The sequence below is a fragment of the Rhizobium sp. BR 317 genome (assembly GCF_047445835.1).
Classification (GTDB): domain Bacteria; phylum Pseudomonadota; class Alphaproteobacteria; order Rhizobiales; family Rhizobiaceae; genus Rhizobium; species Rhizobium paranaense.
Window position 1 is genome coordinate 1 of record NZ_JARWLB010000007.1, and the last position, 57104, is coordinate 57104.

Consider the following 57104-nt stretch of genomic DNA (forward strand, 5'->3'; position numbering starts at 1 on the left):
GCAAAGGCGACATGGCGACATCGCCGACCAGACGGCTCTTGCCCTCGCCTCTTTCCGGTGCTGCGATGCGGTTGATGCCGACATCGATGACCGTCGCACCCGGCTTCACCCAATCCGCCTTCACCATTTCCGGCCGGCCGACCGCCGCCACCAGGATATCGGCGTTGCGGGCCACCGTGGCCAAGTCCTTCGTCCGCGAATGCGCCGTCGTTACCGTCGCATTGGCATGAAGCAGCARTTGCGCCATCGGCTTGCCGAACAGGTTGGAACGGCCGATGACGACGGCATTCAGTCCCGACAGRTCYTCGCCATGCACRCGGCGCACCASCAGCATGGCGCCRGCCGGCGTGCAGGAGATGAGGCCGGTCGCCAGATCACCGGTTGCCAGCTTGCCGGCATTGACGACATGCAGGCCATCGACATCCTTGTCCGGCCGGATCGACTGGATGATCGCTTCGGCATTCAAATGCTTCGGCAGCGGCAATTGCACCAGGATGCCGTGGATGGACGCATCCTCGTTCAGCGTCGCCACCAGCTTTGCCAGCTCAGCTTGCGTCGTCTCGGCCGGCAGCGTGTGCTGGATGGAGTTGAAGCCGCATTCCTTGGCCATGCGGCCCTTGGCGCCGACATAGGTGTGGCTCGCCGGATCATCACCGACGATGACGACCGCAAGGCCGGTCTTCACACCCGTGTTCTTTTCCAGTGCTGCGGTTGCCGTCTTCACCGCATCAATTACCGAAGCAGCCACCTGCTTGCCATCGATCACAGTCGTCACGAATATCTCCCGACATTGTTTCGGCGGCAATCTACAAGCCATCGGCCCAGTGGATTTGCCTGCCAACGCCCTATGGTGTCTGAAAGCGGTAATTGCAAGGAAAAAGCAGTGACGGGGTCAGCCCCGCATCGTCTGCCGGCGCGACGCATAGGTCTGGACTTTCGTGCGCAACAACGCCAATTCGCGCTGGATCTGCGTCAGCTCCTCCGAGACCATGGGACGATCATTGGCAACCGGAATAGTGGCATCGAAGTGCGGTCGCGGCAGATCGAGCATTGGTCGCGGCGGCAGTGGGGCCGGCTCGACGACCGCACTGAAAACCGGCTCGGGCGTCATGATGTGCGGGGCTGCCTGATCCTCCGCAAACACCCCGCCGCCCATCCATTTCCGCAGGAAGACCAGGCAAAGTGCTGCGCCAAGGCCCATGATGAAGCCCGCTGCTTGACGACCCGCGAGATTGTCGTCGAGCGGCGTCTTGGCGGCGATGGCAGGGGTGATGACGGCGATCGGAATCTCGGCCTGGGGCGGAGCCGTATCAGCGTTTTGCAGATCGGCGTCATAGTGGCTCTGCGCCGCCGCAACATCGCTCTGAAGCTGACTCAAGCGGGCTATATCGACATCGATGCTTTTCTGGCTGAGAGCGGTCATCCGCGCGGAAAGCGCCGTCCGGTTCTCAAGGGCTGCCTGCAACGCTGCATCGCTGCTGGCGATGAGACGCTGCAGTTGATTGCGGATGTCGGCGACCAGACCATCGATCGTCGCCTGCTGCGCCAACAGACGGGGATGGCGCGGACCAAGCTGCGTGGAAAGCTGGGATAGGACGACCTTGGCGGCGCTATAGCGGCTGCGCAGATCATCGAGAGCGGCCGATGACAGACCGCCCGGCAACGCGCCACTCATGACGCTGGCAGGCGTCGCGGATTTGGCGGCCGAGACGCGCGCCCTTGCGCCCTGCACGGCAGCCTCGGCGGCCTTGATTTCGCCATCCAACTGCTGGCGCTGCTGCTGAAGATCGAGCGCGGCAACGATCCTATCGTCACCATACTGCGCCTTGAAATCGGCCAGCGCTCCCTTCGCTTGATCAAGATTCTTGAGGCTCTTGTCGGCAGGCGAGCTGCCGTTGCCAACAAGCCCTGCCCCTTGCGCAACGGTGGCGTCGTAGATGGTCGCATCGGCCAGACGATTGGCGATCTCTGCCGATCTTGCCGGATCGCTTGTGGTCACGGCGAGATGCAAGGTGCCACTCGACGCATCGATGGTAACGGCGATATCTTTGCGGAAGGCAGCCTGCGCACGCGAGGGCGCGTCGGAAGCGTTCCCATTGCCTGACAGCAATTCCACGGCAACACCGAAAGCGCCGGCCCGATCGCCGGTGAATTCCGGATCGCGGTCGAGCTTCAGCCTGGCGACAACATCGGAAAGCAGGGAGGGCGCCGTGGCGCGTTTGGCGGTGACATCCAGAAGCGCCTGTCGCGCCGCCCCCTGCCCTTTCATTTGCAACACGGTGTGAGAGACATAGCGCGGCGGCGCTGCCACCACCGTCGGGAGAAAAGCGCCCGCCAGCGCTGCGATAGTGACGAAGGCAATGGAGCCGAACCCGAACACCCAGCGACGATGCGGCGGAGGCGCGGTCGCCTGGACGGCAGGCGGTGCGACCAAGGGCAAAAGATCGATTTCAATCTCTTCGGCGCGGGACGAAGGCAATGATTGCTCTGCGATCAGCTCCGGTTGGCGATCCATGATGGTTTCGCGCGCGACAGAATGATCTCGCAGGATGCCGCGGATACGATCGGGGAGCGGCGGAGCCTCTGCGACCTCAGTCACCGCGGGCCTTTTCCGCCCAGAGACCGGATAGGGATCACCATCCAGCATCTTTTGAATGAGGGCCAGCAATTCCGCATCGCTCGCAGCCTGGCGGTCGGCGGGCTGGACATTCGCTGCTACGAGATAGCCGTCCACACCGCGATCGAAATAGGCATGACGTTCGGCGCCGCGGGAAGCCTCGAAGGCATCTGCGTCATTGGAAAGGAATCTGATCCTGGCCTTGCTTTCGAACATCGCGGGTTTTCTCGCGCGCATGGTCAATGACCGATGCCGATGGTTAACCCACTCTAAATTTTCAAGGCAAAGAAAAGGTTAACAACCGCAGCGATCGAGGGCGCGATCAGGATCAACTGGCGAGTTTGTCGGGCGAAGGAAGCCGCAGCAGCGGCGCGGCCTGTGGCTCCGCGGCACGCAGGATACGTTCCTTGCGGCCGAACTGGTGCCGAACGACCTGATAGAGGAAGTGCGGCACGCCGAGAATATAGCGCCGCCATAGCCTGCCCGGCTCCTGAAGCAGGCGATAGATCCATTCGGAGCGCATGGTGCGCATCAGCGCCGGCGCGCGCGGCACCGTGCCGGACACGAAATCGAACAGTGCGCCGACCGTCAGCACCAGCCTCGCATGCTGCGGCTCGATATGGTCGGCGACCCATTTTTCCTGGAGCGGCGTCCCCATGCCGACAATCAGCACGTCGATCTTCTGGCGGCCGACCTCCGCAGCGATCAGATCGCTTTCCGCCTTATCGAAATAGCCGTCTGCAATAACGATGAAGTCATGCCACGGTGCATGCTTGCGGAAATTTTCCGCGGCCTTTTCAACGACATCGCGGCGGCCACCGATCAGGCCGACACGCTTCCGCCGATCCATGAAAGTCAGCAGAGCCGGCACGAAATCGGTGCCGTTCAGATTGGCCGGAAAGGAAACACCATGGGCAACCCGCGAGGCGATATCCAGGCCGACGCCGTCGGGCAGGACAAGATTTTTCGCCAGCACATCGCGATATTTGGCGTCGCGCAGCATCATCAGCATGTTGTGGGCATTGACGAAGGAGATGACGGTCTGGCCGACCGGAAGCGACGCCAGCTCATTGATGAAGTTCAGCGCATCTTCCCAATCGAGGTCGCAGACCGGCAAGTAGAAAATCATTCGACGCGACGTCAGCACGGCAAAATTTGCGACCAGATTCACCCAAAACCTCCTGCCGCGAACGTTCCTACGCTCGACGCCGGCAAATTTCTCGACGCAAATCCTCCACCGCCTGTCCGTTCGGTGACATCGGACGCATCGCTAAGCATGCTTATAGCAAGGCGATCCCAAGCTTCCGTTAGGAAAATCGATCGGAATTGCGGGAGGAAAACAGGGATTTGTTAACGCTGTTTCGGGCGATAGACGCAGCAGGCCGCTCCATGAGGGGAGCGGCCATCACTGTGGTCAATAGGTTTAATGCGCCTGTTTGGGCTCTGCGTCGGGCGCCGCATCGCCCTGGACGATCTTTACGGGCTTAACGGTTCTCTTGCCGGAGCCGTCGCCGCCGCTATTGATCTCGTCCTTGGAGAGGTAGTCGAGCTGTTCGACCAGAACGTCGGCAACATAATCGCCGCCGAGACGTTCGTTCATGTTCTTCTTGATATCGTTGCGGAAACTGACGACATCGAAGCTGGCGGTATGGCCAATGTCGATCGCCTTATTGCCCACCAGCAGGGAATAGAGCTGGTCCGTCGTCAATTCCGTCAACGGCGTTTGTATTTGAGCCACCTTGCCCTTCTCCATCATGAAGGAGATGCGCGTGATGAAATAGCCGCTCACCTGACCGTTGGCGATGACGGGCACGTTGATCGATTCGCCCTTGACGAATTCCTGCTGCGCCTTCTTGGCGTCGTCAGGATTGATCGCGGGCGCCGTCGCCATCTGCACCGAAAAATAGACAGAGGCCAGCGTTACGATGCAGACCCAGAGGCCGGTGAGGACGAGCTTGATCATCCGGCCTCACGGACGCGGAACTGCTCCTGCGAATAGGTGCCGTCCGCATCGGCGTTCTGCACCGCGTTCTTCAGGATATCGGCAACGGCACGCACGGCTTCGAGATGGGCTTCGACGCGGCGCGCGTTCAAGACCAGCTTCTTCTTCAGCCCGTGCAACTGCTCGATATGCGCKACCGCAAGCTCGGCCGGATTGGTATCGCGAAACAGCATCGACAATTCGTAGAGGCAGCGGCTCTTATGCGCGTTCGATACCTTGAGATCGAATTCCGGATCGGTGCCGATCCGGCTGTTCTCGTTATCGATGATCATCTCCAAGCGGCCAAGGACCGACTTGATGCGGTAGTCGTTCGAAATCACTTCCATGTCCATCCCCCAGGTCATACTTTCTTGGACGTCAGCGCATCTTGATTGGTGACGGTCGTATCGCTGTCACCATTGGTCTCAGCCGCCGCAAGCGTCTTGCGCTGGAAATCGGTAATTGCGCTCAGCGCCATCTTCTTGTCGTTCTCATTGGTTGCCGAGTTGACAGCGCCGGTGTTGCGCATCTTGTCGACCTGTTCCTTGTACATTTGCTCGGCAATGCCAACGCCGCCATTCTTGGCCAGCGTATTGCCGAGCTGTTCGGCCATCATGCCCTTCCAGATCTCGCCGGCGGAGCCCTTGCCGTAGAGTGTTTCGCTGTTTGGCAGCATGTTCTTCACGAAGTTCTGCAGCACCATCGCTTCGAACTTGTGATAGGCCTGCGGCACCTTTGTCTGTGCCGTATGCGTGTTGGCGTTGCTGAGGCCGGCCTTCGTCGCGGCGCTGTCCAGCGCACTCACGGTCGAGGCAAAACCATTGCCATTTTCCGCCAGGCTTGTGGCGGCAAAGGCAGCCCTGTTGGCCGCGAGCTTTTCCTGGGCTGCCTGAACGTCGGCCGGATTGGCGGCCTTGACGACATCCAGGACCAAATCACTCGGAGGCGAAATAGCCACGTCACGTTTCCTTTCACTAAAGCATGACCCTGCGACGCGTGAAGCAGCCATCGAGCAAGATTATGCCGAAATCGAGCGGTTAGAGCGTCATGGTTCATTTGAACGCATGAAGATCATCTAATCTTTTGAATCCGGAGCAAGGTGGCGATTCGGGGAGGAGCCATCTTGTTCTAAGATCGCGACGATTATGGTTTTTGAACCTTGCTGGAGGCTGGCGTTGCGCCTGCGAAGCGCTGATCGATGATGTCGTAGACGGCATTGTCGTCCGCCTCGCGCATTTCCAGCTCGCGAGCGTCCTTCATATGCTCTTCCAACCGGTCCGCCTTGGTGCGCTCTTGCAAGACTTTTGTCTCGATCAGCTTCTGGATGCCATCAAGCTGCTGATCCTTGAGCGTCAGGCGGCCATAGCGCCCGGCATAGTGCACCGAAAATGCCATATGGATCGGATCGGCCGAGCTGATCGCATCGATCAGCTTTTCCATCGACTGGCTGACCTCGTTGCGCTGGCGGGTAGTATCCGCAAGCTCGTTTTCCGCTATCCGCTCGAGATGGCGTTGCACGGCGACGAGGCGCTTCAGTTTTTCGGACCGGCTCTTTTCCGCCATGGCTTCGGCTTCGCCCTCGCTAATGCCCGTTGAAGACGCGGAGGAAAGCGCCGGAGAACTGGCTGACGATCGCCGCGATACTGAGATAGAGCATGAACAGCCCGCCCATCAGCAGATAGGGCGTGGAGATGAAATAGATCGGGATCTGCGGCGCGAGCTTATTGATGAAGCCGATCGAAATCTGGAACATCAGACCATAGAGCAGGAAGGGGCTCGTCAACCGCAGCATGATGAAAAAGGTGGCCTGCAGCGTATCCGCCACCGACACTAGCGAGGCGCGCGCATCGACATGGCCACCAAAAGGCAGGACCGAATAGGAATCGACCAGCGCCTGTAGGACGTGGTGGTGAAAGTCCAGGATGAACAGCATCATCAGGCCGCAGAAGCTGATCAAGCTCGTCAGCGTCGTCTCGTTCGTCTCTTCGATAACGTCCATACCGCCTGGCGCATTGAAACCGATCAACATCGATATGGCCGTGCCGGCAAATTGCAGCCCAAGCGTATAGAGCCGCGCAATCATGCCGTACATCAGGCCGATCACCGTTTCGGTGAAGATCAGACCGATATAGGTGCCGCTGCCTTTGGATACTTCCGGATAGATCGTGTTCCAGAGCAGCGGCAGGATCGCCATAGACAATGCCGCGGCCAGCAGCACCCGAACCTGCGGCGGCACACGGCCTGACGAAAACCCCGGTAGCACCATGATGCAGCCGCCAATGCGGCAGAAGGCGAGAAACAACGCCAAAATGGTGCCCTGGGGGTCTGTTATCATGAAATGGAACCTAGAATCTTGATCTCGATCCCCTTGGCCAATTCCACATGCGACAAGACCGGCAGAGTCGCGAACAGGCGTTCGATGATCATGCGCACATAGGAGCGTGTTTCCGGCGAGGTGACAAGCACGAAGGGCAAGCCGCGGTCCATGTATTCACGGATAACTTTGCCTGCCTGCTCGCTGAATTCTTCCAGATTGCGCGGATCGATGTCGAACTCGACGATTTCGCCCTTCTGGTCGCGCTTCAGTGCCTGATGGAAGATGAGATCCCACTTGCTGCCGAGACGGAGGACGCGCAGCACGCCATTGTCCGCGAGGTCGCCGCAGAGCTGCTGCGCCATGCGCACGCGCACATGCTCGACGATCTGCTCCGTCTTGCGCACATGCGGTGCGAGTTCCGCAACGGCTTCGAGAATGAGGTGCAGGTTGCGGATCGAGACACGCTCGGCAAGCAGCAGCTTCAGCACCGCCTGCAGCCCGGAATAGGACATGTGCGACGAGCAGATCTCATCGGCGAGCTTCTTGTATTCCGGATCGAGGCGCTCGATCAGGATCTTGACGTCCTTATAGGAGAGAAGTGCCGGCAGGTTGTTGCGGATGACTTCGCTCATATGCGTCAGCACGACGGAGACATTGTCGATCGGCTGGAAGCCTTCGCGCTTCAAATCCTCGGTGAAGGCTTCGAGGACGGAGACGGCGGGCATGCCGAAGGCGGGTTCGCGGATCTCATCGCCCGGCACGGTCGGCTTGCGGCCCGAACCGGTGACGACGAGCACCTCGCCGACACGCAGCATATTGGAAGCGACCGTCGTGCCGTGGATGCGGATCTGATAGGATTTGTCGGCAATGGCGATGTCGTCGGTGACCTTGATTTCCGGCACCACGAAACCGTATTGCGTCGCGAATTTCTTGCGCATTTTGCCAACGCGGAAGGCCAGCTCCTGATGCGCGCCGAGCAGCCGGGTGGAGACGATCTTGCCGAGCGCCAATTCGATTTCCGAGGTCGTCAGAACCGACTTGACCGAATCCTTCTCCATTTCCTTCGACTGCATCACCTTCTTTTCTTCCGCATCGCGGCGAAGCTTGTTTTCGGCTTCGACCTGCCGCGGAATGAACCAGGCGCCGCCCGCCATGAGGCCGCCGAGAATGAGGAAGGGAAGGAATGGCATGCCCGGCATGACGGCCAGGATGCCCATGAGGATCGCGGCGACAGCGAGCGCACGCGGATAGCCGCTCAACTGGTTGATAACGGCCTGGTCGGTGGAGCCGGCGGTGCCGCCGCGCGAAACGAGAAGGCCGGCGGCGAGCGAGACGATGAGCGCCGGCATCTGCGATACCAGACCGTCACCGACGGAAAGCTTGACGAAGACATCAGCCGCCTGGCCGATCTGCATGCCATGGCGGAAATAACCGATAATGATGCCGCCGAAGATGTTGATGCAGGTAATAAGCAGGCCGGCGACGGCATCACCGCGCACGAATTTCGAAGCACCGTCCATCGCGCCGAAGAAGGAGCTTTCCTCTTCCAGCTCGCGGCGGCGGCGCTGAGCCTCTTTTTCGTCGATCAGGCCGGCCGACAGATCGGCGTCGATCGCCATCTGCTTACCCGGGATGGCATCGAGGGTGAAGCGCGCGCCGACTTCGGCGATACGCGTCGCACCCTTGGTGATAACGATGAAATTGATGGTGATCAGGATCATGAAGACGATCAGACCGATCACGAAATCGCCGGACATTACCAGGCTGGAGAAACCCGCGATCACGCCGCCGGCCGCATCATGCCCTTCATAGCCGTGCGAAAGAATGACGCGTGTCGTCGCGATGTTCAGCGACAGACGCGTCATGGTCGCGATCAGCAGGATCGTCGGGAAGGACGAGAATTCCAGCGGCTTCTTGATCCACAGCGCCACCATCAGGATCAGCACCGAGAGCGCGATCGAGAAGGCCAGACCCATATCGATGAGGAATGGCGGGATCGGCAGGAACAGCACGCAGAGGATGACCATGATACCGAGGGCAAACCCGATATCACGCATGCTGGGATTGGCTTTGGGAAGTGCTATTGCGGGTGGTTGCGCCATCGACCGGTTCCGTCTCTTCATGAGAGGGGGCAAGCGGCTGACCCGTTTGCCCTATTCGGTCAAATCCTTAAAAGGCGAAGCTTGCGCGAGAATGGCCTCGCGCTGATCGCCCGCCGTCCTAAAACCCCGACTGAATTCGGGAAAAGACGAGGTTGGTGAAGATCGAAATCTGCGAGCCGACGAAGGGAGCCGTGATGCCGACGGTCACCATGACGGCAACGATCTTCGGAACGAAGGTCAATGTGGCTTCCTGCACCTGTGTCAGCGCCTGGATCAAGGCGATGACGAGGCCGACGAGCATGGCGGCGAGAACGGCCGGGCCCGAGGAAACGAGCACCGTCCAGATCGCCGCCTGGAAGATATCCAATGCATCGGCTTCATTCATAATATCTTCATCCTTTAGTTCAGCGGCTCCTCATGAGCCGCTGGTCGAGCTGCTACTGTCAGTCGAATCGCTGCTGCTAGTATCCGTCGTTGACGTCGGCGCATCAATGGTCGTGCCCGAAGGAGCAACAGTAACGCCGGCCTGCAGCAGCACTTTGTCGCCCGCGTCGGTTTCTGCGATGATACCGTCCGAATAGACGGTTACTTCCTTGATCGTACCGGTCACAGTGCCGTCGGCACTCATGATCTCCTTGCCGATATAGTCCGACGCATTCGAAATCCATTGGTTCTGCAACACCGTTTCCAGGTGCGAGTTCGTCTGGATCTGCTGTTCGACCTGAGAGAAGCTGGCGAGCTGCGAAATCTGCTGGCTGGCATCCATCGGGTCGGTCGGGTCCTGCGTCTTCATCTGGGCGATGAGGAGCTGGAGGAAGTCGTTATAATTCAGAGTGGCGCTTGTAGACGCCGCTGCAGCACTGCTCGAACTGCTACTGCTGGTACTACTGCTGCTGCTGAGCACACTGACCGGATCTACCGCCACGGAGCGATCTCCCGGCGGATGTGTTCGATCGTTGCCGCCGGCATCTCCTGGCTGTTAAGGATGTTGTCCTCGACCGGATAAAGCCCCCGGATTGCCTTCAGCGCATCGAAGGCGCGGCCCGTGGCAACGAGGCCGTCGATACGCTTCAGCTCGGCCAGCACTTCCTCGTTGCGGAAGCATGTGAGCAACATGACGATCGACTTGCGGAACATTGCCGTCGATTGTTCCTTGCCTTCCGGATTGATGAGGATCATCTGCGCGATGAAATAGAGCTGGCGCAGCGGCGTCGTCGCATCCTCCGGCTGGAGAACGTGGTTCTCGAGCAGGAAGGTCACATCATTCAGGAATTCCAGGGCGACCTTGCGGTCAACACGCAGCACGGCCCCGTTGATAAAAATTCTTTCCCCGGCTTTAAGCGATATGCGAAGCGTACTTTTCATTTAAGTCCATCCCTGATGATGGTGGTGACATCGATGATGCCTTGATAATTTTCCGACTGGCGCCTACGGATCCGATCGCATTCCTTCAAAATCCAGATTGCGATGGAGATCAGATTGGCACGCAGTTCGACGTTGAGCTGGTTCTCCGGGCTTTTCAGATCCTCAATAAAGCTGAGCCAGACGCGTCTTGTGTAGAACAACGCCTCGATCGCTTCGCGGCCGTACTTCCCCTTGTCACGGGCCGCTGAGAGAAGAGCTACCGACCGGTCCAGTACTTGCCGTTCTCTTTCTTTGGCGTCGGCCACCGCATCCTGCATGACTTCCGCATATGAGAACTGATACATTCATGCATCCTTCCTGGTCATTACATCCCTTTGATCATCAAAGGTAATTTACAAGGCTCAGCTGCTGTATCTTGGAGACGATAGTATAGGCCGTCTCAAGCTGAGTTTCGAGGCTATTGACTTTGGTCGAAGCCTCATAAGGATCGACTCCGGTAAGGTCCCCGATATTAGTGTTAATGATGTCTTTCTGAGCATTCAGCGATGTGTTCGCATCTGAGAGACGCGATTGCGACAGGCCGAGCTGGCTCGACTGGTCGTTGATCCCGTCGATCGCCTGACGCGTATAGCTGGTGGCCTGGTCGTTGACCGCGTTCAACGCGTCCTGGCTCAAGTTCAATGACGAGTCCATCAGCGAATTGACCACGGTGGTTGCGAGCGCCAGGTAGCGCATGCCGGGTTCATTGGCGTTGGTCGAGGAATCGATCACTTCCGAGTTGCTGATGCGGCTCGACATGTTCTGATCCGAAGCGGCCGACCAGCTTGCCCAGCTATCCGGCGCAGTAGCGCTGTCCGACGTGAACATCGGCTCGACCTGGGTGGTGATGAAATCCGTCATCTGGTCGCCGGTGAGCTGATCGACGGTCGTGCCGTTGTCGCTGGCGTATTGTGACAACGCCGCCTGGATAGACGTTGTTGCTTCGGAGGTGTAGTCGGTCATCGGCTGCACGTCGGTATTGGTGCCGGCAAAGAGATACTCACCGTTGACCATGGTATTGGCATCGGAAAGGAAGCTCGAAAGTGTCGCACTCGCCGTCTGCTGCGTCAGCGACACGCTGCTGCCATCGGTGTTGCCGCGCAACGCCACCAGTTGGTCCATCAGCTTCTGGGATTGGGACGACATATCGCTCAGGGCCGTCTGCGAGGACGACATGCGCTGGTCGGCGATCGAGTTGCTGCTCAGCAGGGAATCGATGCGCGTCACTTCCCGTGTGAGATTGACGCTGAGCGCGGTGTTGCTGCCCAGCGCGACACCGATATCGGCATAGACACCGGTCGTCGCTTCTGTCGAAGCATCCGTCATCTCATTCTGCGACTGACGGATCGTCTGGCGCATAGCGTTCTGAATGGCTGCGCTTGAAATGAAGGAAAGTTTCATGGCTTAGCTCGCAATATCCAGTACCGATTGAAGCATTTCGTTCACGGCGTTCAATATCTTCGTTCCCGCCTTGTAGGATTGCTCGATGTCCATCATCAGCGTCAGCTCTTCATCGAGGTTGACCCCGGTCTCGTTCGAATAGACTTCGGATGACCGAGACAGTGCCGCCGAGGTATTTTCCGCCGCCGTATTTGCCGAGCTGCGCTGATCTTCCAGCCAGCCGATAGAATCGGACGCGTAATTCATGATGCTGGCTGTCGTGTCGGAGCCGGCATCGGCGTCGAAGTCCATCTTCGTGTCAAAGCCGGTGACGTAGGAGTCGAGCAGCGTGGAATAGCCGCTGTCGCCACTGGAGTTGACGACATAGTCGGAACCGTTGATGCCGCCATCCCGCAAGAGGGTTGGATCGCCGCCTTCCGAGGTGATCAGTGCGGAATTGACCTCAATCGTACCGGCCATGCCGGAGACGGTGGTGGCATCGGTCGGCACCGTGCCGCCACTCCATGTGAAAAGGCCGGGCAACGGATCTTGAGTGGAGTCGGACTGGTTCTTTTCCGAAAACATCGACACAAGGCCGCGGGCGATTTCGTTGAGCTGCTTCTGGTAGGTCGGGGCAATGTCGTCGCGAACCTGAAGTGCTGCCTGAAGACTGCCCTGAGCCGTCGTGTCAGCGCCCTCGCCGGGATCGACTGCCACACCGTCGATATAAACATTGTTGCCGACGGTGCCATCCGTGTAGGAATTCGTCGGCGAGAAGGTCACCTGACGCGGTATCGTCTCGAACAGTGTCGTGCCGCCGCTGGTATAGAGCGCCATGTCGCCGTTCGATCGTGTTACCGTGGTGACACCGACGATCTGGGAAATCTGCTTCAGAACCGCATCGCGTTGGTCCGTTGCATCCGCCAGCGCGGAAGAGGTTGGACCGGCGGTCGCGGTCGCTGTCTTGACCGCATCATTCGCCTGCTCGAACTGCGAGAGCAGGCTGTTCAGCGAGTCTACATCCGAGCTGATTTCCTTGTCGGCATCGGTGCGAATTCCGTTGACGGCCGTGGTGGCGTTGTTCAGGGAATTTGCGAGATCCTGGGCAGCGTTGACGGCCGATTGCGCCGCGGTGGTGCTGGCCGGCGAACCAGCATAGGTCTGCATTGCCGTTTGCAGGGCGGCAAGGTAGGTGGCCGGCGCGATCTCGTTGTCGTTGCCGCCGATCGTTCCGGATTGAATATCCTCATAGCCCTTCAGCAGGCGTTGCTGAGCAGCATCGTCGGACGTGCTGCCCAGGAACGCTTTCTGCAAGGAAGGCTCGTCGGCGCGGGCGATCTTTACGACCTGTGCGCCAGTCATGTCCGTCGTCAACATCGCCTGGCGACGGGTATAATCCGTGTTGCCGGCATTGGCGATATTGTTCGATACGACACTGCTCTGCGTGCCGGTATTGTTGAATATCGCTTGAGCGTTATTGAGTGCTGTGGTGAGCGACATGGCTGGCTCGTTACCCTATCGTACTTATTAACGTTGCAGGTTGACCAGAACGTCCAGAAGGTCGGAACCGGCTTGGAACACCTTGGAGTTCGCGGTGTAGCTTTTCTGCGCCTCGATCATGGTCGTCAGTTCGGTCGCGAGGTCGACGTTGGACTCTTCCAGCGCGCCGGACTGAATATAGCCAAAGCCGCCAGTCTGCGGGAAACCGGTCACCGTAACGCCCGAGTCACCATTGGCCGAATAGACGTTGCCGCTCTCAAGCGTCAGATTGTCGGGGCTTGCCACCGTGGCGAGCGGGATACGATAGAGGGCCTTGGTGGAGCTGTCCTTATAGACTGCATTGACCGTGCCATCCTTACCGATGGTGACACTCGTCACCGGGTTCGGAGCCTGGCCGTTCATGCTGCCCGTCGCGTTGAAGTCGGTAGCGACCTGGGTGAAGCCCGTCATATCCATTGAGATGGTTTGCGTCGTCGATCCACTGGTGAAGCTGAGATCGAACGTTCCGCCGCTCGTCAAAGCGCCAGTGTCGTCAAAATCCAGCTCCGTGCTGCCGACGGGATCGCTGCTATAAAGAGCACTGCCCGATGTCGGATTGGAGACCAAGTCTGCTTGATTGTAGACCGTTACATCCCACGTATTGTCGGCTGTCTTGGTATAGTAGACGTCGAAGGTGGTGGCATTGCCCTGGCTGTCATAACCGGTGACCGAGACCTTGTTCGTGTCGTCGGTTACCGGCGCCAGATTTTCGGACGGCAGATGACCGGTGGAGCTGGTGGTCGCGATGGTGGCATTAGAATTGAGGTTGCCTTCCATCTCGCCGGTCGTCGTAGCGACCGCGGTCACGCCGTTCTGGCTGACATTGATCGGTTCCAGGCCGCTGAAGCCGTTGACGACCACAGAAGCCGTCCCGGACGAGCTAGCGGGATAGCCCATCAGCGTGAAGCCGGCGGAATTGACGAGGTTGCCCGAGGAGTCCGCAGAAAAGTCGCCGGAGCGGCTGAGGAACGTCTGTCCGGACGAGCTCTGGACGACGAAGAAGCCGTTGCCCTGGATTGCGAGGTCGGTGCTCGAGGTCGTGTAGGATATGGTGCCCTGCTGCGAGATCGCCTGATGCACCGACGTCTGGACGCCGCCGGAACTGTAGCTGCCGGCCGAGGAAGGCAGGACGAGGGAGGAAAAGCTCGCCGTTGATTCTTTGTAGGCGGTGGTATTGGCGTTGGCGATGTTGTCAGAAACAGTGCCCAAACGGTTCGCCTGGGCGTTCATCCCTGAAACCGCGGTTTTCATGCTGCCGAAAATGCTCATCTGGAATCCTCGTTTTCCTCGTAAGGCTGAGAGTATGGGGCGGGCCTTGCGTGAAGCTGTCTGAAAAGAGGAAAAGCCGGTCATCATGATGCAGCTTTTCGAAGATTGCTGCGACGCGTCAAAAAGAACGCTCAAGGGTCGCAGTGACGGTAAGAGTTGGCGCACCTTCTCATTCGAACACCGCCGTCGATGTTCGGGCCCGCGTATAATTCTGGGGAATTGGGAGAAATTCTGGGAGGGAATTACACGCGGGGTTCGAGCGTTGCTACGCCAAATCCCGATCGATGGATCAATTCCAATCGATGCAGTAGCCAAGGAAGCGCTTGGAATCGACGGGGTCGAAACCGAGCTTCTTGCGCAACTTCTTGCGCAGCTTGGAGATGTGGCTTTCAACGACGTTCTCTTCGACTTCCTCGTCGAAGATGCCGTAGATCGCGTTGAAGATCTGCGTCTTGGTCACCCGGCGGCCGCGGTTGGAAATCAAATATTCCAGGATGCGCCGTTCGCGCCGCGGAAGGGCGAAGACATCGCCGTTGATCTCCGGGTCACGGCCGTCCGCGAAAACGCGAATCGGGCCGATGTCGGTGTAGCTGGTGATCGCCTTCAGCCGCCGGCGGATCGCTGCCGCACGGGCAAGGATCTCGCGCGGATGCACCGGCTTACGGACGACATCGTCGACGCCGCAGTCGAAGAGCGCCAGCGTCGATTCCAGCGAGGGCTGATCGCTAACGGCAATAACCGGGGCGACAGAGCGGTCGCGAATTGCCCGCGGCAATTCGTGCACATGCTGTCCCTGTCCGATCAGAAATGCTTCGACGGCGGCAATATCGCCGTCTGCAGCGGTCGTGACCCATTCGCCGAATTCCCGGGGATCGAACCCCGTCGACGGGATGCCCTCGCGCCCAAAGAGAGAAGTGTAACCATCCTTAACGAGCTCTCGCTCATCAACCACTACGATCATTCGTCCGCCTCCGAATCAGTGTGGTGTTTCGATGGACTATGGGTACGAATCGGGCGAATCACGAACAACTGAAGGAAATGAGTGACGGGAATTAATAATTGATTAAGATTTAGGGTACGATTTGCACTATATGTAGTGGGTGCTCTTCGTTTTACACCGATAAAAATTTGGTTAGTTAGTATATTATGAATATATGTAATTCAGGCAATCTGCATGTTGTCAACCATGCCAAATAGGTTAGCGACGACGCACGAAAAGCCAAATGCAACTTTCGGTTATTTTAGTTTTGACAGAAGGTCGCCGCGTTGGGCGTCCATTTCCCATATCCGGTGGCGACCAGATTGGCGATGACACGACAGACATAGACCTTTTGGGCGGGGTCGTTGTTCGGTCCGGCATGGTATCTTGCTACCGCCATCGTCCAGGTCTCATGCCTGTCGTGGAGGTCGCGGAGGAACTTGGCGGCATATTCGACATTGCGATGCGGGTCGAACATATCGGCAACGGAGGCGAAGTTTTCGCCGTGAAAATACTGGTTAATCTGCATGCAGCCGATATCGATCAGCTTCGCTCCGCTCTGTCTCGCCGCCACAAAGGTCTGCAAGGCGGCGCCTTCCGAAGGCGGGAAAACCGGCTTGCCTTCGATATTGAGGGCGTAGGGATAGAGCGAGCCCTTGCGTCCGGTCTCCGTCAAACCGACCGAATAAAGAATCCCTTCCGGTATTCCGAATTTCGCTGCAGCCGACTGGATTTCGCGCTCGCACAGGCCGGCCGCGCCGTTGTCGGGCGGAGCACCATTCGCAGAAGCAAGGGCGTCAGAGGTAAACGTCGCCAGAGCGCAGACGCTGAGCAGTGCCAGCAGTGCTGTCTTCCATGCTGCGGTCGCCCGTGCTGCGATTGCCGTCATTGCCATTTGCCTGCTGCCCCGAATAGCTCTGCCCCTTTGGTCGCGCGTCCCCGCCCTGCCCCTGATTCAATAGGGATTGCTGTTGGGACTGTCCTTGCGAGCCGGATTGCCTGCCGCTATCCGATTGCTGATCCGCGTTCGAGGCCAGGGTCACAGTGATATTATCGACCTGATATCCCTGGGCGCGCAACGCGTCGATCATATGGCTCTGATCGGCATGGAGCTGCCGATAGGCCTCGCTGGTCTGCACTTTGAGATCGACACTCAACTGATCGCCAGAAAGCCGCATGGTAGCGGTGACCTGGCCGAGATCGTTGGGATGCAGTTGGATCTTGAGCGTATTGACGACCTTACCGGTGCTTGTCCAGCTCGCGGCGTTGGAGAGCGCCGAACTCGACTGCATCGCACCCGACCACTCCCCGTCTCCCGCCAGCGCGCTTGTGACGAGCGTCGCGCTGGAATTGGTGGCAAGGCCGAGGTAGCGGCGGGAATCGAGCACCGTAACGGTCTCCGCATTGCCGCCGCCCGATGCCTTGACGTCGACCTGTGCCGTATCGTCGCTGCCCTTGCTGATCGACATGTCGAGCGAGCCGCCGCGGCCATCGGCGCGCACCAGCCGGAAGGTCTGTGCGGTAGCGGTGGCATCGGTAGCAACAGAAGGTGTTGCGTCGGCGTCCGTGGCATTCGCCGATGCATCCTTGAGCGCCGTCACATCGCCAAGTTTTGGCAACGACTGATCCGAATCCGCCTGCGTCTTTGCGTCGGCGCCGGCAAACACATTCGCTACACTCTGCGGCGCAGCCGCAACCGCGTTGGCCGCCTGCGGCACATTCAGAAGCGACAGCGCGTCCGACACCGCGCCGCTGGCCTGAGCGCCTTGCGTTATCGTAGACTTACCATCGTCGTCGGTTGACGTCGTCTTGCCTGTCTTGCCAGGCGCCTGCGTCTTGCCGTCGCCATTACCTTGCATCGGCTGATTGCCGGCGATCGCGTCCGAGAATTGCTGCGCAATATCATCAAGCTGATCCGAGGTCTGCGCCTGAGCCAGAATATCGGTTGGGTCCGTATTGCCAGCCGGGTCGGCCGCCTGAGCCTGATCGGCGGATGTGGCATCTGCCGGGGCCTGCTTCTGCAGATCCATCAGCGATTTTGAAAGATTTGCTGCGTCCGCTCCCTGCGGGAACTTCGCACCGCCAGGCTGTTTGGAGCCTTTGGCCAGCTCAGCGAGGGCGGCAATATTGGCGGCGGACGGATCGATCATGCCGGCTCCGGTGCTGCTATCATCCGTGGGCGGAGTGGTCGCGGTCGGATCGCCTGCCGAAGTTTGCACCGTATCGGCATCGGTGTTGCTATCGGCGCCACCAGCGGTATCGGTTGTGTCCGCATCGCCCTGCGCGGACGCGTCGGATCTTCGCCCGTTGCCGCGCGAACTCGTCAGCGCATCCAGAAAACCTTTGCCGTCACCGTCATCCTGCTTGGCCGAACGCCCGCCCTTGGCAACAGCAACCAGATCGGCCCCAGATGGGGCACTGGCAATACCGATATCCATCATGATCAATGACTTTCCTGCTTCAACAGGCCGTCGATGGCGTCAAGCTTCGAGCGGCTCGTCGTGACGAATGCGTTGAATGAAGAGTCGGCCTCCTGCCTCCCTTCCTCCGGGGCGGGAGCCGCCTTTGCCGGGGCTCCCTCCTCAACACCCGCCGTGCCAGGGGGCTTGGCCCCAGGTGGTTTCGTCACAGCAGCATCGTGTTCAGTATTATCTTGATTAGGCAGATTAAGGGGTGAGACTTGCGTCAGGCTTGACGGGTCTGGCGCCCGCAGAATTTCGTCCGCCACCACCTTGGCGGCGTCGCGCAGGGCGCGATCCTGCACGTTCAATTCGCCGGCTGGCATCTGATCTATGTTGCGAACCGCGGTCCCCAGCTCAGGTGTCGATACACCGGCAACGCCGCCGTAGAAGCCCGCCAGAGCGCCGAATGCATCGCCGCCGTCGTTAGAGATCGCCTGGGCACGACCGGAAGCGAGGGCGGCAAGATCGGCCTTGCCGGCGATCGCGGCGCGACGCGCCATCCGCAGATAGATTTCCCGCTGCCTCGGCGGGTCCATGAAGGACAGGATGTCGACAATATCCTCTTGCTTGACCTCGGCGTTATGATCGACGACGAGCTGCACGAAAAGGTTGGCGAACTGGCTGGCATAGGGCGAATGCAGGAAGCGCCTCGTATAGCGCTGCGCATAGGCGAGCCCCTCCGGCACCATCCCACTATCGGTGCAAAGAGCAAGGGAACGACGCAGCGCCGATTCCTCGACAATGGTGCCGGGCGACGTCAAGCGCGCCCAGTCATAAAGCTTCAGCGCCGCCTTCGGGTTTTTGGAGGACATGACGTTGGCGGCAACGAGCGAAATATAGGGGCCGATTTTCTTGTCACGATATTCCCGGGCAATATCGCTGAGCGTATTGACCACCAGCAGCCCTTTGCCGTTCAGATATTTCCTCAATACATCGGCGACGCGATTGTCGAAATTGCCGTTGAGGTCGCGCGACATCAGAAATTCCAGCGTCGCAGGATTACCGCCGCTCATCGCGTAAATCAGCGCGGCGTCGACATTGCGGCTATCGTCGAAGGTGGATTTATCGGCGGTGCGCAGACGCTCGTCGATGGTCGCCAGCATGAAACGCTGCATCTCGCCGGCCGAACTGTCACCTGCCACTACGGAGTCCTGGATGAATTCGAGCGAGCGCAGCATCTTATAGGGCGGCAGGCTGTCCGCATCCTCAGCACCAGCGATCCCCGGCATTGACATGCCGAGGGTCAGAGCGAGCGCGAGGCGATGACGATGCTGAATGCGCGCCATGGACTATCCCTGTTTGCCTTGTGTCGGCTTGCCTTGGCCCTTACCCTGCTTGCCTTGGCTCGGCTTGGCCGGGACTGGCTTGACCGGCTCCTGATTTCCGCCATCGGTCTGGCTCTTGGCAGCCTGGTTCGAAGCGCCCTGAATCAGGATTTCGATGCGGCGGTTGGCGTCGTTGAAGGGATCGTCGGGCAGTTTCAGCCGGCGGTCGGCAAACCCCGAAACCTGCGCTATCCGTTTCTCGTCCAGCCCGCCGTTAGTGAGCATGTAGTAGGCGCTCTGAGCGCGGTCGAGCGACAGGCGCCAATTGTCATTGTGGCCATCGACCATATAGGGGCGCCCGTCGGTGTGGCCGCGGATCAGGATCGACCCTTTGCGGTCCGCGAGGACCTTGCCGATCTTCGCCATCGCCAGCACCATCTCCTGGCGTGGAACGGCCGAGCCGATGTTGAACATCGGATCGTTGGTCTGATCGGAAATCGTCACGAGAAGCCCGCCCTCAGCCGGCGTGACCTGCAGACCCTCGGCGAGCTGACCGGCGACGCCGCTGATCTGCTTCTCGATCGCCTGCTGCAGGTCTTTGGCATCCTGCTGCTGATCCTTCGTCGGGGCGGCGTCCTTGTTCTGCGCCGCTGCGGTGCTGTCTTCGGTCGTCGAAGCATCGCTTTGCTCGGCGGCGGTAGCGGCGGCTGCACTGGCGCTCTGTTGGTTCGCGGTTTGCTTCGTAGCCTGCTTGTTCTGCTGGTCCTTGGCCGGGGTCTGCTGATCCGTCGGCGCCTGTTGATCGCTCAGAGTCGGCTGGTCTTCAGGAGTCTGTGGCTGAGTAGCCGGCTGACCGGTATCGGCGGCAGTCGCCTTGGAAAGGGCAATCACTTCGCCCTTCGGCGACTGGTCGGATTTTGCGGATTGCTCTTCGTTGGCCTTCTTCGAGGCACTCGAGACCTGAACCTGCTTGGTCCAGAAATCCGGATCGAAGGGATCGCGATAGGCCTGGCCGCCATCCGCACCTGTGGCGGGACCGGATTGGGCAGCGCCCCCCTCGCCCTTGGCGCTGACATTGGCCTGCTGACCGACCTGCTGAGCGATTTCGGCCAGAACCGAATAGGGATTCTCGAAGAAATCGGCTTCGGAATAATTCGTCTGATCGCCCGACGTCGAGGTTTGGTCCTCGCCGGTCTTGGCGGACTTGCCGTCGTTCGGATTGTCTTCCTTGTTCTTCGACTTCGCCTGGTTCTGTTGCCCGTCCGCCTTATCGACAGGCTTCTTCAGCCCCTTTTCGGTCGGCTTTTCGTCGGCGAGCTTGATCGGATTGAAATAGGAGGCAACGGAGGCCTTMGTCTCTTCGTTTGCGGCATTCACCAGCCACATCACCAGAAAGAAGGCCATCATTGCCGTCATGAAGTCGGCATAGGCGATCTTCCATGCGCCGCCATGACCACCTTCATGATCACCGCCGCCATGCCGCTTGACGATGATGATTTCGTGTTTGCCCTGATTGTGATCGCCGTCGCTCATTTCAGAATCTCTTTCAGACTAGCGGCCCAGGCAGACATACGGGTCACGAGAACGCTTTCTCCGATCGTTACGGTGAGATCGACATCGCGCGCCTCGATGTGGCGCAGCAAAACGCCGTTTTGGCCGAGACTGTCATGCAGGCTCTCGAAGAGATGGCGGGGACCACTGACCGTAATCGGGCCGGCCGCGCCATCAAGAATCGCTGCCTCCACGCGTTCAGCGAGATCGGCGACAGCCCTGGTCGTCAGCTCCTCGGTCATGATCGGCGCAAGTGCTGCGGCAGCCTCCGCGCTGATCGCCTGCCCAAGTATCGTGGCGACCTTTGTCAATCCGTTGACGATCTTCTCCGCGGCGCGCTCTTCATATCGGGTGCGCAAGGCGTCCATCTCGCCTCGGTGCGTTTCGGCGATGGTCTCCAACTCGGTCTGGTGCTTTTGCGTCAATTCCTGCGTTGCGGCTTCGTGCCCCTGCGCATAGGCTTCGCGACGTTCCGCCTCGATATCGATCGGCTGTACAACCGGAGCTTCCGGGAAATCGAACGTCTCTTCGAACGACATGTCCGGCACGACTGGAGACGGGGGCGGCGATTCGGCGCTGAAATCCTTGAGATAGCGGGAGAGTGTCGGGCTCATGCTGACATCCTCCCCTTTTCATCCGCAGAAGACCGCGAGCTGATTTCTCGACAGGTCCCTTGAATTCCCATGCTCAAAACGTCGATCATCACGCTTCCGGTTTCCGTCCTGCGGCAGCGCTTTCCGGACGTGACGCCGAACGTCACCGGAAAATAGCGCAGCCATGCCATTGCGATGGACCGTAGGGGGTCAAACTTGTGCGAGGATGAATGCGGCGGGCGCGAGCCTCTCGGCCGCGCCAACCCGGAATTTACTTTGCCTGCAGCAGGATCAGCATCTTGCTCGACATGGTATTGGCGATCGACAATGCCTGAATGCCCATCTGCTGTGCCGTCTGTAGTGCGCTCTGACGCGCGGATGCCTCTTCCATGTTGGTATCGACGAGATTGCCGACGCTGGTCTTGAGGGCATCGCTGAGCTTGGAAATGTAGTCGGACTGGTCGTCGATACGGGATTTCATCACACCCAGCGTCGAATCCGCTGACGTCACCGATTTCAGGATCGAGTTCGTCACATTGATCATATCGGTGAGCTGATCGTCCGTCGTGCTTTCGGAAATGGAAATTTCCGTGCCGTCGGAGGGAGCCGTGCCGGAATCCGCAGCGAGGAGATAATAGTTGCGGGATGTCGACGTTGAACCTGATGTATCGAACGCGCTGGCGTCGATGTCCTTCGTCAGCAGTCCGCGGCTCGCATCGGCGGTATCGATCATCAGCGTTTGCGAACTATCGTAATTGATCGTCACGAGATTGACTTGGCCATCCGAACCACGCGTGAAATTGCTGATGACGGATTGCTTGGTATCTGGCTGCGAAGCGGTGTTGTAGAGCCAGTTCTCACCGGAGAAGGACGCGGATTGCGTGACCGACTGCAATTGGTTCTTGAGCTGTTGAATGTCCGCATTGACCGCGGTCTTATCGGTGCCCGGCTCCTTGGCCGAAACCAGTTTGGCCTGGATCTGGGTCACGAGATCGACGACCGAATCCATGGCGGTGGAGGCGGTATCGACTTTCGAGGCGCCGAGGCCGAGCGCGTCGCTGATGGTGGAAAGACTGCTCTGGTCCGACTGCATCGTCTTCGACATCGACCAATAGGTCGGATCGTCACTCGCGTTCTCGACGCGATACCCGGACGAAACCTGTTCCTGCACGACACCAAGATCTTTGTTGACGCCGCGCAAAACGGTCAGCGCGGCCAAAGAGGAGGGGTTCGTCGTCAGACTGCTCATCGGAAAATCCGTAATTCTATTGGAAACGGCAGACCGGACGATCCGGCAGCAACGAACGGCTTCATGCCAGCCAGCGGAAGAGATCCCAACGCGGCCCGTCGCTAGATAAAGCCCTGACGGTTCCGACGAAAAAGGCCGGACACCGGGGCTTTGCGCAAATACTGCAAATCAGTACCCCGGAAGGCTAACAAAAGCTTATGCGCGGCGGCAAGAGAGAAATGCCGCCGCGCTTTCCTAACGTAAGCTCCGGTCAAGGCTCACTTGAAGAGCGCCAGAACGTTCTGCGCGCTGTTGTTTGCGATCTGCAGCKACTGGATCGCCAATTGCTGCTGTGTCTGCAGCGCCGAGAGCTTGCTTGATTCTTCTTCCATATTCGCATCGACGAGCTTGCCGACGCCGGAGTCGATCGTGTCGCTCAGGGTTGAAACGAAGCTAGTCTGCAGGTCGATGCGGGTCGACAGCGAGCCGAGCTGCGAAGCGGTGCTCGTCATCGTGTTGAGGGCCGACTGCACCAGGTTCATCGCCAGGGAAATGTCGCCGCTCGTCATGTTGGTAATGTCGAGGCTGAAGACGGAATAGGCCGTGCCGTTGATATCCTGTGTGGTGCCGAGGATACCGGAGCTCGTGTCGATCGTGCCGTCGGAATTGGCGCCGAACATCACGTTGCCTGCCGATCCCGTATCAAACGTGTAGCTGGTGCTGTTGACCGCGACCGTACCGTCGTTGTTGCGGACAAAGGAGGACACGACCGATGCGGAGGCGCCGTTGGCTCCGATCATCCAATTCTGCCCGGAGAACGAAGCGGACTGCGCGATGCTCTCAAGCTGCTCCTGGAGCTGCGAAATCTCCTCCTGAACGTCAGCCTTGTCGACGCTGTTTTCCGTTGCCGCGACAAGCTTGTCCTTGATCTGCTCGACGACGCTGATGGAATTGTCCATTGCCGTATAGGCGGTGTCGACCTTGGCAGCACCGAGACCCAGAGCATCAGAGACAGCCGAAAGCGCGCTGTTGTCGGAACGCATGGTGGTCGCGATCGACCAATAGGCGGCGTTGTCGGAGGCCTTGGCAACACGATAGCCGGAGGAGACGCGGTTTTGGGTATTTTCCAAATTGTTGTTGATCGAGCGCAGAGTCTGGAGAGCAGACATTGCAGCATCGTTGGTCAAAATACTGGTCATGGAGAGGTGCCCCTTGTGGCTGAAATTAGAAGGGACATTCCGGTCTTCGGCCGGGAACGGCAGTCAGCGTCATGCCTGTTAACCGGCTCTTAGGAGAAGTTAACCAACCGTTGCGTTAGCCGCAGATGACAACATTAGGCTTAATAAAAAGTTAACAAGGAAACCGGAAAGTTAACAAAATCATATATCCCGGAAGAGGCGAGCCGCGCGTCAGGTCAGCCTCGCGCCACCTTGGGCGGCATAAGATTGTCACGATCGGACGACTGTCCCGCCGCAAACGGCGTGATCGCGACGTCGACAATTCAGCCAATGCGGGATCGGCATGTTAAGTTTACAAGACGGCGGATTGCCGGGGGATGGACCTCCTCAACGGACAAGCCTCGACCCCGACGACTGGCAAACCCTGCGCAAACAGGGTCACCAGATGCTGGACGATATGCTCGACCATCTGGAAACGCTCTCCGAGAAGCCCGTCTGGCAACCGGCGCCGTCACCCGCACGCGCCCTGTTTGACGCACCGCTGCCGGTCGAACCGACGGATTTGGCGGATGCCCACGCCATATTCCGCGACAACATCCTTCCCTATGGCAGCGGCAATATCCACCCGGGATTCATGGGCTGGGTGCAGGGCGGCGGAACGGCCGCTGGTATGTTGGCGGAGATGCTGGCTGGCGGTCTGAATGCCAATCTCGGCGGGCGCGATCATATGCCGATCGAGGTCGAGCGTCAGATCATCCGATGGACCCGGCAAATATTTTCATTTCCTGAGACCGCCGGCGGCCTGTTCCTGACTGGCGCCTCGCAAGCCAATTTCGTCGCCGTCCTGCTCGCGCTAAGCAGAAAGCTTGGTGCGGATGTCCGCGCAAAAGGCTTGCCGAATGGGTCACGGCTGGTCGCCTATACATCGAGCGAAGTGCATGGTTGCGTGCCGCGCGCCTTCGAGATGTCGGGGATCGGCAGCGAGCAGCTCAGGCGCATCCAGGTCAATGCGGCCGGGCAGATCGATATTGCGGCTCTCGAACGTGCCATCCTGCGCGATAAGAACGAAGGACACACACCGTTCCTGGTCATCGGAACCGCGGGGACGGTGAATACAGGAGCGATCGACGACCTCAGTGCCTTGCGCGGTATCGCTGACGCCAATGACCTGCATTTTCACGTCGATGGCGCGCTCGGGGCACTGGGCATCCTGTCCGATGATCTGGCGCATCTGTTCACCGGCATCCAGTCCTGCGATTCGCTTGCGTTCGATTTCCATAAATGGGGCCAGGTGCCCTACGACGCAGGCTTCCTCCTCGTGCGGGACAGCGCATGGCAGCGTCAGAGGTTTGCTTCGGATGCAGCCTATCTCAGCCGCGCGGCCTCCGGTCTGGCCGGCGGCGACTGGTGGCCTTGCGACTACGGCCCGGACCTGTCCCGCGGCTTCCGCGCGCTCAAAACCTGGTTCACCCTCAAGACCTATGGCGTCAAGGCATTGGGCGATTCGATGGCTGCCAACTGTGCCCTGGCGCGCGGCCTGGCAGGCCGGATCGAACAGGAACCCGCCTTGCGGCTCCTCGCGCCGGTTGCGCTCAACATCGTTTGCTTTGCCTATGTCGGCGCCGGCGACGACGTGCCGCCGCAGGTCAATGCAAGGATTATCGAACATCTCCACGCCGAGGGGCGCGTTGCCCCTTCCCTAACTCACTTCAACGGACAACCGGCAATCCGCGCCGCGATCGTGAACCATCGCACGCGGCAGGCGGATATCGATGCGCTGATTGACGGCGTTCTCAAACTCGGTTCTCGACAGGATTTGCTCCCATGCTGATGACATCCGGCCTCGTGGCCGACCGCGCCTCTGACGAAATCGGTGGCGCTGGCCGAATTCTGGGCATGCAGAGGATCGTGTCGCTCATCTATGCCGGCGCGGATGTGACGCCGCTCTGGAACGAGCTGATGCAACGCGTTGGAGCCGATGGCACGGATGCGGCGGCGATTTTCGACCTAGCGACGATCCTGCAAACGCTTAACCGCGCCGAGGAGGCGCAACAGGTCCTGCGGGGCGCCGTCGATCTCAGCCGCAACTTTTGCATCGTCCATGGAAATGGACAGGGACCACGGCTGCTGGCCTTCGTGACACCGGGCAACTTCATGGCGAACACGCCGCTGGATTTCCTACTGGCGGATAGCGACTGTGTTCTTTGGCTGCACTATGTGGATCCTGAAACGACCGCGCTCGCGGATTTGCCGGAGCATGACGTGGCGTTCATGGCGATCGGCGAATCCACGGAAAACGGCCCCGTGCTTGAACGGATGCAGAAGGTGCTGGCCGATTTTAACGGCCCGATCATGAACAACGATCCGGAACTGATCAGCAGGCTGACGCGCGATGGTGTCAGCGGCATGCTGGCCAATGAGCCCTCCATCCTGTCGCCGAGCACGTATCGCGTGCCACGAGCAGATCTTGTCGCCATCGGTGCGGGCACGAAGACCCTGGATGATTGCGCACCGGGGCTCTCCTTTCCGCTGGTCGTTCGCCCGATCAGCACCCATGCCGGCAACGGAATGGAACGCATCGCCGATATCATAGAACTTTCCGCATGGATTGCCACGCAGCCGGCTCCCGAGCTTTACGTCGCGCCCTTCATCGATTTCCGCGGGCCGGACGGCCTCTACAACAAGCAACGCATCGTATTCATCGACGGTAAGGCCTTTGCCAGCCATATGGCACTCTCCGAGCATTGGATCGTGCATTATCTGAGCGCCGGCATGGCGGAGAGCCCGGCGAAGCGCGCTGTCGAACAGGCTTGGATGGAGAATTTCGATACGGATTTCGCGATCCGCCACAAGGAGAGTTTCGCGGCTCTCTATCKGCACATAGGGCTTGATTATTTCGGTATCGATTGCGCCGAACTTCCAGACGGGCGTCTGCTGGTTTTCGAACTCGACGTGGCAATGGTCGTCCACAACATGGATAGCGCGACCGTCTACCCCTACAAGCAGGTTGCCATGCGCAAGTTGTTTGATGGCTTCATCGATGCCGTGCAGAACAGGAAGACCGGCGTAACGACGGACGCCTCCTGAGCAAGCCGAGCTGCTCGCGAAAGCAGCAAGAATACGATAGAGGCTACCCTGAAAAGCATAACCGCGCCTCTTGGGAGGCGCGGTTAAATTGTTGTTTCGGAATTTCAGTCGGCGCCAGGCGCCGGCTCTTCCTATTAACGGAACAGCGACAGGATGTTCTGCGAAGAGGAGTTGGCGATCGAGAGCGACTGAACAGCGAGCTGCTGCTGCGTCTGCAGAGCAGAGAGCTTGCTCGATTCCTGTTCCATGTCGGCATCGACGAGCTTGCCGACGCCCGATTCGATCGAGTCCTTCAGCGACGAAGCAAAGCTCGTCTGCAGGTCGATACGGGTCGAAATGGAGCCGAGGCGCGAACCCATGCTGGTCATGGAGTTCAGAGCGGTCTGAACCATGTTGAGGGCGCTGGAGATCTGGCCGCCGGTCATGCCGGTGATGTCGAGGCTGAAGACCGAGGCATTGACCGTGCTGTCCACGGTGCCGAGAATGCCGGACGTGGTGTCGATCGTGCCGGAATTCGAGCCGAACAGAACGTTGCCCGTTGCGCCGGTGTCGAATGCGTAGGACGTGGTGCTGACCGAAACGGTGCCGTTGGTGCCGCGGATGAACGAGGAAACGACCGAGGCGGAGTCGTTGGCGGCAGCCACGACCCAGTTTTCGCCGTTGAACGAAGCGGACTGAGCGACGCTCTCCAACTGCTGCTGGAGCTGACCGATTTCTTCCTGGACCTGACCCTTGTCAACCGAGCCTTCCATGGCGGTTACAAGCTTGGACTTGATCTGGCTGACGATGTCGAGGGCGCTCGTGACAGCGGTCGTTGCCGTGTCGACCTTAGCGGCACCGAGGCCGAGGGCGTCGGAGACGGCGCCGATAGCGCTGTCGTCAGACTTCATGGTGGTGCCGATCGACCAATAGGCGGCGTTGTCGGAAGCCTTGGAGATGCGCAGGCCGGAGGAAACAGCATTCTGAGTGGACTGCAAGTCGCTGTTGATGCCGCGCAGCGTCTGCAGGGCGGACATTGCAGCGTTGTTGGTAAGGATGCTCGTCATAATATTTTGCCCCTTTGGCAGCGGTTAATTAAGGGACATTCCGGACCTAAAAACCGGTAACGGCACTCAGCATCATGCCTGTTAACCCAATCTGTTAAGGTTAACTCGCCGTTTCAATGGTGTTAGAAAACAGCAATATGGTTAAGAAAACCTGAACCGAGGCCAATCCAAAAATATAAAAAAAACCGCGCCTTAGGAAGGCGCGGTTAACTTGGTGTTTAGAAATTTCGGCTGGCGTCTGGCGCCAGTCCTTCTTCTTAACGGAACAGCGACAGGATCGACTGCGAGGAGGAGTTCGCGATCGAGAGCGACTGGATAGCGAGCTGCTGCTGTGTCTGCAGAGCAGAGAGCTTGCTCGATTCCTGCTCCATGTTGGCATCGACGAGCTTGCCAACGCCCGATTCGATCGAGTCGGAGAGCGACGAAGCGAAGCTCGTCTGCAGGTCGATACGGCTGGAGATCGAGCCGAGCTTCGAACCCATGCTGGTCATGGAGTTCAGAGCGGTCTGAACCATGTTGAGGGCGCTGGAGATCTGGCCCGAGGTCATGTTGGAAATGTCCAGGCTGAAGACCGAAGCGCCAACCGTGGAGTCCGTGGTGCCAAGGATACCCGAAGAGGTATCGATCGAACCGCTGTTCGAGCCGAACAGAACGTTGCCCGTTGCACCGGTGTTGAATGCGTAGGACGTGGTGCTGACCGAAACGGTGCCGTTGGTGCCGCGGATGAAGGACGAAACGACCGAGGCCGAGTCGCCGCTTGCAGCCATGACCCAGTTTTCGCCGTTGAACGAAGCGGACTGAGCAACGCTCTGGAGCTGCTGCTGGAGCTGGCCGATTTCTTCCTGGACCTGGCCCTTGTCAACCGAGCCTTCCATGGCGGTGACGAGCTTGTCCTTGATCTGGCCGACGATGTCGATCGAGCTGGTGACGGCGGTAGATGCCGTGTCGACCTTGGCAGCACCGAGGCCGAGGGCGTCGGAGACGGCGCCCATAGCGCTGTCGTCGGACTTCATCGAGGTGGCGATCGACCAATAGGCGGCGTTATCGGAAGCCTTGGAGATGCGCAGGCCGGAAGAAACGGCTTCCTGCGTGTTCTGCAGGTTGCTGCTGATGCCGCGCAGAGTCTGCAGAGCGGCCATAGCGGAGTTGTTGGTTACAATGCTGGTCATAAGTGTGTCCCCTGGAAACTGAATACGAAAAGGAGGACATACCGGACTTCAAATACCGGCGATGACGGAGCGGCTTCATGCTCCTCGGTCCCATTTCCTAGAGGACCAAACCCGTCATGTCGCAGGTAAACTCGCATGCATTGCTTGCGAATTCCTTAAACGCGGAACTCCCAAAAGCGGCCAACCGTAACGTAGCTAACGATACGTAAAGGAGCGTTCAACATTGCTTCGGTTTCAGGCAAGCTACGCGCGCGATTATCCCACGAATCCATGATGACGGACTTCGGCCATTGCCGGAGACTGGTCAAAGTTCGCTCGGAGTTCTCGCTCGTGAATACGAAAAACGCCTATGTGACAGCGTCCAACCTCTATCAAAAGGGGCAATATACGCGCGCGCTCGAAACACTGAACGAGCTGCTCAATACCGACACATCGCCAAAGACCTACGCGCTGCTGGCAAAAACGCTCTTGAAACTCGGCTTCAGATCGGACGCGGCGAGATCGTTTGAGCTGGCAGGCAGACAAAAGCCGTATCGCGAAGACTATCTGCGGGAAGCCTTGCTGTTGCATTTTGCGACAGGCAACGAAGACGCGACGCTCTCGATCGGAAGCCTGATCCTGCCCCAGGCGTTCAAGGATCCGGAACTCGCCTTTGCCCTTACCAGCATCTTTCTAAGCCGACAGCAAAGGGACCTGCTGGCCGGCTTCAAGAGCGTCCTCGTTGAAGGACCGGAGCTCCGGCATCGGCTGCTGGCCTCGAAACTGTTGACCGATGATCTTTACGACGACGGCAACCGGCACATCGTTGCCACCCTGTTCAAGAAGCATCCCGACAATATCATCTTTCGCACGCTCCATTTGATCTTTGCTCGCGAATTGTCCGATCTTGCGACGGTGGACAAACATATGGGGCCGATCCTGACATCCGTAGCTGCGGGCAGCCTCGACTATGTCAGGCCGGACAATCCATTCTTCCATCTGCACTGGTGCGGCGACGAAGCAATCAACAAGTTCGCTGTGCACGACACGATGCCGCTGCCGGCCGGACACGCCGAAGCGCGCCGCAAGGCGCCGCATACTTGGGCCGGCAAGATTCGCATCGGCTATCTCTCATCGGACTTCTGGCCGGGCCATGCGACGATGAAGCTCCTGCAGCGGACATTGGAACTGCACGACAGGGACAAGTTCGAGATTACCCTCTTCGACCACTCGTCCCTGTCATCTCAGCGCGAGGAAGAATTCGACTATTCGAGATGGGGCACCATGGTCGATATCCGCAGCCACTCCGATCAGGCAGCGGCGGAGGCGATCCGCGCCCGTGGGATCGACATCCTGGTCGATCTCAAGGGACATACCAAGGATAGCCGCGTCCGTATCCTCAATCACAAGGCAGCGCCGATCCAGACGGCCTGGCTCGGCTTTCCGGGCTCGGCCGTCAACATCGACCTCGACTACATCATCGGCGACCCCTACGTGTTGCCGGATTATTCCAAGCCGCATTTCCATGAGAAGTTCTGCCGTCTGCCCGAATGCTATCAGCCGAACGATCCGATGTATCGTCCGAAGGCACGGCCGACCACTCGAGCGGAGCATGGATTGCCGGAAGATGCCTTCGTCTTTGCCTCGTTCAACGGCAACCGCAAGATCACCTCTCAAATGGTCGATGTCTGGTGCAACATACTGAAGCGCACCAAGAACAGCGTGCTCTGGCTGCTTTGCAACGGTCCGCGCGCCGAGGCCAACCTTTGGTCACGCCTGGAGGCGCGCGGCGTCAACCGCAAGCGCATCGTCTTCACCACCCGTATCCGCTATGAGGATCACATCGACCGCCAGCAATTGGCCGATCTCGGTCTCGATACCTTCCCGGTGAACGGCCATACGACGACCTCGGAACAGCTCTGGGGCGGTTTGCCGGTGTTGACGATGAAGGGCACGAACTTCGCCTCGCGCGTCAGCGAAAGCCTGCTCGCCGCCATCGGCGTACCGGAGCTGGTGGCCGCTGATGTCCAGGCCTACGAAGATATGGCCGTGGAACTTGCCAGGCAGCCGGAGCGCATTGCCGCGCTCAAGGAAACGCTGACCGTCAACCGCTATATCAAGCCGCTCTTCGATGCCGAACGCATCACCCGTCACCTCGAGACCGCCTACGAAATGATGGTCGAACGCGCCAGGAAGGGTCTCGGCCCGGATCACATGGACGTACCGGCCCTGCCGGTGCGCACCGAGCCGTTCCTGGTCGAAGATCAGAGTGCTGCGGCGATCGCCGCGGAATAAGCATCTCGCGTCATCGGAAGCTCCGCTCCCGATGACGGTCCGCCCAGTGGCAAGCGATTAAAGCATCCCGCTTTCAGGTGGAATCACCCGCAAGCGCAACGCACGGCGCTCTAGTGGAAAGATCGTACAAGGCTGCCGACCAGCAGATTCCAGCCGTCGATCAGCACGAAGAAAAGGATCTTGAAAGGCAGCGAGATCGATGTCGGCGGCAGCATCATCATGCCCATCGCCATGACGATGGTCGAGACGATCAGGTCGATGACCAGAAACGGCAGAACGACCAGGAAGCCGATTTCAAAACCACGGCGGATTTCCGAGATCATGAAGGCCGGGATCAGCACGCGGTAATCGATCTTGTTGTCGATCACCACCGTCTGCCCCCGCTCCTGCGCCAGATCGACGAAGAGCTTGATGTCCTTTTCGCGCGTGTTGTTCGACATGAAGGTACGGAAAGGCTCGGCGATGCGCTGGACGGCATCGGCCTCCGAAATCTGATTGGCAAGCAGCGGCTGCGCGCCATCCTTCCAGGCCTGATCGAAGGTCGGCGACATGACATAGAAGGTCATGAACAGCGCGAGGCTCAGCAGGATCATGTTCGACGGCGTGGTCGCGAGGCCCATGCCCGAACGCAGGATCGAGAAGGCGATGATGAAGCGCGGAAAGCTCGTCACCATGATGAGGATGCCGGGCGCGATCGACAGGATCGTCAACAGCCCGAAGGTGCGAATGATCCAAGCCGCGACCGACCCGTTCACCGGGACATTCAAGAGATCCGTCGGGAGCTGAGATGGCAATTGCTGCGCCATCGCCATTTCAGGCGAAAACGCAGCAGCAGCTAATATAAGTAAAGCAAGTAATAATCGACTCATTCGATCACGAAAGTTCTGAACATAACTTTCGATACCCGCCCTTCCGAGCGAAGGTCAACACGTTCCTGAATGTCATCCCGAAGATATTGGAAGCCACGCGGACCTTCGACCTGCTGCAGCGAAACGGTACGGACGTAGGCGAGGATATCCTCGTGGATGGCTTCCGCGAGCTGCTGGTCCGGCTTATCCTTGAACATCAGCGCGATTTCCAGCCGGATCCAGTTTTGGGAGGGATAGGCAAGATTGGTCGTGATCGGTTCGAGTTGGACGATGCCGTTCGCGCCCGCGGCAGCCGCAGCCTGCTTTTCACCTGTCGGCGCCTGCGGCGCGGCCTGTACCGCGGCCGTCGCCGTCTTGATCTGCGGCGCCACCATGTGGCCGAGGAACCAGCCGCCGCCGGCGCCGAGAGCCGTCAGGATCACCAGACCGATAATCATCATGATCAGCGGCGATCCCTTGCTTTTTTCCGATGCCTCTGCCGCTGCCATGTCTCTATCCGCCTGTTATCAAATAATACGTGCTGCCCGGCCGTCAGAGCGGCGACAGCAGATCGACCGCCTGCTGACCGCGCGGCGGCTGTTGCACTTCCGTCAGACGGCCACGGCCGCCGTAGGAGATGCGCGCTTCGGCGATCTTGTCATAGGAGATCGTGTTGTCCGCGGTGACGTCCTGCGGCCGGACGATACCAGCGACGTTCAGGATACGAATCTCCTGGTTCATCCGCACTTCCTGCGAACCGCTGATCATCAGGTTGCCGTTTTCAAGGACGCCGGTGACGACAGCGGCGACAAGCAGGGTAATCTGCTCGGACCGCTGCATCTTGCCCTTACCGTCGGTGCTGGTGTCGGAACCGGAGGTCGCGTCGGCATTGGTGCTCGGCTGCCAGCCAAAGATCTTGGCCGTGATGTTCCAGTTCATGTCGCTCTTGTTCGTGCGACTGCGATTGGTCTCGTTATCCCAGTTCGCCTTGTCGTTGATCGAGATATTGACCGTCAGGATGTCGCCGACATTGAGAGCACGCGCATCCTTGAAAAGGGCCGCCTGCGAATCGTTCCAGAGCGAGTAACCCTGCGCGACTTGATGCGGCCGCTTCGGATACTGCAGCATCTGCGGCGTCTGCGCATATTGCAGGCCGCTGCCGATCGGGCTCATGGCTGGCGCCCTACCGATTTCCTTCATTGCCTGCGACTGACAACCGGCAAGGAAAACGACGAGTGCGCAGGTGGCCGTAAGACGCATGTTCATGAGGGGTCCTTCGACTTCGATGTATTCGGATCGGACGCGCTGGAGATGATGTTGGTGACAACAGCCGCCTTCTGCGCATCCATCTCCGCCAGAATGAGACTCGACTGGCGGGCTGAGAGTTTCATGATGATGGCGGCCGCAACGGTCACCTTGACCTGATCAAGACTTGCCGCCGCCGCATCGGGCTTCATATTTTTGTAGATGTCGACTAGGCCGGAATCCGCGGTCTTCAGGAAATCGTCGCGCCGCTTCAGCCAGTCTTCGTATTCGGCCTTGCGCTTGTCCATCGTGGCAATGCGCTGGTCGACATCGGCCTGCAGCTTCTCAAGCTCCTGCTTCTGCAGCAGATAGCGCTGGTCGCGGGCCGGATCGGCGATGTTCGTGCAGAACTGCTTGATCTCGTCCTGGCTGGACGCCGGATCGGCGACCGGCTTCGGCGCTTCCTGCGCCGCCGCTGCCGAGACCGACAGCAGCAATGCCGTCGCGACGCATCCGGAGGTCAGCAATTTCCTGGCGATGGTGATCGTTGTCATTGCAGCACGAGCTCCGCTTGCAGGGCGCCGGCCGATTTGATGCCTTGCAGGATGGCGATGATGCCGTCCGGCTTGACGCCGATATTGTTCAGCCCGGAGACCAGCGTCTTCAGATCAGGTCCTTCAAGCACGGCGACACGGCCTCCGCTCTTGCTGGCGGTGATGTCCGTCTGATCCTGAACGGCCGTCTGACCGTTCGAGAAGGGTTCCGGCTGGACTATCTGCGGGTTTTCACTGACCTGGACCGTCAAGGTGCCGTAGCTGACCGCGACCGGCGAGACGCGGACATCGGCGCCGATGACGATCGTTCCGGTGCGTTCGTTGATGACGACCTTGGCGGGCGTGTCGGTCTGGACGTCGAGATTTTCGATATCCGCCATCAGCCGCGTCAGGTCGGCCATTTTCGGCTTCTCGATCGCGACCTCCTGGGAATCCTTGGCCTCGGCGATCGGAGCGCCGAAATGCGAGGTCGCCCAGGCATTCACCGTATCGGCGATGCGGATCGAGGTCGAGAAATCCGGATTGCGCAATTGCAGGACGAGATTGACGGAATCCTTGAAACGCGATGGCAGTTCGCGTTCGATGATGGCGCCGCCCGGCACTCGGCCGGCGGTGGTGGTGCCTTCGGTGACGCTGGCCGCAGCCCCTTGGGCCTGGAAGCCCGAGACGATGACCGAGCCCTGCGCCACGGCGTAGATCTGCCCGTCGGCGCCGCTGAGCGAGGTCATGATCAGCGTGCCGCCGCGAAGCGAGGTCGCATCGCCGAGCGAGCTGACCGTGACGTCGATGCGGCTGCCGGGGCTTGCGAATGGCGGCAGATTGGTCGTCACCATGACGGCAGCGGTATTCTTGGCGGCGGACTGGCCGCCCTGCGTCGAAATGCCGAGATTCTGCAGCATCGCGCGCATGGACTGTTCGGTAAACGGCGAGGAACGCAAGCCGTCGCCGGTCCCCTGGAGACCGACGATCAGGCCGTAGCCGATCAACTGGTTGTCACGGCCGGCCTGCAGCGAGGCTATGTCCTTGATGCGCGATTGCATCGCCAGGGCCGGATCGGCGATGATCAGGCTGGGCAATGCCAGCAAAACCCTGAGGAAATTACGAAGGCTTCTCATTTTGCGACCACTCGGATCGTACCGTTTTCGAGAACAGTGCCGCTGACAATAATGCCGGAGTCCAGATTGCGGGCTCGTACGCTATCGCCGACCGCGCCGTCATCCAGCGGTGTTCCAGCAGCGGTGATCGTCATGCTGCCCATGCTCATCACCAGACGGATATTGGAGCCACGCGTCACGGCGAAGGGCTGACGCAGGGCGGAAATGGAAATCGTGCGGCCCGGAAGAAGCGTCCGCTTCGACACCAACCCCGTGACATCGCGAAGCCGCTTGGCATAGTCGCCCGTGAGGTTGGGATTGGTGACCTCGACCTCTTCGAGCTGACCACTGCTGATGATATCGCCCGGATAAATCGTCTCGGTCGGCACGACGGCGGTCCCCAGGCTGGTGGCGTCGTTGCCGGTTGCGCCGGCGGGAGCGGCCGACACGAACACGACGGAGAGGCTCGCTGCGGCGAACCAGGCCATTGCTAAGCTTTTCATCCGGCGAAACCTCATGTTCGGCCCCCGTCCTCTCGTTACTTCAGATCTTTACTGACGATCTGCGCCATGTCGTCGGCGGTGGTGATGACCTTGGAATTCATCTCATAAGCGCGCTGCGCGGAGATCAGGTCGGTGATTTCCTTGACCGCATCGACGTTCGACGATTCCAGATAGCCCTGCTTCATGTAGGCAAAGCCGTTCTGGTTCGGATCGGAGACGACGGGATCGCCGGAGGCAGGCGTCTGCGTGAAGAGGTTGCTGCCCATCGGCTGCAAGCCCGCTTCGTTGACAAAGTTGGCGATCTGCAACTGGCCGAGAACGGTCGGCGTCGTCGCGGTGCCGATCGTTGCCGAGACCTGACCGGATTCGTTGATGGTGATGTTGGTGGCGTTGGTCGGGATCGTGATCCCCGGCTGCAGCACGTTGCCGTCAGCGGTCACGATCTGGCCGGTATCGCTCTTGTTGAACGAGCCGGCGCGGGTGTAGGCCGTCGTGCCGTCGGGCATCTGAATCTGGAACCAGCCGCGGCCGACCAGCGCGACGTCGAGATCGTTCTGGGTCTGCGACAGTTCGCCCTGGATCTGAATGTTGCGCACGGCTGTCGTCTGCACGCCGAGACCGATATTGGCGCCTTCCGGCACCACGGCCTGGTTCGGCCGGTTGGAAATGCCCTTGGCGCGTTCGGTCTGGTACAGAAGGTCCGAGAACTCGGCGCGGGAACGCTTGTAACCCGTCGTATTGATGTTCGCGATGTTGTTCGCGATCACTTCGAGGTTGGTCTGCTGGGCGTCCATGCCCGTCGCGGCAATAGCGAGCGCTCTCATGTCTTCGTCCTTCGAGCTAGAGCGTGATCCCGAAAGCCGCAAAGCGGCTTTGCACAAGATCGCGCCAAATCAAATAATGGGAGCGAGGCCACCCGCCCTAAATCTGCATTTTCGTAATATCGAGAAAGGCCGAAACGACCTTGTCGCGCAGCGCGATCGCCGTCTGCAGCGTCTGATCCGCCTGCATGACCTTGTCGACCACTTCGCGGGTGCTCATCGTGCCCTTGATACCGGCGAAGGAGGCGTTTTCAGCTTCCTTCAGCGTGTTGACCGTGTCTTTCGCCACGTTGGACATGACCGAGGCAAAGCTGGTTCCGGTCACGTTGCCGATTGTTGAGCCAAGCGTCGATGCCAGGCTGTTGGACGAAGAGGAGCTTTGGTCCGTAGTGATGCTGCCGAGACCGCGGACTGCCGAAAGGGAGGAAATATTCTTGATAGCGTCAATCATTGTGCATTCTTCAAGAGATCGATGGTGGAGTTGATGAGATCGCGCGACTGCTTGATCGTTTGCAGATTGGCCTCGTAGGAGCGATTGGCTTCGCGCATATCGGCCATTTCAACGAGAACGTTGACGTTGGGCATCTTGACATAACCCTTCGGGTCCGCCGCCGGATTGTCTGGGTCGTATTCCTGGATGAACTTGCTGGTGTCCTCGCCCAACTTCTTCACCCCAACCGTGGTCAGGTTGTTGGCGCGATCGAGCTCGGCGCCGAACGTCACGGTCTTGCGGCGATAGGGATCGGAACCGGGGGTGTCGCCCGTCGAACGGGCGTTGGCGATATTTTCGGAAACAACACGCAGGCGGGTCGATTGGGCCTCCAGGCCGGAGCCCGCAATCTTCAACGCAGCTGATAAAGGGTCCATAACATCTTCACTTCATCTATTGTTTTACGGTCATCAACATCATGCGATGAAAGGAGCTGACCAGCGCAGTGTTCAAACCGTACTGGCGCTGGATGTCGCCGGATTTGGCGAGTTCGTCTTCCAGACCGACGGTGTTACCCGACTCCTGGACGCCGATTTCCTGATTGAGCGACGCTTCCTCGACGTTGACGTCGCCGCTCTGGCTGAATTCATTGCCCGAAAAATGCGCCGGATTGGTCTTCGCCATGGCGACGTTCTGGTTGTCGAGAACGGCTTGAAACGGCGTGACATCCTTGGCGTGGTACTTCGGGGTATTGGCATTGGCGATATTGCCGGCAACGACCTCTTGGCGAACCTGGAGCCACTCGGATTGCCGCGAGGCCAAGTCAAAGAGCTGAATCGGTTGCATGGGCTTCTCTCCGTTCTTACAGCAGGACCCTAGAGGAATAATCTTGCGTGGGACTTGCGGGGAATGCGTTCTTGCTAAAGTCTTTACTAAGTCTGATACGCAGGCGATTGCGGGTTCTTAGTTGTGGCCGTAAACATCACCCGTGGAGGTGATGATGACCCACTTTCCGTCGCGCTGTTCGATCGTCGCCAGACGGCTGTTATCGGGCAGGATCGAGCCGACGCGCACGACATACATGCCGGTGTCATCCTCAATCAGCGCCCGGCCGTTTGCGACATGCAGCAAATGGAACGGTGACTTGCCGGGGAACGGCTGATCTTCGGCCGGCTGGCCCTTATCGTCCTCGCGCCCGACGTTGCTAATCGTCGCCGTCGTCAACGGATCGGGAGCGATAACCTTCGGCTCGTTCGGGTTCTTGTTGACCATGGCCAGCGGCGAGACGTTGACGATCTCGCGTCCCGGCCAGTTCGGCAGATCGCGGGTACGATCGCCCTCGGCGACGTGAATGCCGAACTTGTCGGGGTTCAGGAACACGTACCAGGGGAAGAAAGCCGAGATGCCAGCGAGCAACAGACCGGTGCCGGCCAAGGCCTTATCGGTGAAGGTCCGCTTTTTTACCGGCCTCAGCGGAGCGACCGGTTCGTCTGCGTCGGATTCTCTCACGTTCGGCCTCTCTCTCGGCATGGTCCGAAAGGCGCGAAGCGGTTTCGGACAGGATGATGCGAAATCAAATGGCAGGAGCGAACGACATTTCGCGGAAACATCATTTTGCTCTCGGCGGCTGGATGGACGCGGCCGAGCCGTTTTTCAACGCGGTCGCAAGATCGGTGAAGGCGTCAGCCGAGGGGCGTTCGCCGGGAGTCTGTTTCAGAATGTCGTAGATGATCGGCACCTGGCGGACGGCCATGTCGAGATCCGCGTCGCTGCCCTGGCGGTATCCGCCAATCAGGCGCAGGTCGCGGGTTTCCTCATAGCGGTGCACGAGTGCCTTCAGGCGCGAAACCAGCTTTTCCTGATCCGGCGTCCAGGCCTTGCGCGCCAGACGCGACACCGAGGCCAACGGATCGATCGGCGGATAACGTCCCTCTTCCGCCAGGCTGCGCTGCAGCACGATATGGCCGTCGAGAATGCCACGGGTGGAATCGGCGATCGGGTCGTTGTGATTGTCGCCGTCAACGAGGATGGAGATGATCGCGGTGATCGTGCCGGTTCCTTCCGGCCCCGGACCTGCACGCTCCAGGAGGCGTGGCAGCTCGGTGAAGACGGAGGCGGGATAACCGCGCGCGATCGGCGGTTCGCCGGACGCGGTCGCAACCTCGCGGATGGCATGGGCGAAGCGGGTGACGCTATCGACGATCAACAGCACGTTGTCGCCCTGATCGCGGAAATGCTCGGCGATGGTGATGGCCGACAACGGCGCCATCTTACGCAGCATCGGGCTCTCGTCGCTGGTCGCGACGATGGCGATCGACTTCTGCATGTGGGGACCGAGCGTGTCCTCGATGAATTCGCGGACTTCGCGGCCACGTTCGCCCACCAGCGCGATCACCACCTTGTCGAAAGCATTGGCGCGCGCCAGCATCGACAGCAGCGTCGACTTGCCCACGCCGGAACCGGCGAAAATGCCGAGACGCTGGCCAAGGCAGAGCGGAGAGAAGATGTCGATGGCGCGCACGCCAGTCTTGAAACCCGTCTCAACGCGTTTGCGCGTCATCGAGGGCGGCGCCGTATTGGAGATCGAGCGCGACTCCATGCCGGCCGTCAGCGGTCCCAGGCCATCGATCGGCTCGCCCAGCGAGTTGATCGTGCGCCCGCACCAGCTATCGGATGGAGCGATACGGAAGGCGCCTTTGCGGATGACCGTGTCGTGGATGCCGATCGGCTCGCCCGGCTCGATCGGGCAGACATAGGTCAGCTCCGGCTCGACGCGGACGACTTCACCGAGATGGATGCCGGTCGAGGAACGGTGGGCGACGAACTCACCAAGGCGCACATGCCTGGAAAGGCCTGCGACGGTGTAGTGGCCGGCCGCGATGGTGCGCACATGGCCACCATCGGCAACCGTGTTTTCCGCCATCAAATATTGATCCGCCAAGGCGGCCATACGCGAGAATCTCGGCGACATCGCGCCTTCAGGCATCCCATCCTCGAACATCATCCGACCCTCTTACTGGCTGCCGCCGAGGGTCTTGATCGCATCCGAGAGCGTGCCTTCGCTGCTGTTCGTCAACGTCGAGATATTGTCGAAGGCACGGCTGACTTCGATAAGCTGGGTCATTTCCCGCATGCCGTTGACGTTGGAGTTTTCGAGATACCCCTGGGCGATACCGACATTGGAGCGGTCGACAACAGACTGCGGCGTATCGGTCGGCAACACGCCGCTATTGTCATAGCGCAGGAAGCCCTTGCTGATATCAGAGCTGTAGAGCCCGATCTTGCCGACTGGCTTGCCGTTTTGCGCGATCGTGCCGTCCGCAGACACACTCGGTGCGCCGCCGCCGGGATCAAGCTGGATCGGTGCGCCGCCGGGGTCCAGTACTGGATAGCCGCGGGTGGAGACCAGGGCGCCGCTCTCGCTCATGGTAAATCGGCCGTCGCGCGTCAGAACCAGGCCTGCCGGCGTGTTGACGCCGAACCAGGCGTCACCCTTGACCGCAAAATCGAAGAGATTGCCGGTGTTTTGCAATTCGCCGTTGTCGGTGGAGAGATAGTCGTTGCCTTGCGAGACGAAGGCGACCTTGGCGTTGAGCTTGTTTTCGGTATTGCTAAGAACTTGATTGAACTTGACCTCGGTGCCACGAAAACCCGTGGTATTCACGTTGGCCATGTTATCGGCGATCGTCGTCAGACGCCGCTCGAGCGCCATCTGCGATGACAGCGCCACATAAATACCAGACTGCATTTTCAACGCCCTCCGGACATTGGAGAATAACGGGAAAGGAAACGCCAGATATTGCGGCGCTCCTACATTTCGTTAGCCGGGCGTGGATGCCCTTACCCGATACTCTGCCTGCATTGGCTTGTGCGAAGCTGACACGACGAAAAGCTTGTTGCGGTGCACGCCGAACAGCCTCACGCAAGGCAAGTCCCCTACTTGATCTGAGGAAGCAACGTTCAGGTGTGGACTGGCGATGAATATTATTATCGGATTTGTAGTGACCTGCGGCTGCATCATTGGCAGCTTCATGGCGATGGGTGGGCATGTGGACGCGCTGTTCCAGCCCTTCGAATTTGTCATCATCGCGGGCGCGGGCATCGGCGGCTTCATCATGGCCAATCCGATGAAGGTCGTGAAGGATTCCGGCAAGGCGCTGGGCGAAGCCTTCAAGCACTCGGTTCCGAAGGAGCGCAATTATCTGGACACGCTCGGCGTGCTCTATGCGCTGATGCGGGACCTGCGCACCAAGTCGCGCAACGAAATCGAAGCCCACATCGACAACCCGGACGAATCCGTGATCTTCCAGGCCGCCCCGACGGTGCTGAAGAACAAGGAACTGACGGCCTTCATCTGCGACTATGTGCGCCTCATCATCATTGGCAACGCCCGCTCGCATGAGATCGAGGCGCTGATGGACGAAGAGATCAACACCATCCTGCACGACAAGATGAAGCCCTATCACGCCATCACGATCATGGGCGATTCCTTCCCGGCCATCGGTATCGTCGCCGCCGTTCTCGGCGTCATCAAGGCCATGAGCCACATCAACGATTCGCCCGAAGTGCTCGGCCACCTCATCGGCTCGGCACTGGTCGGCACCTTCCTCGGTATTCTCCTTTCCTACTCCGTCTGCGCCCCCCTCGTGTCGCAGATCAAGGTCGTGCGCAGCAAGCAGCATCGCCTCTACGTGATCGTGAAGCAGACGTTGCTCGCCTACATGAACGGCTCCGTACCGCAGGTGGCGCTCGAATATGGCCGTAAGACCATCTCCTCCTACGAACGTCCGTCGATCGACGCCGTCGAGCAGGAAATGATGAACCCCGGCGGTGAGAGCAAGGCGGCCTGACGATCATGAGCCAGGAATCACAAGCCAAGGTACAGACGATGGATCGCGCCCTCTTCGCCAAGCTGACCGGCGGCCTCGGCGACCAGGCAACCATTGGAAAGCTCGCCGCTGCCTTCGGTCAGGTCTACAGCGAATTCCTCCCCGACTTCATCAAGACCGAAAGCGGTCTCGATGTGTCCGTCGCCTATGCCGGCTGCCAGTCGGGATTGATGAACGATCTCATCGCCGGCCTCGGCGGCAACTGCGCGCTTGTGAACGGTTCCCTGCGCAACTGGGCGCCGAAATTCGTTCTCGGCTGCGGCACAGGCTTCATCATGACCATGATGGAGCACTTGCTGGGCGCGCTGCCGGAGACGATCGAAGCGCCCGTCGCGCGGCCGCTTTCGATCATCGAGCTCGACCTTGCCGTCATGGTCTTCGACAAGATCGCCAATGTGCTGCGCTCGGCCGTCAACGCATCCGGTGGTTTCGAACCCAATCTGGACGCGCCGTTTAACGTCGAGAACCGCCCGAAGCCCGCTGCCGACCAGGCTGACGAATTCGCCGCTGCCATCACGATGACGATTGCGCTCGGCAAGACCGTCTCGGAAATCATCGTCATCATCCCGCAGCAGGTTCTGCTGCGCACCGTGGTCAGCGTGCCCAAGGCGAAGAACCCATCCGCGGCGTCGGAAGCATGGACGGAGCAGCTCAGCGAACAGGTGCGTCGCTCGCAGGTGACGCTGGAAGCGCGCATCCGGCTGCAATCGCTGACGCTGAACACGATTTCCAGGCTCGCCGTCGGCGACGTCATTCCCTTCATGGACACGGATGATGTCCGCGTCGAGGTCAGCGCCAACAGCAAGGACCTCTACATCTGCGAATTCGGCCGCTCGGGCGAAAATTATACGGTGCGCGTCAAGGACAATGTGAATTCCGACGACGAGCTTCTTCGACACCTGATGAATTGACCGGCTGGCGGGTGGCCTCTCCACCCACGGCAGCTTGAGGCAAGTTTCAACTGGAATAGTGATTTCATGGTTAGGAAGACGACACAGAAAAGCAGCGAGGAATCGCTGGAAGTTGAAAACAGCGACGCCGCACTGGATGAGGCCATCGACGGCCTGCGCGGCGTGCTGAAGAAAGACACCGACGGCGGCATGCCGGATTTCGATGCCGATGCATTCGGCGCCGAGCCGGGCACGGATCTTTCGGCCTTCGGTGGCGATTTCGGAGACGACAACGCAGGCTCCGCTTTCGGCGGCGGCGATTTCGGCGGTTCCTCCTTCGCCGAACCGGCCGCTCCGGGCAGCGCGCTGACCGCCAATCTCGACCTGATCATGGATATCCCGATCGATGTTCAGATCGTGCTTGGCAGCAGCCGCATGCAGGTCTCCGGCCTGATGAACCTGACCGAAGGCGCGATCATCGCCCTCGACAAGAAGATCGGCGAGCCCGTCGAAATCACCGTCAATGGCCGCAGAATCGGCCGGGGCGAAATTACCGTGCTGGAACATGATGACACCCGCTTCGGTATCAAGCTCATTGAAGTATCGAATACGAAAAAAGCCTGAACCCGGTTCAGAATAAGCCCACTCCCTGTTTGGGACGGAGACGAAGACCATGATGGACTTTGACGATTTCAGCGGTGCGCTCACCGAGAAACCGTTAACTCAGGCTGAAAAGGCCGCAGCCGTTCTTCTTGCCATGGGAAAGCAGGTGGCGGGACGGCTGCTGAAGTATTTCACGCAGCATGAATTGCAGCTTATCATTGCCTCGGCGCAGTCGCTGAGGCTTATTCCGCCGGACGAGCTGGCGCAGCTCGTCGCGGAATTCGAGGATCTCTTCACCGAAGGCGCGGGTCTGATGGACAACGCCAAAGCAATCGAGAGCATCCTCGAGGAGGGCCTGACACCCGACGAGGTCGACAGCCTTCTCGGCCGGCGCACGGCCTTCCAGGCTTACGAGACCTCGATTTGGGACCGCCTCGGCGAGGCGGATCCGACCTTCGTCGCGAAGTTCTTCCTACGTGAGCATCCGCAAACCATCGCCTATGTGCTGTCGATGATGCCGTCCTCTTTCGGCGCCAAGGTTCTGCTGCAACTGCCGGAGGCGCAACGCGCCGACATCATGAACCGCACCGTCAATCTCAAGGATGTCAGCCCGAAAGCGGCTCAGATCATCGAAAACCGCGTGCTGGGGCTGATGGCGGAAATCGATGCCGAACGCAATGCTGCCGGTTCGACGAAGGTGGCGGAGCTGATGAACGAGCTGGACAAGCCCCAGGTCGACACGCTGCTCACCTCGCTGGAAACACTCAACAAGGAATCGGTCGACAAGGTACGCCCGAAGATCTTCCTCTTCGACGACCTCACGCTCATGCCGCAGCCGAGCCGCGTCATGCTGCTCAACGACATCGCGGCCGACATCCTCACCATGGCGCTGCGCGGCTCCTCGGCGGAGATTCGCGAGATCGTGCTCAGCTCGATCAGCCCGCGCCAGCGCCGCATGATCGAATCCGATCTGCAGATGAGCAATACGGGCATCAACCCGCGCGAAATCGCTATCGCGCGGCGCGCGATCGCCCAGGAAGCCATCCGGCTTTCCAACTCCGGCCAGATCGAACTCAAGGCAAAAGACAAGACGCCTGTGGAAGAAGCCGCGTGACCTCAGCGCGACTCACCTAAATCGTCTTAGACTATTCAAAACAAGGCCGTGCATGACGCACGGCCTCTTTCCGTTTCATGAAGGACGGCTGCTTTGGCTGACGAAGACAAGGACAGTAAAACAGAGAAACCGACGGAGAAAAAACTCCGCGACACTATGGAGAAGGGCAATGTCCCTCACTCCAAAGAAGCAACGCTCTTCGCGTCGATGCTTGCAACCGTCATCTACGTCACCTTCTTCCTGCCAGGGCGCATGGGGCGCATGGGCGAGGTGCTGCGCGATCTCTTCGAAAAACCCGATCAGTGGCGGCTCGATACAGGGCCGGACGTCATTTCCCTGTTCATCCGTATCGGCTGGGAAGTCGGCAACCTCTTGCTGCCCGCCGTCGTGCTGTTCTTCGTCTTCGGCATCGGCTCCTCGCTGTTCCAGAACCTGCCGACACCCGTTCTCGACCGCATCCAGCCACAGTTTTCCCGCATATCGCCGGTCGCCGGCTGGAGCCGCATCTTCAGCACATCGGGTTTCGTGGAATTCGGCAAGTCGCTTGCCAAGATCTTCGTGGTCGGCGTCATCATGTTCTTCGTGCTGCGCGGCCAATTCTTCCATGCAATCGATTCGCTGGTTTCCGATCCGCAGACGATCTTTGTGCGGCTGTCGACCATCATCCAGAGAATTCTGACCATCGTGCTGCTGGCAACCGCCATCGTCGCCATCGGCGACGTGCTCTGGACCCGTTTCCATTGGGTCGATCAGTTGAAAATGACGAAGCAGGAGGTCAAGGAAGAATTCAAGCAATCCCAGGGCGACCCGATCGTCAAATCGCGCCAGCGCTCGATTGCCCGCGACCGTGCCCGCCGGCGCATGATGAAGCAGGTGCCGCGCGCCACTTTGGTGATTGCCAACCCGACTCACTTCGCCGTAGCGTTGCGTTATGTGCGCGAGGAAAACGACGCACCCATCGTCGTCGCCAAGGGACAGGACCTCATCGCCCTCAAAATCAGAGAGATTGCCGAGGCAAACGGCATTCCCGTCTTCGAAGATCCGCCACTCGCGCGCTCCATGTTTGCGCAAGTCTCGGTAGATAGTGTCATCCCGTCAGTGTTTTACAAGGCCGTCGCAGAACTGATTCATAGGATCTATGCCGCGCAGTCGAATAGAAAACGGGTACGATAAATCGAATGAAAAAATCCCCCTACTCTGCCCAACGTGAACAAATTCTGGCCGAAGCCATCAGCCCGGTCGCCAGCGAATTGCGGCTCCTCGACGCGGCCGATCTGATTTCGCTGCTGCGCTTCGAGCGCTATGGCAATCTCGCCGACCTCGTGGCTTCGGCGGCTGAGCTTTATTTCCATCCGGGCACTGTCAATTTCGGCCTCGGGGGCGACTACAAGCTCGAATGGGGTGGGCCGGCGGAAGTCACCATCGACCTCGAAATCAAACCGCGCGGCGTCACCGTCTATGCCAAGCTGGCGCTCGCGGAACATCATGCCGGCATCGAGATCAACCACATCGCCTTCGATAAAGCCTCGGCCGATCCGGACGAGAACACCGCGCTCCTCGCCCGCAGCCTGCGGGACGCCCGCTACGCGATCGGCGGAACGACGCGCGCAGCCTGAAGAAGGCTCAAACCATCCCAAATTTCATGATGAATGTCCGCTGAGGTAGCTCAGCATTGGTGCGGTTCGGCCTTTCAAGGAGGCGCAGAACCGCACCATCTTTTTGCTTTTCCAAAATTCCAGGGAAGATCCTGTCCGTTATGGGATCACCTGGCGGCGGATAAGATGCTTTGGATTCAAAAGACCGGAACCGGCCCTTATGCGTCCCCGTGAACGCCCGCCGGCTTAGCTGATATAGCCGAAGCGGATGGCTTTCGCGATTGCCTGAATGCGGTTGACGCTGTCGAGCTTGATCGTCGCCGAACCGAGATAGGCGTTGACGGTATGCACCGACAATCCCAGCTTTTCGGCTATTTCCTCACTGATCCGGCCATCGCCGGCAAGCTGCAGACAGGCGATCTCGCGCTCGCTCAGCGCTTCGGCGGCCGGCGATCGGCGTTCGTCCAGTGACAGGAGATCCATCATGATCTGGCAGCTACGGCCATGCAGCTCGACGATCATATCGCTCGTGAGATCCATGAATTTCGCGGCGAACACGACATAGCCGTTGCCAACCGATCCCAGACGCACCGGAAAAGCGACGCCGGCAAAGGGCAGGAGATGCGGCTTCAGACGCTGCGTGAAAGAGGCAAAGTCGGGCGTCTCGGCCGTGCTGTCGCTATCACGGCCGTTCCACATCAGCGGCAGCAACGACTTTTCGATATGCTCGATCATCGCCTCCCCATAGGCTTCGACGAAGGCCTTATTGACGACGGTGTTGGTMGAGCCCCAGTTTTCCAACTCACAGACCAGGCGCTGCTTGCTCGGCAGGCCGGAGCCGCTAAGGCGATAAACCGCAAAATTCTGCGCGTCGATCAACTTCTGCATCGACACCAGTTTCGGGAAGAGATCAGACCGGCTCGATATCCGATGCGAACGGCCGAGCCTTGCTTCGCTTGGCGTGTCCGTCGTCCTAACCGGCTGATATCGCATTCAATAGGCTTTCAAACGAGGTTGTTTCTGACAGCAAAGGCGATCGCTTCCGATCGCGTCTTGGTCGCGGTCTTGCGCATGACGCTGGTGATATAGTTGTTGATGGTGTTTCTGGAGATGCCGAGGATCATGGCGATCTCGTCGCTCGTCTTGCCCTCTGCAATCCAGAACAAGCATTCAAGCTCACGCTCGGTGAGATCGAAATCACGCTCGGACTTGCCCTCCGCGCAGCGCGTGAAGCTCGCGAAGTAACCCGACAGCAGTCCCACGTCACGCAGCCGCTCGGGCGACAGCAGCAGGCCATCACGGGCAAGCAGCATCAGCGAAAAGCGTGTGCGCCCCACATTGAAGGTCAGCGAGCAATATTGGCGGCTGACGCCTTCCGGCAACTCAACATCGTCAGGCAGGTAAGCAAAATTCGGCTGGAACAGCGACATGCATTTCTCAAGCTCGCCGGTGCGGCCGTAGCCGCTGGTGAGTTCGGAAGCAAGACGCCGGACAAGATCGAAAGGCCAATCGGAGGACACGACGAAATCGAGGCCGCTCTCCTGGATCAGGTCGCAGCGGGCCAGCAGATAATGGGAGGCGCCGACATAGTCGGTGAGCAGACGCAGGCCGGATTGGAGATAGGCCGGGCCGGCAATGGCGCTCAATTGCTGAATGAGCTGATCGCGCGACATCGCATTGGCGGACGCGGCCAATCGCATATCCTTCTCGCCCTTGCTCCCCTGCAATATCTGCATGTCCATTTTTTGCATTTCCTGCCGCTGTCAGGCGCTCAAACGCCAACGAGAGCATTGCTCGGTCTGGACCCGGCACATAAACCTCGAAGATAGCGTCGATCTTCAAAAAGGCGTCTGCGCCAACTCAATTTGCTACTGCATCCATACGAGTCCCTGCGGACGCACGGCGCAGTAAGCGCGCTAATATATAAATTCGGTTTCGGCAAATCGCATTGGCGCGAATCGCTGAAATCATGATCAACTGACTATAGACTGATTTCCCCGCGCACCGGCATCTCCAAAATAGTCTGAATTTACCAAAACACGGATTTTATGATCTGATTCGCGTCGCTTCGACGCAACTACGAATAGATATGATGATTGTAAGTCGATTCCTTCTACCCAGCAACGAAATTTCCGATCAGACCACAGCTTGCAACCACATCCCATCACTCGATTTCGTTATGCTGAATTGAAGCAGATATTTATCAAAACCCAGAGTTTATGCGATCAAGCTGTACTCTTCCGATAACGTGAAAAGACCGGGAGCGTCTCCCGGTCTTTCTATCAGGCGGCGGCGTTGTCGACTGCCCATTTTCTGAGGATCTTGGCGGCGCGTTCCTCGCTGATTTCCACCATGCGCGAGAGGCGGCGTTCCGGCCCTTCCTTGACGCGGCGATTGAAGGTGCCGCCGTCTTCGCCCATCGTCAGCAGATCGTCGGTGCTGTCGAAGCCGAAGTCCGAGCCGAAGCCGTCCATCAGCGCGGCACCCGGTCCGCCGACCGCAGGAGCGAAATCCGGCAGTTCCAGGCCCGCCGCTTCCGGCAGAGCCGCGCCAGCCACACCGCCGCCGAGCGAGCGGATCAGCGGACGGAAGCCCATCCAGACGATGAGGAAGGCAACCGCGACGAAGGCAGCCGAGTTGATGATGCCGGCCATATTGCGGCTCAGCATGCCCATGATGTCGAAGCTCGAGGATGTGTCATCGAGCAACTGGTTGTCGAGGAAGTCCATCGCATTGACGGTCACCACGTCGCCACGGCCAGTGTCCACGCCGGCGGCGGTCGTKACAATCTTCTGCATCTCGGCGATATAGGCGTCGACCTTCGCCTGATCGGCCGGCTGACCGACCATCTGGGCGATGCGACCCTTGTTGACCACAACGGCCACCGAGAGTTTCTCAACCCTGTAGCTGTTGCGGGTCGTCGCCGTCGTCTTGCTGTTGATTTCGTAGTTGGTCTGTTCTTCGCGCTTGTCGGACTGGTCGTTCGATGTCGGCCCGCTGCCGCCGGACTGCGGCGCAGCCTGCGGAATGTTCTGCTCGACGGTTGCCGCCGTATCCGACTGGCGCTGCTGCGACTTCTGCGCTTCCTTGGTGGTACGGACCGAGCGCTCGACCTTCGATTCCGGATCGTAGGTAGTTTCCTGCACCTGCTGGCTGTCGGTATTGAGCTGCGCCGTCACGCTGGAGCGGAAATTGTCCATGCCGAGGAAGGGAGCGAGCGCCTTGTTGATATTCGATTCGACCTCGTCCTGGACGTTCTGCACGATGCCGAGATTGCGGTTCAGCGCGCCATTGCTCGGATCGTCGCCAGAGGCGAGCAATTGGCCGGTGGAATCGAGAATCGTGACGTCGTCGACCTCAAGGCCGGGAACGGCAGAGGCAACGAGATGGCGGATGGCCTGGGCCGACTTGCGCGCCGATTCGGCGTTCGCTCGGATCATGACGGAAGCCGTCGGCTTCTGGTCCGCCTTACGGAAGTTGCCGACATCCTGCATGACGATGTGGACGCGTGCTGCGCTAATGCCCGTGATCGAGGTGATCGTGCGGGAGATTTCGCCTTCGAGCGCACGGACGCGGGTCACTTCCTGCATGAAGGAGGTCAGGCCGAGAGAGCCGACATTGTCGAAGAGTTCATAGCCGGCATTGGTGCTGTTCGGCAGGCCGCGCTCGGCGAGAAGCAAACGCGCCTTGCCGGTCATGCCAGCCGGCACGGTCAAGCTGGTGCCGTCCGTGCCCACCTGGAAACCGATATTGGCTTCGGCAAGCGCGATGCTGATCTGGTTCAGATCGGTCGCGTCCAGGCCCACATAGAGCGTTTCCTGGGCGGGTTTATTGACGTAGAGGGCTGCAAACAGAATCAGCGCCATGGAAACGACGCCGACGCCCGCCATGATCAGCAGGCGTGTCCTCCCCAGGTTCTGCAGATTCCTGAACAAGGGAACTAATTGATTTAACAGATTCATTCTGTTCTCGCACGATTCGTCAAAGACCTTGATGGCTTTGTGCCCTGCAGCGAAGATAGAAATCGAAACTTGTGCGAGCGTTTCGTCCGGGCCGGAAAAAATGAAAACGTCTAAAAATTTATCCGAGATAATATAGGAAAAACAATATCAGGCGCGGCGCTTCCGATCAGAAGAAATCGAAGTCGCCGGCGGCCTTGGCCAAGGGTTGCGAATGTCCGTGGCGACCGGCGCCGCCGAGAGCCTTCTGCATTTCGGCGAGCTTGACCAGGCTCAGCGCGGTAGCAACATCGACCATCCAGCCCTCCGGCATGCCGCCGGTGATGGTGTCGATGAACTCGGCAATGCCCCGCGTCTTCTGCACAGCGAGATCGATGCCCTGCATGACCTTCATCGAGTCTGGCGAATCCAGCACGTTGACGCCGCCGAGATCGAGCAGTTGCGGTTCGATGCGTTCGATCAGATAGGCGACATCGTGCAATTCCGAGACGATGCGCATGAGGATGGCGGGGAGCGCCTCCTGCATGTCGGATACTTCGGCACGCGGGATCGTGGTCATCAGGTAGTCCTCGTTGATCAGAAAAATTCGATCGTGTTGTCGACCGGCTTCGGGGCTGCAACGGGGCGCTGTTCCAGAGCCACGGTCTTCTGCGTTTCGGCGCCGGTCAACGGGTATTGCCGGGCACGGCCGGAGATCGGCCAATATTCGATCTTGCGTCCATGCTCGCCGCCTGTGCTGGAGCCAACCACCGGAATGCCTTCGTCCCTCAGGAACTGCATGGCGAAGGCGGCATTCTGTTCGCCGACATTAGAGAAAGTGGCAATCGTCTTCGCACCGCCAAAGACCTTGGCTTCCAGCCGGTCACGACGCGCGCCCTGCTTCAGGAGACCGTTGATCAGAAGCTCCATCAGATGCACGCCGTAACGCGTCGCGTCGCCACCACTCGTCGGCGAAGCGGCCGTTCCCGGCAGCAGGAAATGGTTCATGCCGCCGACGCCCGCGATCGGATCACGCAAGCACGCCGCCACACACGAGCCGAGAATGGTCGACAGCACCACGTCCGGATCGTTGATGACCTTGTACTCGCCCTGAATGATGTGCACGCGACGGGCAGCACCCTCAACGATCATTTCAATGCTCCGAACACGGCCTCGATAGCCGCTTTCATCTTTTCAATGGTGAAGGGCTTGGCGAGAACGTTGTTGGCGCCGAGCTGGGCGGCCTTCTGCACCAGCGCACGGTCGCCCTGCGCCGTGAGGATGATGAAGGCCGCTTTCTTCGTCGTTGGATTGGTGCGCACGGCCTGCAGCAGGCCGAGACCATCCATCTTCGGCATGTTGAAGTCGGAGATCACCAGATGATGCGGCTGCTGCTCCATGATCTTCATGCCCTGCTCGCCGTCACCGGCAGAGGTAATTTGCTTGAAGCCCAGTTGCGTCAGCGCATCGCTCAACAACAGACGGCTGGTGACCTGGTCGTCGACGATCAGAACTTTGATCTTCTCCGCTATAGACATTATTCGCTTCCTTCCTTACGGGCGGCTGTTACTTTCAATATTTCCTCGCCAATGGCGTTCAGCGGAACCTGCTGTTCGACTGCACCGAGTTCGAACGCGACCCTCGGCATTCCGTAGACCACGCAGGTCTTTTCGTTCTGGCCGATCGTGCGAGCGCCGGCATGGCGCATCTTGAGAAGACCGGCGGCGCCATCGCGTCCCATGCCAGTCAGGATCACGCCGACCGCGTTGCGGCCGGCGAGCTCGGCGACCGAATCGAAGAGCACATCGACAGAAGGACGATGGCCGTTGACAGGCCCGCGATCGACCAAGCGGCAATGGGGCGCCGATGCGTTGGCGACCTGCAAGTGTCGATCGCCGCCGGGCGCCAGGTAGATCTTGCCGATTTCCAGCCGCGCGCCATCGGTCGCCTCCTGCACCACGGGTGCGCAGAGGCGGTTGAGCCGTTCAGCAAAGCTTCGGGTAAAGGTTGGCGGCATGTGTTGGGTAATGACCGTCGGCGGGCAATTGGCCGGGAATTTCTGCAGGACCGCGATCAGTGCTTCGACGCCGCCGGTGGACGAACCAATCGCAACGATCTTGCGACCGACGCGGAAATCCGCGACCGCTGGGGGCGGAGCATGCTCGGCGGCGGGCTTGCTATATTGCCGCTGCGAACGAGCGGCCGCCTTCACCTTTTCCGCCAGATCGCCGAAAGGACGCGGCTCGCCCGGAGCAGGCTTGCCGACGCAATCGAACGCGCCGATTTCAAGGGCTGCTAGGGTCGCCTCGGCACCACGATGCGTCATGGTCGAGACCATGATGACCGGCATGGGCCGCAGCGTCATGATCTTTTCGAGAAAATCGAGGCCGTTCATGTTCGGCATCTCGATATCGAGCGTCACGACATCGGGATTGAGCGCCTTGATCGCCGCACGCGCTTCCATTGCATCGCCGGCCTGGCCGATGACATCGACCTCCGGATCGGAGCGCAGAACAGCGGTGATCAGGCCACGCATCGTGGCAGAGTCGTCAACGACAAGAACACGGGCGGGGGCGCTCATGCTTTCCTCCCGTTTGAATTGGCAAGACGGCGGTAGGTGGTGATGCCGATATTGTCGAAGATGTGCTTGGCTTCACCCGACACGCGCTCGGAATGGCCGATGTAGAGGTGGCCGTTCTCCGGCAGCAGGCCGGCGAAGCGCGACCAGATCTTCGTCTGCGTCGGTTCGTCGAAATAGATGACGACGTTGCGGCAGAAGATAACATCGAACATGCCCTTGAACGGCCATTGTGCCATCAGGTTCAGCTCGTTGAAGGTGATCAGCCGCTTGACGCGATCGTCGATCTGGAACTTGCGGCGGCCCTGGATGTTGACTTCCTGGAACCATTGCTTGCGCATGACGGGCGAAACCGTTTCGAGCGACGTCTCGTCATAGGCGCCCGCACGGGCAAGGCCGAGGATCTTCGGATCGATATCGGTCGCCAGAATCTTAAAATCGAAATCGGCGGCGTTCGGCAACAGCGACAGAACTGTGAGCGCTATGGAATAGGGCTCCTGCCCGTCGGAACAGGCTGCCGACCAGATGCGAACGCGACCACCGCTTTTGGCGCGGGCCAGAAGGCCGGGGAGAACCTCGTCGCGCAGATGATCGAAATGATGATTCTCGCGGAAGAAGCGGGTGAAATTCGTCGTCAGATGCGACAGCATCTCGCGCCGTGCCGCTGCCCCCGCCGGCGAGGCGACCAGCACGCAATAATCGCGAAAGCCCGGCAGGCCCAGTGCGCGGATATGCTTCGACAGCCGCGAATAGACCAGCGAGGCTTTGGTCTCGTTGAGAGAAATTCCGGCGTCCGAATAGATCATGGCGGCAATTTCGGAAAGATCGCGCCGCGTTAGCGGATATTCGCCGCTGGCCAGCACCTCGTCCGGGGAAGCCCTGAAATCTGTTGCTCCCATCATACTCATGCAGCTTCGCTTTCGCTGTCCGGGAACAGTGTTTCGAGTTCGATAAGGCAGATCATACGGCGGTCGATCGCCAGAATGCCGCGTGCAAACTGCCGCTCATAGTCGGAAGAAATTTCCGGCGTCGGCTGAATATTGTCGTCGGTCACCGTCAGAATATCGGACACGGCGTCGACCAGCAGGCCGACGACCTTGCGCTTGACCTGCGCCACGATAATCACATGGCGTGCGGTCGGCTCGGCGCGCTTCATGCCGAGGCGGGCCGAGAGATCGACGATCGGCAAGACGGCGCCGCGCAGGTTGATAATGCCAAGGACATGGGCCGGCGAATGCGGCATGGCCGTCGCCGGCGTCCAGCCGCGGATTTCACGAACCGACATGATATCGACGCAGAATTCCTGATCGCCGATGCGGAAGGCGATCAGCTCACGGGCACCCTGGGTCATGTTCTTGACGGCGTATGACATAGGCCTAACCCGCTGCTGCGTACGACATCTCGGCCTTCAGCGACTGCCCGCGGGAGGCGCCGACTACAGCATCAACGTCGAGGATGAGAGCGACGCGCCCATCGCCAAGGATGGTCGCAGCGGCGATGCCGGGCACATGCGTGTAGTTCGCTTCGAGGCTCTTGATGACGACCTGGCGCTGGCCCTGGATGGCATCGACCATCAGAGCGCGCTGGCCGCCGCCTTCCGATTCCACAAGCAGCGCGACACCGTCGACCGGATTGGCCTGCGTGGCGCGGAAGTTCAGGATGCGGCCGACATCGACCAGCGGGCAGAAGCTGTTGCGGATCGAGATCAGGCGGTGGTTGGCGCCGAAGGAATGGATCGCGGCGGCTTCCGGCTGCAGGGTCTCGACGATGGCGGTGAGTGGCACGACCAGCGTCTGGCCGGCCACCGTCACCACCATGCCGTCGAGGACGGCCAGCGTCAGCGGCAGGCTCATGGTGAAGACCGAGCCATGTCCCGGCTTGGAGCTGATATTGATGCGGCCACCGAGCGCCTGGATCGAGCGCTTGACGACGTCCATGCCGACGCCGCGGCCGGAAATGTCGGAGATCTTATCGGCCGTCGAGAAGCCCGGCAGGAAGATCAGGTTGTCGATCTCCTCGTCCGAGAGGTTGGCATCGGCAGGGATGAGATCGTTGTCGATCGCCTTCTGACGCACCTTCTCGCGGTTGATGCCGGCGCCGTCGTCGGCGAGTTCGATCAGGATGCGGCCGGACCGGTGCTTTGCCGTCAGGCGAACCGTGCCTTCCGGGTTCTTGCCGAGCGCCGTGCGCTTTTCCGGGGTTTCGACACCGTGGTCGACGGCGTTGCGGATCATGTGGGTGAGCGGCTCGGCCAGCTTATCGATGACCGTCTTGTCGACTTCGGTGTTTTCACCCTCGGTGATCAGGCGGATCGACTTGCCGGTCATGTCGGCGATTTCACGGACGATACGCGACATGCGCTGGAAGACCGGCTTCACCGGCTGCGCGCGGATCGCCATGACGCTGTCCTGGATCTCGCGGGTGAGCTGCTGCAGCTCTTCGAGGCCCATGTTGATCGAGGATGCGCCATTGTTGTCATTCTCGATGACGCTCTGCGACAGCATCGCCTGGTTGATGACAAGCTCGCCGACGAGGTTGATCAGACGGTCGACACGGTCGAGATCGACGCGGATGGTCTGACCGGCGGCGGCGGCATTGTTCTGCGCGGCAGCATTGGCAGCGGCAGCAGCGGCGGCTGCCGCGGCTTCCTTCTTTTCGACACGAGCTGCAGCAGAGGCAAGCTGCGTGACATTGCTTGCCGTTTCGGCGGCTGCAACGGCGGCGGCGGCATCGCTTTTCGGCTGCGGCGCTTCGGCGGTTTCCACAGCCGGCTCATCGCTGTCGAGAACGGAGAGATCGAAGGGCACGGGGACCATCGGCAATTCTTCATCGGTACCAGCAGCGGCGTCTTCGACCAGCCGGATATCGAGCTCGCAATCCCATTCGGCAAATTCGAAGACGGTGCGGATGGCGTCTTCACCCTTGTCCGTCTTGATCGAGATCGTCCACTTGAAGTAGGCGCCTTCGGGATCAAGCTGATCGAGGCCCGGCAGGGCGTCCGTGTTGCAATGGATGCTCATCTCGCCGACGCGCGAGAGATCGCGCAGCAGCAGCGTGGCGTCGTTGCCTTTGGCGTAGAGATCGGAGCGCGGCTTGAAGCTGACTTCGTATTCCGGCATGCCCGCAGACGCTTCGTCGCCACCGAAATCATCGTCGAAGCTGAAGGGGATCGGCTGAAAACCGCTGTCATCCGTGGGAGCGGGCGCGGCTTTGACGGGGGTCGGAGCTGGGGCGAGTGCAGCGGCCTTTGCCGGCTTCGGCGCGGCTTCGGCGGCTGCCGATGCCGAGGGCAATTCGCCGTGGGCCAAAGCTTCCAGTTCCTTGACCAGGCCCCTGCTGCGGGCCTGATCGACACTGCCGCMATCGCGGGCGGCGTTGGTCAGGTCCGCCAGAACGTCGGCGGCCTTGAGCATGACCTTCAGGACATCCTGGGTCGGCTCCAGCTTGTTGGATCGAACACAATCGAGCGTCGTCTCGAAGACGTGGGCAAAGGCGACAAGGTCATCCAGACCGAAGGCCCCTGCCCCACCCTTGATGGAATGAACGGCACGGAAGACGGCGTTGACGGTTTCCGGATCCCGGTCGCCATCATTCATTTTCAGGAGACCGGATTCCAGTTCGGCGAGCTGCTCCTCGCACTCCTGGAAGAAAATCTCTTTGATTTCGTTCATATCCATAGGAACAGATCCTGTTTAAGCGGTTACACGCTCGATGGCATCGATCAGTTTGGCGGGATCGAAGGGCTTGACGATCCAGCCCGTCGCACCGGCCTGACGGGCACGGTTCTTCTTTTCGGCGTCGCTTTCGGTCGTCAGCACCAGGATCGGGATGGCCCGGTACTTGTCGTTGCGGCGCACGCCCTCGATGAAGCCGAAGCCATCAAGGCGCGGCATGTTGATGTCCGTGACGATGACGTCGGGATTGGCTTCTTCCAAAACCTCGAGACCCTCGACTCCGTCTTCGGCCTGGATGGTCTCGAAGCCGGCGTTGTTGAGGGTGACGAGAAGCATGTTTCGAATGGTCCGTGAATCATCCACGGTCAGCACTTTTTTCTTCATTGCCGGATCTCCTTGGCAAGCAGGTGATCGATGTCGACGCCGATCAACTGCATCGTTTTTTGAAATGCGTCCGACACCTTCGAAAAGGTGAAGGACAGCTTGTCTTCATTCCAAGTCTTGGCGGCGGCCATGATGACCTGGACGCACAAGGCCCCGATCCTCTCGACGCCGGACGCATCGATCACGACATTGCTGCCGCGCAGTCCCACCAACTTGCCGCGAAGCGTCGAGGCTTCGTTGAGGTCCAGCACCGCGGCCAGACTGATTGTCTTTTCGCCCTTCCTGCTCGGCATCGCTTTATTCCTTGTTGCCTAAAATCGGGTCCCACAGCCCGCATGCGCATAAAATAGAGATGTCAGTATGCATTCCGTTCGCCCCCGAACCCGGCCCTGCGAAGCGGAAAATCGAATTCGGCGGCACTCCCCTCGTCACGCCCGGCAAGCCCTTCGTCGCGCTGAGCGATCGGCAAGCGTTGCGGGGCATTCACCGGGCGCGGCACCGCC

The 57104-nt window shown here is 59.6% G+C and carries 61 protein-coding genes (1 of these 61 running past the window's edge); 9 read left to right on the forward strand and 52 right to left on the reverse strand.

Features of this window, described 5'->3' with window-relative positions:
* The 24 genes from folD to QD357_RS12860 all read right to left on the reverse strand — a co-directional run.
* On the reverse strand, positions 1–775 hold a 775-nt coding region (gene folD, locus QD357_RS12745; protein WP_414124408.1), incomplete at its 3' end, for a bifunctional methylenetetrahydrofolate dehydrogenase/methenyltetrahydrofolate cyclohydrolase FolD.
* A gap of 117 nt (positions 776–892) precedes the next feature.
* A complete protein-coding gene (locus QD357_RS12750) occupies positions 893–2833 on the reverse strand; it encodes a GumC family protein (protein WP_107107018.1) in 1941 nt (646 codons plus the stop codon).
* 112 nt (positions 2834–2945) lie between these two features.
* Positions 2946–3788 carry a WecB/TagA/CpsF family glycosyltransferase gene (locus QD357_RS12755; protein ID WP_414124409.1) on the reverse strand — a complete coding sequence of 281 codons (843 nt, stop codon included), beginning with the start codon at positions 3786–3788 and terminating at the stop codon, positions 2946–2948.
* A gap of 252 nt (positions 3789–4040) precedes the next feature.
* On the reverse strand, positions 4041–4580 hold the full coding sequence (locus tag QD357_RS12760) for a hypothetical protein (RefSeq protein WP_107107016.1): 540 nt from the start codon (positions 4578–4580) through the stop codon (positions 4041–4043).
* Positions 4577–4945: a hypothetical protein gene (locus tag QD357_RS12765; RefSeq protein WP_028751231.1), complete on the reverse strand. Its 369-nt coding sequence runs from the start codon at positions 4943–4945 to the stop codon at positions 4577–4579. Before QD357_RS12765 ends, QD357_RS12760 begins: the two co-directional genes overlap by 4 nt.
* Positions 4946–4959: 14 nt before the next feature.
* Positions 4960–5556, reverse strand: a complete 597-nt coding sequence (locus QD357_RS12770) for a rod-binding protein (protein ID WP_107107015.1) — start codon at positions 5554–5556, stop codon at positions 4960–4962.
* 185 nt (positions 5557–5741) lie between these two features.
* Complete coding sequence (locus QD357_RS12775) at positions 5742–6161, reverse strand: hypothetical protein (RefSeq protein WP_107107014.1); 420 nt, start codon at positions 6159–6161, stop codon at positions 5742–5744.
* A gap of 19 nt (positions 6162–6180) precedes the next feature.
* Positions 6181–6933, reverse strand: coding sequence for a flagellar biosynthetic protein FliR (gene fliR / locus QD357_RS12780; RefSeq protein WP_107107013.1), 753 nt, complete (start codon positions 6931–6933; stop codon positions 6181–6183).
* Positions 6930–9017, reverse strand: coding sequence for a flagellar biosynthesis protein FlhA (gene flhA, locus QD357_RS12785; protein ID WP_107107012.1), 2088 nt, complete (start codon positions 9015–9017; stop codon positions 6930–6932). Before flhA ends, fliR begins: the two co-directional genes overlap by 4 nt.
* A gap of 118 nt (positions 9018–9135) precedes the next feature.
* Positions 9136–9402 (reverse strand): flagellar biosynthesis protein FliQ, encoded by a 267-nt coding sequence (gene fliQ / locus QD357_RS12790; protein WP_107107011.1) that lies wholly within the window; start codon positions 9400–9402, stop codon positions 9136–9138.
* 30 nt (positions 9403–9432) lie between these two features.
* A complete protein-coding gene (flgD, locus tag QD357_RS12795; RefSeq protein ID WP_107107010.1) occupies positions 9433–9942 on the reverse strand; it encodes a flagellar hook assembly protein FlgD in 510 nt (169 codons plus the stop codon).
* Positions 9933–10382 carry a flagellar biosynthesis repressor FlbT gene (gene flbT / locus QD357_RS12800; RefSeq protein ID WP_107107009.1) on the reverse strand — a complete coding sequence of 150 codons (450 nt, stop codon included), beginning with the start codon at positions 10380–10382 and terminating at the stop codon, positions 9933–9935. Before flbT ends, flgD begins: the two co-directional genes overlap by 10 nt.
* Positions 10379–10726, reverse strand: coding sequence for a flagellar biosynthesis regulator FlaF (gene flaF, locus QD357_RS12805; RefSeq protein ID WP_107107008.1), 348 nt, complete (start codon positions 10724–10726; stop codon positions 10379–10381). Before flaF ends, flbT begins: the two co-directional genes overlap by 4 nt.
* A 37-nt stretch (positions 10727–10763) precedes the next feature.
* Positions 10764–11822 carry a flagellar hook-associated family protein gene (locus QD357_RS12810; RefSeq protein ID WP_107107007.1) on the reverse strand — a complete coding sequence of 353 codons (1059 nt, stop codon included), beginning with the start codon at positions 11820–11822 and terminating at the stop codon, positions 10764–10766.
* A 3-nt stretch (positions 11823–11825) separates the two neighbouring features.
* Positions 11826–13301 (reverse strand): flagellar hook-associated protein FlgK, encoded by a 1476-nt coding sequence (gene flgK / locus QD357_RS12815; RefSeq protein ID WP_107107006.1) that lies wholly within the window; start codon positions 13299–13301, stop codon positions 11826–11828.
* Positions 13302–13328: 27 nt separating this feature from the next.
* Complete coding sequence (locus tag QD357_RS12820; protein ID WP_107107005.1) at positions 13329–14609, reverse strand: flagellar hook protein FlgE; 1281 nt, start codon at positions 14607–14609, stop codon at positions 13329–13331.
* 289 nt (positions 14610–14898) lie between these two features.
* The gene (rem, locus tag QD357_RS12825) at positions 14899–15570 is read right to left on the reverse strand and encodes a transcriptional activator Rem (protein WP_104822015.1); all 672 of its coding nucleotides are present in this window, start codon (positions 15568–15570) and stop codon (positions 14899–14901) included.
* A gap of 280 nt (positions 15571–15850) precedes the next feature.
* A complete protein-coding gene (locus QD357_RS12830; protein WP_107107004.1) occupies positions 15851–16477 on the reverse strand; it encodes a transglycosylase SLT domain-containing protein in 627 nt (208 codons plus the stop codon).
* Positions 16386–18029: a flagellar hook-length control protein FliK gene (locus QD357_RS12835; RefSeq protein ID WP_107107003.1), complete on the reverse strand. Its 1644-nt coding sequence runs from the start codon at positions 18027–18029 to the stop codon at positions 16386–16388. The genes QD357_RS12830 and QD357_RS12835 overlap by 92 nt, the downstream gene beginning before the upstream one ends.
* Before the next feature lie 2 nt (positions 18030–18031).
* Positions 18032–19336: a chemotaxis protein MotC gene (gene motC, locus QD357_RS12840; RefSeq protein ID WP_107107002.1), complete on the reverse strand. Its 1305-nt coding sequence runs from the start codon at positions 19334–19336 to the stop codon at positions 18032–18034.
* Positions 19337–19339: 3 nt separating this feature from the next.
* Positions 19340–20848, reverse strand: coding sequence for a MotB family protein (locus QD357_RS12845; protein WP_107107001.1), 1509 nt, complete (start codon positions 20846–20848; stop codon positions 19340–19342).
* Entirely contained in the window at positions 20845–21480 is a 636-nt protein-coding gene (locus tag QD357_RS12850) for a hypothetical protein (protein WP_107107000.1), read from the reverse strand. Before QD357_RS12850 ends, QD357_RS12845 begins: the two co-directional genes overlap by 4 nt.
* Positions 21481–21730: 250 nt before the next feature.
* Positions 21731–22708 carry a flagellin gene (locus QD357_RS12855; protein WP_107106999.1) on the reverse strand — a complete coding sequence of 326 codons (978 nt, stop codon included), beginning with the start codon at positions 22706–22708 and terminating at the stop codon, positions 21731–21733.
* A 257-nt stretch (positions 22709–22965) separates the two neighbouring features.
* Complete coding sequence (locus QD357_RS12860; protein WP_414124410.1) at positions 22966–23886, reverse strand: flagellin; 921 nt, start codon at positions 23884–23886, stop codon at positions 22966–22968.
* A gap of 322 nt (positions 23887–24208) precedes the next feature.
* Between QD357_RS12860 and QD357_RS12865 the strand changes: the two genes are divergently transcribed.
* Positions 24209–25696, forward strand: a complete 1488-nt coding sequence (locus QD357_RS12865; protein WP_107106997.1) for a pyridoxal phosphate-dependent decarboxylase family protein — start codon at positions 24209–24211, stop codon at positions 25694–25696.
* Positions 25690–26952, forward strand: a complete 1263-nt coding sequence (locus tag QD357_RS12870; RefSeq protein WP_414124411.1) for an ATP-grasp domain-containing protein — start codon at positions 25690–25692, stop codon at positions 26950–26952. Before QD357_RS12865 ends, QD357_RS12870 begins: the two co-directional genes overlap by 7 nt.
* A 134-nt stretch (positions 26953–27086) precedes the next feature.
* On the opposite strand, the gene QD357_RS12875 is transcribed toward QD357_RS12870, so the two are convergent.
* Together QD357_RS12875 and QD357_RS12880 are read right to left on the reverse strand one after the other, a co-directional pair.
* Entirely contained in the window at positions 27087–27998 is a 912-nt protein-coding gene (locus QD357_RS12875) for a flagellin (protein ID WP_107106995.1), read from the reverse strand.
* A gap of 257 nt (positions 27999–28255) precedes the next feature.
* Entirely contained in the window at positions 28256–29167 is a 912-nt protein-coding gene (locus tag QD357_RS12880; protein WP_107106994.1) for a flagellin, read from the reverse strand.
* 330 nt (positions 29168–29497) lie between these two features.
* On the opposite strand from QD357_RS12880, the gene QD357_RS12885 reads away from it, so the two are divergent.
* On the forward strand, positions 29498–31441 hold the full coding sequence (locus QD357_RS12885; RefSeq protein WP_107107056.1) for a glycosyl transferase: 1944 nt from the start codon (positions 29498–29500) through the stop codon (positions 31439–31441).
* Positions 31442–31551: 110 nt separating this feature from the next.
* Here the strand turns inward: QD357_RS12885 and fliP are convergent, their stop codons facing one another.
* The 13 genes from fliP to flgF all read right to left on the reverse strand — a co-directional run bounded on the left by fliP (position 31552) and on the right by flgF (position 40684).
* A complete protein-coding gene (gene fliP, locus QD357_RS12890) occupies positions 31552–32310 on the reverse strand; it encodes a flagellar type III secretion system pore protein FliP (protein WP_107106993.1) in 759 nt (252 codons plus the stop codon).
* On the reverse strand, positions 32307–32798 hold the full coding sequence (fliL, locus tag QD357_RS12895; RefSeq protein ID WP_107106992.1) for a flagellar basal body-associated protein FliL: 492 nt from the start codon (positions 32796–32798) through the stop codon (positions 32307–32309). Before fliL ends, fliP begins: the two co-directional genes overlap by 4 nt.
* 43 nt (positions 32799–32841) lie before the next feature.
* Entirely contained in the window at positions 32842–33555 is a 714-nt protein-coding gene (gene flgH, locus QD357_RS12900; RefSeq protein ID WP_107106991.1) for a flagellar basal body L-ring protein FlgH, read from the reverse strand.
* Complete coding sequence (locus tag QD357_RS12905; protein WP_107106990.1) at positions 33552–34088, reverse strand: MotE family protein; 537 nt, start codon at positions 34086–34088, stop codon at positions 33552–33554. Before QD357_RS12905 ends, flgH begins: the two co-directional genes overlap by 4 nt.
* Complete coding sequence (locus QD357_RS12910; RefSeq protein WP_107106989.1) at positions 34085–35203, reverse strand: flagellar basal body P-ring protein FlgI; 1119 nt, start codon at positions 35201–35203, stop codon at positions 34085–34087. The genes QD357_RS12905 and QD357_RS12910 overlap by 4 nt, the downstream gene beginning before the upstream one ends.
* On the reverse strand, positions 35200–35685 hold the full coding sequence (gene flgA, locus QD357_RS12915) for a flagellar basal body P-ring formation chaperone FlgA (protein WP_414124413.1): 486 nt from the start codon (positions 35683–35685) through the stop codon (positions 35200–35202). Before flgA ends, QD357_RS12910 begins: the two co-directional genes overlap by 4 nt.
* 35 nt (positions 35686–35720) lie before the next feature.
* Positions 35721–36509, reverse strand: a complete 789-nt coding sequence (gene flgG, locus QD357_RS12920; protein ID WP_107106987.1) for a flagellar basal-body rod protein FlgG — start codon at positions 36507–36509, stop codon at positions 35721–35723.
* Positions 36510–36606: 97 nt separating this feature from the next.
* Complete coding sequence (locus QD357_RS12925; protein WP_107106986.1) at positions 36607–36957, reverse strand: flagellar hook-basal body complex protein FliE; 351 nt, start codon at positions 36955–36957, stop codon at positions 36607–36609.
* Entirely contained in the window at positions 36954–37373 is a 420-nt protein-coding gene (flgC, locus tag QD357_RS12930) for a flagellar basal body rod protein FlgC (RefSeq protein WP_107106985.1), read from the reverse strand. Before flgC ends, QD357_RS12925 begins: the two co-directional genes overlap by 4 nt.
* A gap of 16 nt (positions 37374–37389) precedes the next feature.
* On the reverse strand, positions 37390–37782 hold the full coding sequence (gene flgB / locus QD357_RS12935) for a flagellar basal body rod protein FlgB (RefSeq protein ID WP_107106984.1): 393 nt from the start codon (positions 37780–37782) through the stop codon (positions 37390–37392).
* Positions 37783–37899: 117 nt separating this feature from the next.
* On the reverse strand, positions 37900–38445 hold the full coding sequence (locus QD357_RS12940; protein ID WP_107106983.1) for a flagellar protein: 546 nt from the start codon (positions 38443–38445) through the stop codon (positions 37900–37902).
* Between the two features lie 100 nt (positions 38446–38545).
* Positions 38546–39937, reverse strand: coding sequence for a flagellar protein export ATPase FliI (gene fliI / locus QD357_RS12945; RefSeq protein WP_107107055.1), 1392 nt, complete (start codon positions 39935–39937; stop codon positions 38546–38548).
* Positions 39938–39949: 12 nt separating this feature from the next.
* The gene (flgF, locus tag QD357_RS12950) at positions 39950–40684 is read right to left on the reverse strand and encodes a flagellar basal-body rod protein FlgF (RefSeq protein WP_107106982.1); all 735 of its coding nucleotides are present in this window, start codon (positions 40682–40684) and stop codon (positions 39950–39952) included.
* Between the two features lie 229 nt (positions 40685–40913).
* Between flgF and motA the strand changes: the two genes are divergently transcribed.
* The 6 genes from motA to QD357_RS12980 all read left to right on the forward strand — a co-directional run bounded on the left by motA (position 40914) and on the right by QD357_RS12980 (position 46048).
* Positions 40914–41786, forward strand: coding sequence for a flagellar motor stator protein MotA (motA, locus tag QD357_RS12955; RefSeq protein WP_107106981.1), 873 nt, complete (start codon positions 40914–40916; stop codon positions 41784–41786).
* Between the two features lie 5 nt (positions 41787–41791).
* Positions 41792–42736, forward strand: coding sequence for a FliM/FliN family flagellar motor switch protein (locus QD357_RS12960; RefSeq protein ID WP_107106980.1), 945 nt, complete (start codon positions 41792–41794; stop codon positions 42734–42736).
* 66 nt (positions 42737–42802) lie between these two features.
* Entirely contained in the window at positions 42803–43339 is a 537-nt protein-coding gene (fliN, locus tag QD357_RS12965; RefSeq protein ID WP_107106979.1) for a flagellar motor switch protein FliN, read from the forward strand.
* Positions 43340–43388: 49 nt separating this feature from the next.
* On the forward strand, positions 43389–44432 hold the full coding sequence (gene fliG / locus QD357_RS12970) for a flagellar motor switch protein FliG (RefSeq protein ID WP_107106978.1): 1044 nt from the start codon (positions 43389–43391) through the stop codon (positions 44430–44432).
* Between the two features lie 93 nt (positions 44433–44525).
* The gene (gene flhB / locus QD357_RS12975) at positions 44526–45605 is read left to right on the forward strand and encodes a flagellar biosynthesis protein FlhB (protein ID WP_107106977.1); all 1080 of its coding nucleotides are present in this window, start codon (positions 44526–44528) and stop codon (positions 45603–45605) included.
* 5 nt (positions 45606–45610) lie between these two features.
* The gene (locus tag QD357_RS12980; RefSeq protein ID WP_104821987.1) at positions 45611–46048 is read left to right on the forward strand and encodes a hypothetical protein; all 438 of its coding nucleotides are present in this window, start codon (positions 45611–45613) and stop codon (positions 46046–46048) included.
* 225 nt (positions 46049–46273) lie between these two features.
* Here QD357_RS12980 and visR read toward each other — a convergent pair whose 3' ends face one another.
* From visR to QD357_RS13045, 13 genes are all read right to left on the reverse strand, one after another.
* The gene (gene visR / locus QD357_RS12985; RefSeq protein WP_107106976.1) at positions 46274–47020 is read right to left on the reverse strand and encodes a transcriptional regulator VisR; all 747 of its coding nucleotides are present in this window, start codon (positions 47018–47020) and stop codon (positions 46274–46276) included.
* An 11-nt stretch (positions 47021–47031) separates the two neighbouring features.
* Positions 47032–47769 carry a transcriptional regulator VisN gene (gene visN / locus QD357_RS12990; RefSeq protein ID WP_107106975.1) on the reverse strand — a complete coding sequence of 246 codons (738 nt, stop codon included), beginning with the start codon at positions 47767–47769 and terminating at the stop codon, positions 47032–47034.
* A gap of 540 nt (positions 47770–48309) precedes the next feature.
* Positions 48310–49989, reverse strand: coding sequence for a flagellar basal-body MS-ring/collar protein FliF (gene fliF / locus QD357_RS12995; RefSeq protein WP_107106974.1), 1680 nt, complete (start codon positions 49987–49989; stop codon positions 48310–48312).
* Positions 49990–50155: 166 nt separating this feature from the next.
* On the reverse strand, positions 50156–50545 hold the full coding sequence (cheT, locus tag QD357_RS13000) for a chemotaxis protein CheT (protein ID WP_107106973.1): 390 nt from the start codon (positions 50543–50545) through the stop codon (positions 50156–50158).
* 17 nt (positions 50546–50562) lie between these two features.
* Positions 50563–51117: a chemoreceptor glutamine deamidase CheD gene (gene cheD, locus QD357_RS13005; RefSeq protein ID WP_028751183.1), complete on the reverse strand. Its 555-nt coding sequence runs from the start codon at positions 51115–51117 to the stop codon at positions 50563–50565.
* The gene (locus tag QD357_RS13010) at positions 51114–51503 is read right to left on the reverse strand and encodes a response regulator (protein WP_107106972.1); all 390 of its coding nucleotides are present in this window, start codon (positions 51501–51503) and stop codon (positions 51114–51116) included. The genes cheD and QD357_RS13010 overlap by 4 nt, the downstream gene beginning before the upstream one ends.
* Positions 51503–52546: a protein-glutamate O-methylesterase CheB gene (gene cheB / locus QD357_RS13015; protein WP_107106971.1), complete on the reverse strand. Its 1044-nt coding sequence runs from the start codon at positions 52544–52546 to the stop codon at positions 51503–51505. Before cheB ends, QD357_RS13010 begins: the two co-directional genes overlap by 1 nt.
* The gene (gene cheR / locus QD357_RS13020; protein ID WP_107106970.1) at positions 52543–53451 is read right to left on the reverse strand and encodes a protein-glutamate O-methyltransferase CheR; all 909 of its coding nucleotides are present in this window, start codon (positions 53449–53451) and stop codon (positions 52543–52545) included. Before cheR ends, cheB begins: the two co-directional genes overlap by 4 nt.
* Positions 53448–53915 (reverse strand): chemotaxis protein CheW, encoded by a 468-nt coding sequence (locus tag QD357_RS13025; RefSeq protein WP_107106969.1) that lies wholly within the window; start codon positions 53913–53915, stop codon positions 53448–53450. The genes cheR and QD357_RS13025 overlap by 4 nt, the downstream gene beginning before the upstream one ends.
* A gap of 4 nt (positions 53916–53919) precedes the next feature.
* Entirely contained in the window at positions 53920–56220 is a 2301-nt protein-coding gene (locus QD357_RS13030) for a chemotaxis protein CheA (protein ID WP_414124414.1), read from the reverse strand.
* A gap of 15 nt (positions 56221–56235) precedes the next feature.
* A complete protein-coding gene (gene cheY1 / locus QD357_RS13035) occupies positions 56236–56601 on the reverse strand; it encodes a chemotaxis response regulator CheY1 (protein ID WP_028751177.1) in 366 nt (121 codons plus the stop codon).
* Positions 56598–56894, reverse strand: a complete 297-nt coding sequence (locus QD357_RS13040; RefSeq protein ID WP_107106967.1) for an STAS domain-containing protein — start codon at positions 56892–56894, stop codon at positions 56598–56600. The genes cheY1 and QD357_RS13040 overlap by 4 nt, the downstream gene beginning before the upstream one ends.
* 62 nt (positions 56895–56956) lie before the next feature.
* A protein-coding gene (locus QD357_RS13045) for a methyl-accepting chemotaxis protein (protein ID WP_107107054.1) crosses the window boundary here: on the reverse strand, positions 56957–57104 show its end. Its footprint extends 1499 nt past the window's final position; the window shows 148 of its 1647 coding nt (coding positions 1500–1647); the start codon falls outside the window, past its right edge — the gene reads right to left on this strand; its stop codon occupies positions 56957–56959.

Coding starts and splice junctions, on each gene's coding strand:
- QD357_RS12750 (WP_107107018.1), bottom strand. CDS start 2,833: ATGTTCGAAAGCAAGGCCAGGATCAGATTCCTTTCCAATGACGCAGAT.
- QD357_RS12760 (WP_107107016.1), bottom strand. CDS start 4,580: ATGATCAAGCTCGTCCTCACCGGCCTCTGGGTCTGCATCGTAACGCTG.
- QD357_RS12775 (WP_107107014.1), bottom strand. CDS start 6,161: ATGGCGGAAAAGAGCCGGTCCGAAAAACTGAAGCGCCTCGTCGCCGTG.
- fliR (WP_107107013.1), bottom strand. CDS start 6,933: ATGATAACAGACCCCCAGGGCACCATTTTGGCGTTGTTTCTCGCCTTC.
- flhA (WP_107107012.1), bottom strand. CDS start 9,017: ATGGCGCAACCACCCGCAATAGCACTTCCCAAAGCCAATCCCAGCATG.
- fliQ (WP_107107011.1), bottom strand. CDS start 9,402: ATGAATGAAGCCGATGCATTGGATATCTTCCAGGCGGCGATCTGGACG.
- flbT (WP_107107009.1), bottom strand. CDS start 10,382: ATGAAAAGTACGCTTCGCATATCGCTTAAAGCCGGGGAAAGAATTTTT.
- flaF (WP_107107008.1), bottom strand. CDS start 10,726: ATGTATCAGTTCTCATATGCGGAAGTCATGCAGGATGCGGTGGCCGAC.
- QD357_RS12810 (WP_107107007.1), bottom strand. CDS start 11,822: ATGAAACTTTCCTTCATTTCAAGCGCAGCCATTCAGAACGCTATGCGC.
- flgK (WP_107107006.1), bottom strand. CDS start 13,301: ATGTCGCTCACCACAGCACTCAATAACGCTCAAGCGATATTCAACAAT.
- QD357_RS12820 (WP_107107005.1), bottom strand. CDS start 14,609: ATGAGCATTTTCGGCAGCATGAAAACCGCGGTTTCAGGGATGAACGCC.
- rem (WP_104822015.1), bottom strand. CDS start 15,570: ATGATCGTAGTGGTTGATGAGCGAGAGCTCGTTAAGGATGGTTACACT.
- QD357_RS12830 (WP_107107004.1), bottom strand. CDS start 16,477: ATGACGGCAATCGCAGCACGGGCGACCGCAGCATGGAAGACAGCACTG.
- QD357_RS12835 (WP_107107003.1), bottom strand. CDS start 18,029: ATGATGGATATCGGTATTGCCAGTGCCCCATCTGGGGCCGATCTGGTT.
- motC (WP_107107002.1), bottom strand. CDS start 19,336: ATGGCGCGCATTCAGCATCGTCATCGCCTCGCGCTCGCTCTGACCCTC.
- QD357_RS12850 (WP_107107000.1), bottom strand. CDS start 21,480: ATGAGCCCGACACTCTCCCGCTATCTCAAGGATTTCAGCGCCGAATCG.
- QD357_RS12855 (WP_107106999.1), bottom strand. CDS start 22,708: ATGAGCAGTCTGACGACGAACCCCTCCTCTTTGGCCGCGCTGACCGTT.
- QD357_RS12865 (WP_107106997.1), top strand. CDS start 24,209: ATGTTAAGTTTACAAGACGGCGGATTGCCGGGGGATGGACCTCCTCAA.
- QD357_RS12875 (WP_107106995.1), bottom strand. CDS start 27,998: ATGACGAGCATCCTTACCAACAACGCTGCAATGTCCGCCCTGCAGACG.
- QD357_RS12880 (WP_107106994.1), bottom strand. CDS start 29,167: ATGACCAGCATTGTAACCAACAACTCCGCTATGGCCGCTCTGCAGACT.
- fliP (WP_107106993.1), bottom strand. CDS start 32,310: ATGAGTCGATTATTACTTGCTTTACTTATATTAGCTGCTGCTGCGTTT.
- fliL (WP_107106992.1), bottom strand. CDS start 32,798: ATGGCAGCGGCAGAGGCATCGGAAAAAAGCAAGGGATCGCCGCTGATC.
- flgH (WP_107106991.1), bottom strand. CDS start 33,555: ATGAACATGCGTCTTACGGCCACCTGCGCACTCGTCGTTTTCCTTGCC.
- QD357_RS12905 (WP_107106990.1), bottom strand. CDS start 34,088: ATGACAACGATCACCATCGCCAGGAAATTGCTGACCTCCGGATGCGTC.
- QD357_RS12910 (WP_107106989.1), bottom strand. CDS start 35,203: ATGAGAAGCCTTCGTAATTTCCTCAGGGTTTTGCTGGCATTGCCCAGC.
- flgA (WP_414124413.1), bottom strand. CDS start 35,685: ATGAAAAGCTTAGCAATGGCCTGGTTCGCCGCAGCGAGCCTCTCCGTC.
- flgG (WP_107106987.1), bottom strand. CDS start 36,509: ATGAGAGCGCTCGCTATTGCCGCGACGGGCATGGACGCCCAGCAGACC.
- QD357_RS12925 (WP_107106986.1), bottom strand. CDS start 36,957: ATGATTGACGCTATCAAGAATATTTCCTCCCTTTCGGCAGTCCGCGGT.
- flgC (WP_107106985.1), bottom strand. CDS start 37,373: ATGGACCCTTTATCAGCTGCGTTGAAGATTGCGGGCTCCGGCCTGGAG.
- flgB (WP_107106984.1), bottom strand. CDS start 37,782: ATGCAACCGATTCAGCTCTTTGACTTGGCCTCGCGGCAATCCGAGTGG.
- fliI (WP_107107055.1), bottom strand. CDS start 39,937: ATGTTCGAGGATGGGATGCCTGAAGGCGCGATGTCGCCGAGATTCTCG.
- flgF (WP_107106982.1), bottom strand. CDS start 40,684: ATGCAGTCTGGTATTTATGTGGCGCTGTCATCGCAGATGGCGCTCGAG.
- motA (WP_107106981.1), top strand. CDS start 40,914: ATGAATATTATTATCGGATTTGTAGTGACCTGCGGCTGCATCATTGGC.
- QD357_RS12960 (WP_107106980.1), top strand. CDS start 41,792: ATGAGCCAGGAATCACAAGCCAAGGTACAGACGATGGATCGCGCCCTC.
- fliN (WP_107106979.1), top strand. CDS start 42,803: ATGGTTAGGAAGACGACACAGAAAAGCAGCGAGGAATCGCTGGAAGTT.
- fliG (WP_107106978.1), top strand. CDS start 43,389: ATGATGGACTTTGACGATTTCAGCGGTGCGCTCACCGAGAAACCGTTA.
- QD357_RS12980 (WP_104821987.1), top strand. CDS start 45,611: ATGAAAAAATCCCCCTACTCTGCCCAACGTGAACAAATTCTGGCCGAA.
- visN (WP_107106975.1), bottom strand. CDS start 47,769: ATGGACATGCAGATATTGCAGGGGAGCAAGGGCGAGAAGGATATGCGA.
- cheT (WP_107106973.1), bottom strand. CDS start 50,545: ATGACCACGATCCCGCGTGCCGAAGTATCCGACATGCAGGAGGCGCTC.
- cheD (WP_028751183.1), bottom strand. CDS start 51,117: ATGATCGTTGAGGGTGCTGCCCGTCGCGTGCACATCATTCAGGGCGAG.
- QD357_RS13010 (WP_107106972.1), bottom strand. CDS start 51,503: ATGTCTATAGCGGAGAAGATCAAAGTTCTGATCGTCGACGACCAGGTC.
- cheB (WP_107106971.1), bottom strand. CDS start 52,546: ATGAGCGCCCCCGCCCGTGTTCTTGTCGTTGACGACTCTGCCACGATG.
- cheR (WP_107106970.1), bottom strand. CDS start 53,451: ATGAGTATGATGGGAGCAACAGATTTCAGGGCTTCCCCGGACGAGGTG.
- QD357_RS13025 (WP_107106969.1), bottom strand. CDS start 53,915: ATGTCATACGCCGTCAAGAACATGACCCAGGGTGCCCGTGAGCTGATC.
- cheY1 (WP_028751177.1), bottom strand. CDS start 56,601: ATGAAGAAAAAAGTGCTGACCGTGGATGATTCACGGACCATTCGAAAC.
- QD357_RS13040 (WP_107106967.1), bottom strand. CDS start 56,894: ATGCCGAGCAGGAAGGGCGAAAAGACAATCAGTCTGGCCGCGGTGCTG.